The sequence below is a fragment of the Tardiphaga sp. GW822-FHT04G09 genome (assembly GCF_058800725.1).
Genome location: NZ_JBXAMO010000028.1, coordinates 1 through 55243, shown reverse-complemented (window position 1 = coordinate 55243; position 55243 = coordinate 1). Strand labels below are relative to the sequence as shown.

Annotated in this window: 55 protein-coding genes and 1 riboswitch (1 of these 56 cut by a window edge); of the genes, 34 read left to right on the top strand and 21 right to left on the bottom strand. The window is 63.1% G+C overall.

The window, feature by feature from the left end; all coding sequences use genetic code 11:
- The 3 genes from AC1RLZ_RS28780 to AC1RLZ_RS28770 all read left to right on the top strand — a co-directional run.
- A protein-coding gene (locus tag AC1RLZ_RS28780; RefSeq protein WP_315844028.1) for an LrgB family protein crosses the window boundary here: on the top strand, window positions 1–314 show its final stretch. 409 nt of this gene lie to the left of the window's left edge; the window shows 314 of its 723 coding nt (coding positions 410–723); its start codon lies beyond the left edge, outside the window; it ends in the stop codon at window positions 312–314.
- Window positions 315–422: 108 nt separating this feature from the next.
- Window positions 423–1202, top strand: a complete 780-nt coding sequence (locus AC1RLZ_RS28775) for a sulfite exporter TauE/SafE family protein (protein WP_371423802.1) — start codon at window positions 423–425, stop codon at window positions 1200–1202.
- A 34-nt stretch (window positions 1203–1236) separates the two neighbouring features.
- Window positions 1237–1917 carry a DsbA family protein gene (locus AC1RLZ_RS28770; RefSeq protein WP_493191434.1) on the top strand — a complete coding sequence of 227 codons (681 nt, stop codon included), beginning with the start codon at window positions 1237–1239 and terminating at the stop codon, window positions 1915–1917.
- A gap of 94 nt (window positions 1918–2011) precedes the next feature.
- On the opposite strand, the gene AC1RLZ_RS28765 is transcribed toward AC1RLZ_RS28770, so the two are convergent.
- On the bottom strand, window positions 2012–2227 hold the full coding sequence (locus AC1RLZ_RS28765) for a hypothetical protein (protein WP_439087470.1): 216 nt from the start codon (window positions 2225–2227) through the stop codon (window positions 2012–2014).
- 133 nt (window positions 2228–2360) lie between these two features.
- Here AC1RLZ_RS28765 and AC1RLZ_RS28760 point away from each other — a divergent pair, with 133 nt between their 5' ends.
- Window positions 2361–3017 carry a DNA-3-methyladenine glycosylase family protein gene (locus AC1RLZ_RS28760; protein WP_493191433.1) on the top strand — a complete coding sequence of 219 codons (657 nt, stop codon included), beginning with the start codon at window positions 2361–2363 and terminating at the stop codon, window positions 3015–3017.
- 148 nt (window positions 3018–3165) lie between these two features.
- Here the strand turns inward: AC1RLZ_RS28760 and AC1RLZ_RS28755 are convergent, their stop codons facing one another.
- A complete protein-coding gene (locus AC1RLZ_RS28755) occupies window positions 3166–4920 on the bottom strand; it encodes a chloride channel protein (RefSeq protein ID WP_493191432.1) in 1755 nt (584 codons plus the stop codon).
- A gap of 219 nt (window positions 4921–5139) precedes the next feature.
- On the opposite strand from AC1RLZ_RS28755, the gene AC1RLZ_RS28750 reads away from it, so the two are divergent.
- The 4 genes from AC1RLZ_RS28750 to AC1RLZ_RS28735 all read left to right on the top strand — a co-directional run bounded on the left by AC1RLZ_RS28750 (window position 5140) and on the right by AC1RLZ_RS28735 (window position 8372).
- Complete coding sequence (locus tag AC1RLZ_RS28750) at window positions 5140–5697, top strand: HNH endonuclease (protein ID WP_371423797.1); 558 nt, start codon at window positions 5140–5142, stop codon at window positions 5695–5697.
- A 78-nt stretch (window positions 5698–5775) separates the two neighbouring features.
- Window positions 5776–6852 carry a carboxylesterase family protein gene (locus tag AC1RLZ_RS28745; protein ID WP_493191431.1) on the top strand — a complete coding sequence of 359 codons (1077 nt, stop codon included), beginning with the start codon at window positions 5776–5778 and terminating at the stop codon, window positions 6850–6852.
- A gap of 101 nt (window positions 6853–6953) precedes the next feature.
- Window positions 6954–7925, top strand: a complete 972-nt coding sequence (locus tag AC1RLZ_RS28740; RefSeq protein ID WP_493191430.1) for a S1C family serine protease — start codon at window positions 6954–6956, stop codon at window positions 7923–7925.
- 246 nt (window positions 7926–8171) lie between these two features.
- Window positions 8172–8372 carry a hypothetical protein gene (locus AC1RLZ_RS28735; protein WP_493191429.1) on the top strand — a complete coding sequence of 67 codons (201 nt, stop codon included), beginning with the start codon at window positions 8172–8174 and terminating at the stop codon, window positions 8370–8372.
- Between the two features lie 47 nt (window positions 8373–8419).
- Here AC1RLZ_RS28735 and AC1RLZ_RS28730 read toward each other — a convergent pair whose 3' ends face one another.
- The 4 genes from AC1RLZ_RS28730 to AC1RLZ_RS28715 form a co-directional block, all read right to left on the bottom strand.
- The gene (locus tag AC1RLZ_RS28730) at window positions 8420–9382 is read right to left on the bottom strand and encodes a DUF1775 domain-containing protein (RefSeq protein ID WP_493191428.1); all 963 of its coding nucleotides are present in this window, start codon (window positions 9380–9382) and stop codon (window positions 8420–8422) included.
- A 41-nt stretch (window positions 9383–9423) separates the two neighbouring features.
- The gene (locus tag AC1RLZ_RS28725; RefSeq protein ID WP_493191427.1) at window positions 9424–11634 is read right to left on the bottom strand and encodes a TonB-dependent receptor family protein; all 2211 of its coding nucleotides are present in this window, start codon (window positions 11632–11634) and stop codon (window positions 9424–9426) included.
- A gap of 71 nt (window positions 11635–11705) precedes the next feature.
- Window positions 11706–12089, bottom strand: a complete 384-nt coding sequence (locus tag AC1RLZ_RS28720; protein WP_493191426.1) for a DUF2946 family protein — start codon at window positions 12087–12089, stop codon at window positions 11706–11708.
- A gap of 77 nt (window positions 12090–12166) precedes the next feature.
- Window positions 12167–13054 carry a cation diffusion facilitator family transporter gene (locus AC1RLZ_RS28715; RefSeq protein WP_493191425.1) on the bottom strand — a complete coding sequence of 296 codons (888 nt, stop codon included), beginning with the start codon at window positions 13052–13054 and terminating at the stop codon, window positions 12167–12169.
- Window positions 13055–13629: 575 nt separating this feature from the next.
- Here AC1RLZ_RS28715 and AC1RLZ_RS28710 point away from each other — a divergent pair.
- On the top strand, window positions 13630–14304 hold the full coding sequence (locus AC1RLZ_RS28710; protein WP_493191424.1) for a L,D-transpeptidase: 675 nt from the start codon (window positions 13630–13632) through the stop codon (window positions 14302–14304).
- A 65-nt stretch (window positions 14305–14369) separates the two neighbouring features.
- Here the strand turns inward: AC1RLZ_RS28710 and AC1RLZ_RS28705 are convergent, their stop codons facing one another.
- Complete coding sequence (locus AC1RLZ_RS28705) at window positions 14370–15110, bottom strand: SDR family oxidoreductase (RefSeq protein ID WP_493191423.1); 741 nt, start codon at window positions 15108–15110, stop codon at window positions 14370–14372.
- Between the two features lie 122 nt (window positions 15111–15232).
- Here AC1RLZ_RS28705 and AC1RLZ_RS28700 point away from each other — a divergent pair, with 122 nt between their 5' ends.
- From AC1RLZ_RS28700 to AC1RLZ_RS28690, 3 genes are all read left to right on the top strand, one after another.
- Window positions 15233–16126, top strand: a complete 894-nt coding sequence (locus AC1RLZ_RS28700; RefSeq protein WP_493191422.1) for a LysR family transcriptional regulator — start codon at window positions 15233–15235, stop codon at window positions 16124–16126.
- An 11-nt stretch (window positions 16127–16137) separates the two neighbouring features.
- Window positions 16138–17025 (top strand): tRNA glutamyl-Q(34) synthetase GluQRS, encoded by an 888-nt coding sequence (gluQRS, locus tag AC1RLZ_RS28695; RefSeq protein ID WP_493191421.1) that lies wholly within the window; start codon window positions 16138–16140, stop codon window positions 17023–17025.
- A 101-nt stretch (window positions 17026–17126) separates the two neighbouring features.
- The gene (locus AC1RLZ_RS28690) at window positions 17127–18386 is read left to right on the top strand and encodes an ATP-binding protein (protein WP_493191420.1); all 1260 of its coding nucleotides are present in this window, start codon (window positions 17127–17129) and stop codon (window positions 18384–18386) included.
- Here the strand turns inward: AC1RLZ_RS28690 and AC1RLZ_RS28685 are convergent.
- Window positions 18313–19173, bottom strand: coding sequence for a YihY/virulence factor BrkB family protein (locus tag AC1RLZ_RS28685; RefSeq protein ID WP_371423810.1), 861 nt, complete (start codon window positions 19171–19173; stop codon window positions 18313–18315). The two genes, AC1RLZ_RS28690 and AC1RLZ_RS28685, sit on opposite strands and share 74 nt — an antisense overlap.
- Window positions 19174–19372: 199 nt before the next feature.
- On the opposite strand from AC1RLZ_RS28685, the gene AC1RLZ_RS28680 reads away from it, so the two are divergent.
- From AC1RLZ_RS28680 to AC1RLZ_RS28660, 5 genes are all read left to right on the top strand, one after another.
- Complete coding sequence (locus AC1RLZ_RS28680; protein ID WP_371423785.1) at window positions 19373–19567, top strand: twin transmembrane helix small protein; 195 nt, start codon at window positions 19373–19375, stop codon at window positions 19565–19567.
- A gap of 32 nt (window positions 19568–19599) precedes the next feature.
- On the top strand, window positions 19600–20172 hold the full coding sequence (locus tag AC1RLZ_RS28675; RefSeq protein WP_493191419.1) for a cob(I)yrinic acid a,c-diamide adenosyltransferase: 573 nt from the start codon (window positions 19600–19602) through the stop codon (window positions 20170–20172).
- 138 nt (window positions 20173–20310) lie between these two features.
- Entirely contained in the window at window positions 20311–21060 is a 750-nt protein-coding gene (locus AC1RLZ_RS28670; RefSeq protein ID WP_093757405.1) for an electron transfer flavoprotein subunit beta/FixA family protein, read from the top strand.
- On the top strand, window positions 21060–21995 hold the full coding sequence (locus AC1RLZ_RS28665; protein ID WP_493191418.1) for an electron transfer flavoprotein subunit alpha/FixB family protein: 936 nt from the start codon (window positions 21060–21062) through the stop codon (window positions 21993–21995). The genes AC1RLZ_RS28670 and AC1RLZ_RS28665 overlap by 1 nt, the downstream gene beginning before the upstream one ends.
- Before the next feature lie 167 nt (window positions 21996–22162).
- Window positions 22163–23044, top strand: coding sequence for a 3-hydroxybutyryl-CoA dehydrogenase (locus tag AC1RLZ_RS28660; RefSeq protein WP_371423782.1), 882 nt, complete (start codon window positions 22163–22165; stop codon window positions 23042–23044).
- Window positions 23045–23326: 282 nt separating this feature from the next.
- Here the strand turns inward: AC1RLZ_RS28660 and AC1RLZ_RS28655 are convergent, their stop codons facing one another.
- Window positions 23327–23710, bottom strand: a complete 384-nt coding sequence (locus AC1RLZ_RS28655; RefSeq protein WP_493191417.1) for a tautomerase family protein — start codon at window positions 23708–23710, stop codon at window positions 23327–23329.
- A gap of 108 nt (window positions 23711–23818) precedes the next feature.
- On the opposite strand from AC1RLZ_RS28655, the gene AC1RLZ_RS28650 reads away from it, so the two are divergent.
- Together AC1RLZ_RS28650 and AC1RLZ_RS28645 are read left to right on the top strand one after the other, a co-directional pair.
- Entirely contained in the window at window positions 23819–24670 is an 852-nt protein-coding gene (locus AC1RLZ_RS28650; RefSeq protein ID WP_493191416.1) for a LysR family transcriptional regulator, read from the top strand.
- A gap of 71 nt (window positions 24671–24741) precedes the next feature.
- A complete protein-coding gene (locus AC1RLZ_RS28645; RefSeq protein WP_371423779.1) occupies window positions 24742–24936 on the top strand; it encodes a putative motility protein in 195 nt (64 codons plus the stop codon).
- A 4-nt stretch (window positions 24937–24940) separates the two neighbouring features.
- Here the strand turns inward: AC1RLZ_RS28645 and AC1RLZ_RS28640 are convergent, their stop codons facing one another.
- Window positions 24941–25912, bottom strand: a complete 972-nt coding sequence (locus AC1RLZ_RS28640) for an AraC family transcriptional regulator (protein WP_493191415.1) — start codon at window positions 25910–25912, stop codon at window positions 24941–24943.
- A gap of 68 nt (window positions 25913–25980) precedes the next feature.
- Between AC1RLZ_RS28640 and AC1RLZ_RS28635 the strand changes: the two genes are divergently transcribed.
- A complete protein-coding gene (locus AC1RLZ_RS28635; RefSeq protein WP_493191414.1) occupies window positions 25981–27192 on the top strand; it encodes an MFS transporter in 1212 nt (403 codons plus the stop codon).
- 39 nt (window positions 27193–27231) lie between these two features.
- Here AC1RLZ_RS28635 and AC1RLZ_RS28630 read toward each other — a convergent pair whose 3' ends face one another.
- The 3 genes from AC1RLZ_RS28630 to tlpA all read right to left on the bottom strand — a co-directional run bounded on the left by AC1RLZ_RS28630 (window position 27232) and on the right by tlpA (window position 28810).
- Window positions 27232–27609 carry a VOC family protein gene (locus AC1RLZ_RS28630; RefSeq protein WP_493191413.1) on the bottom strand — a complete coding sequence of 126 codons (378 nt, stop codon included), beginning with the start codon at window positions 27607–27609 and terminating at the stop codon, window positions 27232–27234.
- A gap of 20 nt (window positions 27610–27629) precedes the next feature.
- On the bottom strand, window positions 27630–27989 hold the full coding sequence (locus tag AC1RLZ_RS28625) for a DUF1428 domain-containing protein (RefSeq protein WP_493191412.1): 360 nt from the start codon (window positions 27987–27989) through the stop codon (window positions 27630–27632).
- Window positions 27990–28135: 146 nt separating this feature from the next.
- Window positions 28136–28810: a thiol:disulfide interchange protein TlpA gene (gene tlpA / locus AC1RLZ_RS28620; RefSeq protein WP_493191411.1), complete on the bottom strand. Its 675-nt coding sequence runs from the start codon at window positions 28808–28810 to the stop codon at window positions 28136–28138.
- A gap of 153 nt (window positions 28811–28963) precedes the next feature.
- Here tlpA and argH point away from each other — a divergent pair, with 153 nt between their 5' ends.
- The 4 genes from argH to AC1RLZ_RS28600 all read left to right on the top strand — a co-directional run bounded on the left by argH (window position 28964) and on the right by AC1RLZ_RS28600 (window position 34811).
- The gene (argH, locus tag AC1RLZ_RS28615; protein ID WP_493191442.1) at window positions 28964–30361 is read left to right on the top strand and encodes an argininosuccinate lyase; all 1398 of its coding nucleotides are present in this window, start codon (window positions 28964–28966) and stop codon (window positions 30359–30361) included.
- A 92-nt stretch (window positions 30362–30453) separates the two neighbouring features.
- The gene (gene lptM / locus AC1RLZ_RS28610; protein WP_371423773.1) at window positions 30454–30738 is read left to right on the top strand and encodes an LPS translocon maturation chaperone LptM; all 285 of its coding nucleotides are present in this window, start codon (window positions 30454–30456) and stop codon (window positions 30736–30738) included.
- A gap of 6 nt (window positions 30739–30744) precedes the next feature.
- Window positions 30745–32010, top strand: coding sequence for a diaminopimelate decarboxylase (lysA, locus tag AC1RLZ_RS28605; protein ID WP_493191410.1), 1266 nt, complete (start codon window positions 30745–30747; stop codon window positions 32008–32010).
- A gap of 197 nt (window positions 32011–32207) precedes the next feature.
- Window positions 32208–34811 carry a TIGR02302 family protein gene (locus tag AC1RLZ_RS28600; RefSeq protein ID WP_493191409.1) on the top strand — a complete coding sequence of 868 codons (2604 nt, stop codon included), beginning with the start codon at window positions 32208–32210 and terminating at the stop codon, window positions 34809–34811.
- A 122-nt stretch (window positions 34812–34933) separates the two neighbouring features.
- Here AC1RLZ_RS28600 and AC1RLZ_RS28595 read toward each other — a convergent pair whose 3' ends face one another.
- Together AC1RLZ_RS28595 and AC1RLZ_RS28590 are read right to left on the bottom strand one after the other, a co-directional pair.
- Complete coding sequence (locus tag AC1RLZ_RS28595) at window positions 34934–35311, bottom strand: response regulator (protein WP_493191408.1); 378 nt, start codon at window positions 35309–35311, stop codon at window positions 34934–34936.
- Window positions 35312–35393: 82 nt separating this feature from the next.
- Window positions 35394–36260 carry an MJ0042-type zinc finger domain-containing protein gene (locus AC1RLZ_RS28590; RefSeq protein ID WP_493191407.1) on the bottom strand — a complete coding sequence of 289 codons (867 nt, stop codon included), beginning with the start codon at window positions 36258–36260 and terminating at the stop codon, window positions 35394–35396.
- A 128-nt stretch (window positions 36261–36388) separates the two neighbouring features.
- Between AC1RLZ_RS28590 and ftsE the strand changes: the two genes are divergently transcribed.
- The 4 genes from ftsE (at window position 36389) to AC1RLZ_RS28570 (ending at window position 39635) form a co-directional block, all read left to right on the top strand.
- Window positions 36389–37048, top strand: a complete 660-nt coding sequence (gene ftsE, locus AC1RLZ_RS28585) for a cell division ATP-binding protein FtsE (RefSeq protein WP_493191406.1) — start codon at window positions 36389–36391, stop codon at window positions 37046–37048.
- Between the two features lie 8 nt (window positions 37049–37056).
- On the top strand, window positions 37057–38028 hold the full coding sequence (locus AC1RLZ_RS28580) for a cell division protein FtsX (RefSeq protein WP_371423767.1): 972 nt from the start codon (window positions 37057–37059) through the stop codon (window positions 38026–38028).
- An 81-nt stretch (window positions 38029–38109) separates the two neighbouring features.
- The gene (locus AC1RLZ_RS28575; RefSeq protein ID WP_493191405.1) at window positions 38110–38835 is read left to right on the top strand and encodes a YdcF family protein; all 726 of its coding nucleotides are present in this window, start codon (window positions 38110–38112) and stop codon (window positions 38833–38835) included.
- A gap of 26 nt (window positions 38836–38861) precedes the next feature.
- Complete coding sequence (locus tag AC1RLZ_RS28570) at window positions 38862–39635, top strand: lysophospholipid acyltransferase family protein (RefSeq protein WP_493191404.1); 774 nt, start codon at window positions 38862–38864, stop codon at window positions 39633–39635.
- A 58-nt stretch (window positions 39636–39693) separates the two neighbouring features.
- Here the strand turns inward: AC1RLZ_RS28570 and AC1RLZ_RS28565 are convergent, their stop codons facing one another.
- Window positions 39694–40251 carry a gamma-glutamylcyclotransferase gene (locus AC1RLZ_RS28565; RefSeq protein ID WP_493191403.1) on the bottom strand — a complete coding sequence of 186 codons (558 nt, stop codon included), beginning with the start codon at window positions 40249–40251 and terminating at the stop codon, window positions 39694–39696.
- Window positions 40252–40377: 126 nt separating this feature from the next.
- Here AC1RLZ_RS28565 and AC1RLZ_RS28560 point away from each other — a divergent pair, with 126 nt between their 5' ends.
- Window positions 40378–41568 (top strand): DUF2125 domain-containing protein, encoded by a 1191-nt coding sequence (locus tag AC1RLZ_RS28560; protein ID WP_493191402.1) that lies wholly within the window; start codon window positions 40378–40380, stop codon window positions 41566–41568.
- Window positions 41569–41637: 69 nt separating this feature from the next.
- On the opposite strand, the gene AC1RLZ_RS28555 is transcribed toward AC1RLZ_RS28560, so the two are convergent.
- Genes AC1RLZ_RS28555 through AC1RLZ_RS28545 form a run of 3 tightly spaced genes read right to left on the bottom strand, consistent with a single transcriptional unit; the run spans window position 41638 to window position 44554 of the window.
- Window positions 41638–42582 (bottom strand): prephenate/arogenate dehydrogenase family protein, encoded by a 945-nt coding sequence (locus AC1RLZ_RS28555; protein WP_493191401.1) that lies wholly within the window; start codon window positions 42580–42582, stop codon window positions 41638–41640.
- Window positions 42579–43676, bottom strand: coding sequence for a histidinol-phosphate transaminase (gene hisC, locus AC1RLZ_RS28550; protein WP_493191400.1), 1098 nt, complete (start codon window positions 43674–43676; stop codon window positions 42579–42581). Before hisC ends, AC1RLZ_RS28555 begins: the two co-directional genes overlap by 4 nt.
- A 26-nt stretch (window positions 43677–43702) precedes the next feature.
- Window positions 43703–44554: a chorismate mutase gene (locus tag AC1RLZ_RS28545; RefSeq protein WP_493191399.1), complete on the bottom strand. Its 852-nt coding sequence runs from the start codon at window positions 44552–44554 to the stop codon at window positions 43703–43705.
- A gap of 204 nt (window positions 44555–44758) precedes the next feature.
- Window positions 44759–44838, top strand: a riboswitch (SAM riboswitch).
- A gap of 88 nt (window positions 44839–44926) precedes the next feature.
- Between AC1RLZ_RS28545 and metX the strand changes: the two genes are divergently transcribed.
- From metX to AC1RLZ_RS28530, 3 genes are all read left to right on the top strand, one after another.
- Window positions 44927–46129 carry a homoserine O-acetyltransferase MetX gene (gene metX, locus AC1RLZ_RS28540; RefSeq protein WP_493191398.1) on the top strand — a complete coding sequence of 401 codons (1203 nt, stop codon included), beginning with the start codon at window positions 44927–44929 and terminating at the stop codon, window positions 46127–46129.
- A gap of 2 nt (window positions 46130–46131) precedes the next feature.
- Entirely contained in the window at window positions 46132–46818 is a 687-nt protein-coding gene (metW, locus tag AC1RLZ_RS28535; protein WP_493191397.1) for a methionine biosynthesis protein MetW, read from the top strand.
- Window positions 46819–47160: 342 nt separating this feature from the next.
- Entirely contained in the window at window positions 47161–47805 is a 645-nt protein-coding gene (locus AC1RLZ_RS28530) for a TIGR02594 family protein (RefSeq protein ID WP_493191396.1), read from the top strand.
- A 174-nt stretch (window positions 47806–47979) separates the two neighbouring features.
- Here AC1RLZ_RS28530 and AC1RLZ_RS28525 read toward each other — a convergent pair whose 3' ends face one another.
- Window positions 47980–48753 carry an MOSC domain-containing protein gene (locus AC1RLZ_RS28525; protein WP_493191395.1) on the bottom strand — a complete coding sequence of 258 codons (774 nt, stop codon included), beginning with the start codon at window positions 48751–48753 and terminating at the stop codon, window positions 47980–47982.
- A 231-nt stretch (window positions 48754–48984) separates the two neighbouring features.
- On the opposite strand from AC1RLZ_RS28525, the gene clpB reads away from it, so the two are divergent.
- Both clpB and AC1RLZ_RS28515 read left to right on the top strand, forming a co-directional pair.
- Window positions 48985–51624, top strand: coding sequence for an ATP-dependent chaperone ClpB (gene clpB, locus AC1RLZ_RS28520; protein ID WP_493191394.1), 2640 nt, complete (start codon window positions 48985–48987; stop codon window positions 51622–51624).
- Between the two features lie 74 nt (window positions 51625–51698).
- A complete protein-coding gene (locus tag AC1RLZ_RS28515; RefSeq protein WP_493191393.1) occupies window positions 51699–52337 on the top strand; it encodes an NAD(P)H-binding protein in 639 nt (212 codons plus the stop codon).
- Between the two features lie 98 nt (window positions 52338–52435).
- Here the strand turns inward: AC1RLZ_RS28515 and AC1RLZ_RS28510 are convergent, their stop codons facing one another.
- Window positions 52436–54499 carry a peptidoglycan DD-metalloendopeptidase family protein gene (locus AC1RLZ_RS28510; protein ID WP_493191392.1) on the bottom strand — a complete coding sequence of 688 codons (2064 nt, stop codon included), beginning with the start codon at window positions 54497–54499 and terminating at the stop codon, window positions 52436–52438.
- Window positions 54500–55243: the final 744 nt, after the last annotated feature.

Genomic DNA, 55243 nt, shown 5'->3' with positions numbered 1-55243 from the left:
CGAAATCGGTCACCGCAGGTGTCGCCATGGGTATCAGCGAGTCGCTTGGCGCCGATGCGTCGCTGACCGCCGTGGCCGTCGTGCTCACAGGCATCATGGGCGCGATCATCGTCACGCCGATGATGAATCGCATGGGCATCACTGATTATCGCGCCCGCGGCTTTGCCGTCGGCCTCGCCTCGCATGGCATCGGCACTGCACGGGCTTTTCAGGTCGATGCGGTGGCCGGCGTCTTTGCCGGCATCGCCATGAGCCTCAATGCGCTGGTGACCTCTCTGCTGGTGCCGCTCGCCGTCACCCTGCTGGTGCGCTGATGGTCACGACAGCGTTTTCCCAGACATCGGATTTGTGATGCTTGTTGCATGGAGCCGGGTCAAAAAGGCCATTAAGGTCGCGCCGTCGTCAACGAGAATCGGCCATTCATGATTACTGTAATGCAGGGCGCGCTCGGCCTGGCTTCGGGCGCACTGGTCGGCTTCTCGCTCGGCCTTGTTGGTGGTGGCGGCTCGATCCTCGCCGTACCGCTGATGGTCTATGTCGTCGGCGTGCCCGAGCCCCATGTCGCGATCGGCACCAGCGCCATTGCGGTCGCAGCCAATGCGGCGGTCAATCTCGGCAATCATGCGCGTGGCGGCAATGTGCACTGGTCCTGCGCGCTGGTATTTGCCGCCGCAGGAATCGCTGGTGCGCTCGGAGGTTCGATCCTCGGCAAGCGGGTGGACGGACAGAATCTGCTCGCGTTGTTCGCGGTCCTGATGCTGGTGATCGCCGTGCTGATGCTGAAGACGCGCGCCCAGGTCGGCGAGCACCGGGTTGAAATCAGCATGTCGAATACGCCTTCGCTGCTCGCGCTGGGTCTTGTCACGGGCGCGCTGTCCGGCTTCTTCGGGATTGGTGGCGGCTTTCTGATTGTGCCGGCGTTGATGGCGGCCACGGGCATGTCGATCATGAGTGCGATCTCGTCGTCGCTGGTGGCGGTCACCGCTTTCGGTCTCACTACGGCATCGAGCTATGCCTGGTCCGGACTGATCTCCTGGAAACTGGCGCTGGTGTTCATTCTGGGCGGTCTGCTCGGCGGATTGTTGGGAACCAGTCTGGCGCGACATCTGTCGCTGCGGCGCGGTGCGCTGAATACCGTTTTTGCGTCTATCATTATCATCGTGGCGCTTTATATGTTGGCCCGTAATATCTACGTGACGTGAGTACTGGCGCCTGATGCGTCTTTCGGAGAACATCATGACCGCCACAACCCGCCGTACCTCAAATGCCGCTACCACGCGTCGCGCTGCGCTCGGGCTTTTCGGCGGTGCTGTGCTGCTCGGTGCGTCGTCCGGCCGGGTGCTTGCGGCGGCCGGTGCCGCCAAGGACCAGGATATCCTCAACGAAGCCGCGGTCCTCCGCGATCCGGATATCCCGGCCGCCGGCAATCCGAAGGGCGACATCACCATTGTCGAATTTTTCGACTACCAGTGTCCCTATTGCCGCAAGATCGCGCCCGATCTTCGCGCCCTGGTAAAGGAAGATGGCAAGGTTCGACTGGTGTCGAAGGACTGGCCGATCCTCGGGCCGGTGTCGGTGTATGCGGCCCGTCTCGTGCTGGCGGCGAGATACCAGAACAAGTTCATCGAGGCGCAGGATGCCTTGATCAGCCTCGATACCAGACTCACCGAGGCTATTGCCCGTGACCGGCTCGCCAAGGCCGGCATCGATGTCGATCGCGCCGTCGCCGATCTGCAGAAAAATCAGGATGCGATCGTCGCGAAGCTGAAGCAGATCGATGAGCAGGCGACGGCTTTCGGCTTCAATGGCACACCGTCCTTCATCGTCGGCAAGTTCCGCATTCCCGGTCCGATCACCAAAGAACAGTTTGTGCTCGCCATTGCCGATGCACGCAAAGCTGCGGCTGCGAAGAAGTAAACTTCACCACGTTCAAACGGAAAACGCCCCCGCTTATCAGCGAAGGCGTCTTTGGCCGGTCTCTCCGCCAGTCTTTCGCTGGCGACGTGTCGCCTTACGACTTCACTTGCGAAGTCAGCTTGGCCCAATCCTGTTTGGTGCGCGTCTTCAGCGCTTCCCACTCATTGGCGGCGACGTCCCAATTGACGATCGTCCGGCGCTCCTGGGCCGTCTGGCCGTTCGCCACTGACGAGGTCGACATCGAATCGTAGATGTAAACGCCGACGCCCAGGATCAGCGCACCCAGGATCATTCCAAAAAACGTCCGCATGGCGGTAGCCTCCATTGAGCGTGAATAACGCGGCGTCCGGGACTTTGGTTCCCCGCCGACAGAGCCTCATTGCCGCAGCGCATTCATTCGCGGCATTGATCTTGCGGTCGCGGCGTGGTGATCCTTGGGGATCATGACTGTTCATCTCACCGACCAGACCGTGCTCGACGACGCCGTCATGGAGCTGGTGAAGCGCGACCCGCGCCTGCAGCCGATCCTGGCCATGGCCGGGATGCCCGCGCTGCGCCAACGCGCGCCGGGTTTCGAAGGGCTTGCGCAGATCGTCTGCGGGCAGCAGGTCTCGGTGGCATCGGCCTCGGCGATCTGGGCGCGCGTCTCCGGCGCCTTCTCGCCATTCGATCATCACGCTATCCGCAAGGCGCGCACCGATCGTCTCGGTCGGCTGGGCCTGTCAGCGGCAAAAATCAAGACGCTGAAGGCGCTGGCGCGCGAACTCGTCGAGGAGCGCTTGAACCTCGACGTGCTCGCCGAAGAAGACGCCGATGCAGCGCATAACACGCTGGTCGCATTGCACGGCATCGGCCCGTGGACGGCCGACGTCTATCTGCTGTTTTGTCTCGGCCATGGCGACGCATGGCCGGCGGGCGATGTTGCCATTCAGGAATCCATCAAGGTCGGGCTCGGTCTCAACGAACGCCCGACCGTGAAGCAGATGGCGCCGCTGGCAGAACCCTGGCGTCCGCTACGCGGCGCGGCAGCGCATTTGTGGTGGGCGTACTATCACGCCATCAAGAAGCGCGAAGGCGTGATCGGCAACGTCACAACTTAACAAGGGCGACGTAAGGCGGTTTGTCTTAAACGGCGCTTGAGCCGTGGACTGGTCGCTGTCGAGAACGTCTATCGCAATACGCTGGCCGGGCGAGTGCCGCCTGATCAAGGGCACATGCTGGCGCTTGCAGACGGCGAATAGCGAACCGCTACATCTCGCCGACCGCTTCGCGGCGGCGCTGTTCCGACTCTTCGGCGTAGCGTCGCGTTGCGTGAGCTTCCGAAAGCGTGCCGAGGACGCGGTGGCTTTCAGCTTCGACAACTGCCAGCGATTCCGCTTCGGCGCCCTCGAACACCACCATGGCGTCGCGGATGTTCATGTCGGGATGCAACACGACGTCGCGACAATGTAGCAGGCTGTCGAGCCGGAATGCTGCCACATCAGGCGAATGCGCTTCAGCGACGATGGCGAGGCCGACATAGCGGCCTTCGGGATCGACGGCGACGACCTGGGTCTTCGAGCCGAGCGGGAATTTCTCGCGGAATTCGTCGAGCGGCATGGTGGAGTCGACGGTCGGCACGTCCGGGCGGAGCAGGCGTTTGACGGTGAGGTCGCGGATCCAGCCGACGTCAGCAGCGCTGCGGATGGTCTCGCCGCGCAGATGCAGGCGCCATGTGGCGAAGGAGTAGCCGAACAGTTCGCGGGTCAGCTGGGTGGAGATGATGACCGCCACCAGCACCGCGGTGGTGAGCCAGAGATTGCCGGTGGATTCGAGTGCGATGAACGACATGGTGAGCGGGCCGCCGATCACCGAGGCCGACAGCGCGCTCATGCCGATGATGGTGTAGACGGCGGGATCGATGGTGAAGCCGATGCCGGTTGCATTGAAGCCGACCGCGAACAGATGGCCGCCGAGGGCGCCGAGAAACAGCGTGGCGAAGAAAAGACCGCCACGAAAGCCTGTCCCGAGCGAGATGATCGAGGCGAGCGTCTTCAGCGCCATCACAAAGGCCACCAATGCGACCGGATAGGCGGTCATGCCGCCGAAATGCAGCGCGCCGTGTCCGGATGCCATCACCTGCGGTGTCAGGAGGGCCATCAGGCCGACCAGCAGGCCCCCCAGCGCCGGGCGCATCGGCGGCCACAGCCTGATCTTGGCCAGCAGCGCTTCGGTCCAGGCCACAACGCGCATGATGCCGATACCGAACATTGCGGCGAAGACGCCAAGCAGGGCCGCCACCGCGAGATCACGGCCGAGCACGTCGCCGAAACGGCCGGCGACGACGCCGAGCGACAGCGGATCGAAGGCATGGGCAACGAAGTAGCCGGTCACCGCGGCAACGCCGACCGGCATCAGACTCGCCGATGTGTAGCCGCCGATTACCAGTTCGAAGGCATAGAACGCCCCGGCCAGCGGCGCGCCGAATGCGCCGGCGATCGCAGCCGCCGCACCGCAGCCGACCATCACGCGCTGGTCGCCGCGGCGCAGGTGGAAGGCGCGTCCGATGGAGGCGCCGAGCCCGCTGGCGAGCTGGGTATAGCCGGCCTCGAGACCCACGGAGGCCCCGACGCCGCTCGACCACACGGTCTGCAGCGCGACGATGATGCTGCCGCGGAACGACATCCGCCCGCCATAGAGCGCGTTGGCCTCGATGGGGTCGATCTCGCGGGCCGGTCGCCAGCGCAACAGAAGCAGGAAGGCGATACCGAGCAGCAGGCCGCCGAGGCTGGGAACCAGAATCGCGCGCACCGGATCGATCCAGAACTGGCTGGAGAGCCGCTGGCCCCATTCCAGATTGAACAATACCGCGTGAAGAACGCTGACGGCAGCGCCCATGCCGGCCACCACGAGACCCCCGATCACGCCGATCAGCGCCGCCAGAATCGCAAGGCTGGTCTCATGCGCCCGGACAAAGGCGCGCAGCCGTTGCGGGGCCTCGAGATAGCGGCTGGAAGGGACCATCGGGCAGCGTCCGGTATTTGCGGCCGCGAACCGGGCGCGCCACGGGGTTTAGCGGCAGGCGCTGCAACAGACCACCCGCAGTTCCCAGAAAAGCGACCCAACGCGGCGCTTTTGTGGGGGGATAAGGTCTGCTCTCTGCTCTTCACAACCCTGTCACGCTGCCTGTAGTATGTGGAGACAGGTTGCTTCGCAGCCATATGTGGGGGTCAGGAGCGTTACTTGAACGCACATGTCTCGCAAGGCGGTTGGCCGGTTCTGGTCCTCAATGCGGACTTCCGGCCGCTAAGTTACTACCCACTGTCTCTGTGGTCGTGGCAAGACGCGATCAAGGCAGTGTTCCTCGACCGTGTGAATATCGTAGAACTCTACGATCACGCGGTGCGGAGTCCTTCGTTCGAATTTCAGCTGCCCAGCGTGGTATCGCTGAAGTCGTTCGTGAAGCCGACGACGCATCCCGCCTTCACCCGGTTCAACGTCTTCCTGCGCGACCGCTTCTCCTGCCAGTATTGCGGTGCGCATGACGATCTGACCTTCGATCACATCATCCCGCGCTCCAAGGGCGGTCAGACCACCTGGGAAAACGTCGTCGCAGCCTGTTCACCCTGCAATCTGCGCAAGGGCAACATGACGACGCAGCAGGCGCGCATGTTCCCGCGGCAGACGGCCTTCGCGCCGACCGTGCATCAGCTGCATCGCAATGGCCGGCTGTTTCCGCCGAACTATCTGCATGGCAGCTGGCTGGACTATCTCTACTGGGACACGGAGCTGGATCCGTAGCATCCGGACGTCCGACTCATCATTGCGCATGGCGCCAAATGCTGTCTCTGTCATCCCCGGTCAGATCGGGAGATCACGATGAGCGAGACCGTCATCGACGATATCGTGGTGTTGCTGCCGCCTTTGCTACAATCGCTGGAAGCGCTGCAATTCGTTGCGCGCAATCTGCATCCGCCAGCATTCGACACAGTGATGGACGCCATCGGCGAACCCGATCAGGCGCTCAAGGCAGTGCGCGCCAATCTCAATACATGGCCGGACGATTTTGCGGATCTGCGTGCGCATCTCGATGCGGCGAGCGACGCGGCGCTGACAGCCTTTACCGGCCTGCGCGCCGCCCAGCAGCCCAACGGCGACCTGCCGATGGTGTTTCGTGCATTGCGCCACGCCACGCGTGCGCAGGAGGCGCTGTATGCGACGGTGGCGCGGCTGCCGCCCGTGAGTACATTCTTTCTTCCGCCTGACGAGCGCGAGAACGTGGCGCTGCTCGAACGACTGGCGTCACCCCCAGCAGATAACGCCGGCGTCATTCATGATGGCGAACCCGGACGTCGCGGCGGTTTCTCGATGTATGTGCCGGAAACCTACACGCCGGATCGGGCCTGGCCGCTGGTGATGGCACTGCATGGCGGCAGCGGCAACGGCCGCGCCTTTCTGTGGAGCTGGCTTGCGGATGCGCGCAGTTCCGGCGCGATCGTGATCGCGCCGACGGCGATCGGCAGCACCTGGGCGCTGATGGGCGACGATGCCGATACGCCGAACCTCAATCGCATTCTCGATCTCGTGCAATCACGCTGGCATATCGATCCCACGCAACTCCTGCTCACGGGTATGAGCGATGGCGGCACGTTCTGCTACGTCACAGGTCTGCGCGCCGAGTCGCCGTTCACCCATCTGGCGCCGGTGGCTTCGACCTTCCATCCGCTGATGGCGCAGTTTGCCGATGCAGATCGCCTGCGCGGTCTGCCGATCCATCTCGTGCATGGCCGCCTCGACTGGATGTTTCCGGTGCAGACCGCGCGGGAAGCGCAGCAGGCCCTGACGATCGCCGGCGCCGACGTCACCTATCGAGAGATCGATGACCTCAGTCACTGCTATCCGCGCGAGATCAACACGGTGCTGCTGGAGTGGCTCGCAAAACATAGGGGCGCGTAACGAAACGCCGCAGGGCCGGTAAGTTCACGGGCTGGACTTCCACGACCGCGATCGGTTCCTATATGGCGGGGACTGGCGATTCCGGACAAAGGAGATTTTGCATGCCTTCACTGACCGAATGGAAGGTGCCCCCAGGTGTGCAGCCGCGTGCTGAGGACTACGGCTTCGACCTCGAAAAGACGCTGGATGCGGTTGTCGGGCTGCATTGCATTATCCCGGACGATGCATTCACCTCGGAGACGCTGGGCACCGAGCGCGCCGGCAACGGCGTGCTGATCGGTGACGGCCTCATTCTCACCATCGGCTATCTCATCACCGAAGCCGAAACGATCTGGGTGCATCTCGGCGACGGTCGCGTGGTGCAGGGAACGGTGCTGGGCGTCGATCAGGAAAGCGGCTTCGGGCTGGTGCAGGCGCTCGGCGAGATCGATATCGCGCCGCTGCCGCTCGGCGAGTCGGCGACCGTGAAGATTGGCGATCGCGTGGTGATCGGCGGCGTCGGCGGACGCACGCGGTCTGTGGCCGGCAAGATTGCCGCGACGCAGGAATTCGCCGGCTATTGGGAATACCTGCTCGACGACGCGATCTTCACGCATCCGGCGCATCCGAACTGGGGCGGTGCCGCCCTGATCAACGCCAAGGGTGAGTTGATCGGCATCGGTTCGCTACAGATCGAGCGCGAGCATGGCGGCAAGAGCGAGCATCTCAACATGATCGTGCCGATCGATCTGCTGAAGCCGATTCTTGACGATCTCAGGACCTATGGTCGCGTCAACAAGCCGCCGCGGCCGTGGCTCGGGCTGTATGCCGCCGAGGTCGAGGACAAGGTCGTCGTGGTCGGGATCGCCAGGAAGGGGCCGGCGGCGCGGGCCGAGCTCAAGACCGGCGACGTGATTCTTGCCGTGAATGGCGAAGAAGTATCCGATTCCGCCGAATTCTATCGCGCACTCTGGGCGCTTGGCGCGGCCGGTGTCGATGTGCCGCTGACGCTTTATCGCGGTGGAGATACGTTCGATGTCGAATTGGTATCCACAGACCGTTCCAGGATGCTCAAGACCCCCCGGCTGCACTGAGGCGAGGTAGAATTGCGGTCTGCAACGACAGTCGGGATTGCATCTGTGGACAGGTGCGACAAAATGGCACCTACGCAAAATCGGGATAGCCTAGAATTGCAAGCTATCCGAGTTAGCTAAAGATTGTGACCCGAAGCGACTTCTGATTCGCACAACGCCTGATTCACAGCAATTACAGGTCAATCTCATTGTCACGCGCATCATTCGACAGCTCGCAGCGAGCTACTTGTCGTCGAGAATCCTGACATGTCGAACCGTGCGATGCCGTTCGGCAATGACAATATCCGTACCAGCCATTTGAAATGCGATCAGTGCAAGACGCGCACGTCGTTGCAAGGAATCGAGCGATCCCAGGGTTTCGAGACCAGGCTGTTCGGCTGCGTGCATTGCGGCGCGGTCAAAGCAATCCGGATCGATACACCCGATACAATCGCAGCCTGGTCGTAGGCATCATGCGCACCGCAACATGTGCGGTGCGCAGCGTCTCGACATGATCAGTGTGCATGTCCGCCGCCGGCCGGTGCCGAGGCACCAACGGCGTTGACGTCGAGTTCGATGTCCACCTTGCCGGCTTTTTCGAACTGCAACTGCGCCTTTACCTTGTCGCCTTTGGCGAGTGGCTTGGCGAGATCCAGCAGCATCAGGTGATAGCCGCCGGGCTCCAGCTTCACGGTCGCGCCGGGCTTGATTTCAAGCCCATCATTCAGCGGGCGCATCTTCATCACGCCATCGGTCACGCTCATCTCATGTACCTCGATGCGGCCACCGCCGGTGAAGGTGCCGCCGAGCAGCTTGTCGCTGGTCTTGCCGTTGTTGGTGATGGTGAGATAGCCGCCGGCCACCTTTGCTCCGGGCGGCGTCGCGCGCGTCCAGGGCGTCGAAATCATCAGGTCGCCTGCATGAACCATGCCGGCCATCTGCGCCATCGCATTATCAGGCGCTGCCGCCGCAAGGCGCACGATCGGCGCCGGTGATTTCAGGCTGTGCGGGTCTTGTCCCGCGGCCGGGATCTGCGCCCAGTCTTCCGAGCCCTGCTCGCAGGTCTGCAATGTCGGCAGATAGAGCGGCGCATCGGCTTTCAGTGCGGCAGGCACATAGGCCGAGAATACGAACTCGTCATAGAAGTCGCTGTCGAGCTTGCCGGTCCAGGTGATTTCCTTGACGCCCTCCGACGCCTTCATGCCATGCATGAAATCGTAGGACCGCGCATAGGCGCCTTTCTTCACGGCAATGGTCCAGCCGGGCTTCGGCATTGGCTTCACCGCGATCATGCCTTCCGGAATCTGCACGGTGATCTTCGTCGTCGGCGAGGCGCCGCAGCCATGCGGCACGGCGAGCACCGCGCGGTAGGAGCCGCCGACTGTGGCCGGTCCGCTCTGCACGAAGACATGGGCATAGGCAGGTGTGATCGCTGCGCCGAGCGCAGTGACAAGCAACAGCATGGAGCGATTGGTCATGGAATGTCCTTTCGTGAGAAGCATAGCGGAAATCGTCATGTTCACCACCTTGCCTTGACGCCGGCATAGATGGCGCGGCCGGTGCCGGGTTCGAACAGCGGCGATGTCGCTGTGGCCCTGTCGAGAATGCTGGCGGAGGCGATGTAGCGGGTATCGAGCACGTTGCGCGCCTCGATATAGCCGGAATATGTGCCGCCGTTGTCGACGCCGGCCTTCAGGCCGAGCAGCGCGTAGGGCTCCGTCTTCAGCGTATTGGCGCTGTCAACGTAATAGGATTCCGGCACCCATTCGACATTGGGGCCGACATAGAAGCCGTTGGCATGCTTGTAGAGCAATTCCGCGCGCAGATAGTGCCGCGGGGCGCCGGGCAGCAGGTTGTTGCCGAAAGTCGCGTCATTGTCGAAGCGGAAGTCGTTGAACGTATAGGCCATGTTGAGCCAGAGCTTGTCCGGCTGCGGACCGGCATCGAACATGCCCTTGAAGACAGCGACGCCGAGACCGGCCTCGATGCCCTGATGGATGGTGCGGTCGGCATTGGTGACATTGCAATTGCCGAACGCACTGTAGAGGCATTGCAATTCGTCGGTGATATTGGCGCGGTAACCGGTCAATTCCCAGGTCAGGTCGGGACGCCGTCCACGCGTGCCGATTTCATAGGTGGTCGCACGCTGTGGCCGGATGCTGGTGAAGGGAATCGTCGGGATGCCCGGGCCGTTGGAGCTCTCGCCGAAGCTCGGCACTTCGGCACTGCGCGAGACATTCGCGTAGGCCTGCCATGTCGGATCGATATTCCAGAGCACGCCACCCTTCGGACTCCACAGATTGAATTCCGTGGCGCCGGACTGGTCGCCATCGCTCAGGAAACGGTCCTGCCGGTTGCGCGTGGCGTAGAGAAACTGTGTGCCGCCAATCAATGCGACGGTGGGCAGCACATAGAGCGAGTTCTCGACATAGACCGAGGTATTCTTCGAGCGGTCGATCGATGACGACGCCAGCGCGCCCTTCTGGCCACCGACATTGACATACTGGTTGTTGTCGATCCGGCCGTTGATCACATTGACGCCGGCGACAAATACGTTGCGATAGCCGCCGATATTGCGGTCGTCGGTCACTTTCGCGAAGCCGCCATAATCCTGATAGCTGTAGTCCAGATACTGGAAGATCGGATGCATCAGGTGGCGGTCGACGCCAAAGACACCGAAATCGATCGTCGTGTTATCGAGCCGGATGGTGGTCTTGTTGGCGAGGCGTACCGTGTCGATGTTGCGCTGCTGATCGCCGGTGATATTGGCGGCGGCGGCCGTGGTCGGTGAATTCAACGCGCTGTCCTTGCTCACCGAGCCGGGAATGCGCTGCCGCACGCTGTTGGCGTTGAGATAGAAACGCGTCTCGAAATCCGGCGAGAACTGGTAACCGACATTGCCGCTGACGCGGGTCGACTCGCCATAGCTGTGATCGCGGAAGCCGTCCGCCGATTGCGTGGACGCAGTGATGAAGCCGTCCCAGGGGCCATTCACTCCGCCTGTGTTGGCTTGCAGGCGGCGGAAGCCGAAGGCGCCCATGTCGACCGAAGCGCCGTTCACGAATGGGTCGCGGCCGGTAGGCGTCACGAAATTGATCGCGCCGCCGAGCGAATTGGCGCCAAAGCGCAGTGCGTTGCCGCCCTTGAACACCTCGACATATTTATAGGCGGTCGGGTCGATCTCCTGGAAATCGCCATAGCCATCGGCGGTGTTGATCGGGATGCCGTCCATATAGAGCTGCACGCCGCGCAGATGGAAATTGCGCGACAGGCTCGATCCGCGGATCGACAGGCGGGTGTCGTCGCCCCATTTCGGCTGCGCGAACACGCCAGGCACATAATCGAGGATGTCCTTGATGGTGTTCGATGGCGTCGATGCGCGCCACGCATCTGCTGTCACCAGTGCCACGCCGCCGGGCGTCTGCTGGATCTCGCGGAGTGCCTGCTGGGCGGTGAGCACAGTGAGCGCGCCCGGGCCCGGGCCCGGGACGCCTGGCGCCTGGGCGTCGATGCGTGCGGGCGTTGCCGCAGGGGTGCGGCGGGCCGTGCGGGCGTTTGGCGCCGCGTTGCGTGGTTTGCGCGCCGCGGCGGCGCGCTGTTGCGCGGGTGCTTCGACGGTAACTGCCGGAAGCGATGTCGAGGAGGCCGATTGGGCCGACACCGCGCCTGGAACGAGTGCGGCCGCGGATGCGAGCAGGACGCTGCGCAGCCGCATGGAAACGGATAGCATGAGGTGAAACTCCACCGGGATTGAACTGAGCAACGCGCGCGCTGATGCGCGGCGTCTGACGGCGTGGAATGTCAGCTCAGGCGCGGCGGCGCGCGGGCGCGGTGGTCGGAGGTTGCGGCGGTCGCGACGATGCGATCGTCGGGGGCGGCAACGGCAGCGATCGCAATGGCGATGCGCGAGACGAGGAATGTTGCGGAGGCAGGCGGGGCGCCCGGCGCATGGGTACCGACGCAGACCGGGCAATGTACCGCAGGTGCGCCCGTCGTCTTGCCGGCGTCGTCCGGGGATGCGGCAAGGTCGGGATGGGTGAGGCAGAGCTCGAAGCCTGCAGCCTGCGCGGTCGGCGAGATCGCCGCCAGTAACAGGCTGGACAGCACGACATTGAGCACAAGCGCATAGGCAGCGGCCAAAGATGCCACGGCCCCAAACCAGCGTTTGCGCGAAACATGTGTCACGGGAACGATCCTCGCCTCCCGATTAACACGGGGACGGAACCTGTCAAAGTCGTTCGTGGAGCGAAGTTACCTGAAATCTAGAGAACCACGATGCCGGAATGCTTGGCCTTGTCATCGGGTTCGACATGGATGGTGATCAGCGCCTCGCCGACCTCTTGGCGGATCGCGGTCTCGAGCTTGTCGCAAATGTCGTGCGCGGCGCTCACGGTGGTCGATCCTGCCACCACCAGATGGAAATCGATAAAGGTCATGCTGCCGGCGCGGCGGGTGCGCAGGTCATGCGCCTCGATGGCACCGTGGGCATGGGCCGATATGGTCTGCTTGATACTCGCGAGCATGACTGGCGGGATCGCCTCGTCCATCAACCCGCTGAGCGACTCCTTCATCAGGCCCCAACCGGCCCACAGAATGTTGAGCGCGACGAGTGCCGCAAGGATTGGGTCGAGGATTGCCATGCCTGACAGTGCCGCCACTCCGACGCCGCCGAGAACGCCGATTGAAGAGTACACGTCGGACAGCAAATGACGGCCGTCTGCTGCGAGGGCAGGCGAGCGGTGGATGCGCCCCTGCCTGATCAGCACCCATGCCCAACCGGCATTGATGATACTCGCCGCCGCGTTGACGAGCAGGCCGACCCATGGGGCTTCGACGAGGCGCGGCATCAGATAGCTTTGATAGGCTTCACGCAGGATCAGCATCGCGGCGAGTACGATCAGCACGCCTTCGAGCACGGCCGAGAAATATTCAACCTTGTGATGCCCGTAGGGATGATCGTCGTCTGCCGGTTTCGCGCTCAGTGTGGTCGCAAGCAAAACGACGATTGCCGTCACGACATTGACGATGCTTTCAATCGCATCGGACAGCAGTGCGACGCTACCGGTCAGAAGATAGGCGGTGTATTTCATACCGAGGACCAGCAGGCCAACGGCAATGCTGCCTTGCGCAAGACTGCGAACGCTTGTCATCTGAAAATCTCGTTGGGGTAACGCGAAGTCTCACGCGGCTGTGTGCTCTAATATGCCGATCACAACGATGCAAGCCGTGAAATCCAGCTGCAAGTGCTTCGCATTATGATGCGCGTGTACTTCGTCGAGCACGTCGCCTGACCAACAGACATGATATCGATCTCGTCATGCGCGTGGGGCCGTGGCGGTGGTCTGCGCATTGATAGTTGCGGAAAGACATCGTGCTGAATCGTGCCGTCATGCGGCGGTCCTCAATGTCTCCGGTCTCAACGAACCCAGCGAGACGATGGTGGAGCGCGTTTCGGCACGCATCAGCGGGCATAGCTGCTGGGGTCCTTTTGCCTGGGCCCTTCGGTGGGAACGCGATGCCCGCCGGCCGACCCTCAGGGGGGAAACTCAACCTGAGGTTATCCGTAAGCCTGCGCGGCTGTGGCGCGATCACCACAGCGGCGCGCAAAGTGCAGCACAGGCCTGTTCCATGAGCCAAATGACATGCTGTTGAGCCTGATTTGATCGCTCAGCCCTGTATGAGATGCGGGTCGTCCGGGTGGGACGTGTTGCAGCAAGGGATGGGAATGACAGGTTTCGATGGATCACGCGGGCTGCGCCTTCTTGCGCTTCTGATGTTGCCCGCATTGCTGGCAGGATGTGTAAGTACCGGAGGGATGGTGTCGTCCGCCGGCTTTGGCGGTCCGTCCGCCAGCTATGCCGAGTTGAAGGATGGCGGGTACACGCTGCCGGCCGTTGATGTCTCCGGAATCGATCCGGCCATGCTGCGTCAGCGCGTCGCTTACCGCACCCGGGAACCCGTCGGCACCATCGTGGTCGATACGGCCGCGCGGCATCTCTATCTCGTCGAAGGCGACGGCAAGGCGATGCGCTACGGCATCGGCGTCGGCAAGGCCGGCCTCGCTTTCGCCGGCGCTGCGGTGATCAAGCGCAAGGCCGAGTGGCCGCACTGGACCCCGACCGAAAACATGATGAACCGCGAACCGGCGCGCTATCGCAAGATGGCGGGCGGCATGGAGGGCGGCCTCGACAATCCGCTCGGGCCGCGCGCGATGTATCTCTATCAGGGCGACCGCGACACCATGTTCCGCATCCACGGGACGACGGAGCCCGAGACCATCGGCCATGCCGTCTCCAGCGGCTGCATCCGGCTGATGAACCAGGACGTCGTCGATCTCTATAACCGCGTGAAGATCGGCAGCCGCGTGGTGGTGATCCAGAGCGGCCGCGCCGACTCCTGAGAACTATTGTCGTTCGGAATATGAAACGGCGGACATATCGATGTCCGCCGTTTTGCGTTGGCAGGCTAGACCAGCCCGCCATTGGCGCGCAGCACCTGGCCGTTGACCCAGCCGCCGTCGGGGCCGGCCAGGAAGGCGACGACACCGGCGATATCTTCAGGCGTTGCGAGGCGTTCGAGCGGCACCATCTTGGCAAAGCGTTCGACCAGTTCGGGCGACTTTCCGGTCATGAACAGGTCGGTCGCGGTCGGGCCGGGCGCCACTGCGTTGACGCTGATATTGCGGCCACGCAGTTCCTTGGCAAGGATCGGCGTCATCGCTTCCACGGCCGCCTTGGTTGCCGTGTAGATTCCGTAGGTCTCCAGCTTCGTACCGACCACGCTGGTCGAGAAATTCACGATCCGGCCGCCGTCGCGCAATCGCCTGGCGGCCTCGCGCATGGTGTTGAACGTGCCTTTGAGATTGACCGCGATCTGCTGATCGAATGCGGCATCGTCGGCATCGGCCAACCTGGCCAGTTTCATGATGCCGGCATTGTTGACGAGGACATCGACGCCGCCAAAGGCCGCCTCCGCCGCATCGAACATGCCCCGCACCGCGGCGGGATCGCTCACGTCCGCCTTGGCGGTGAGCGCACGGCCGCCTGCGGCTTCGATCTTTTGCGCGACGGCTTCGGCCAGCGCGGCATTGCCAGAATAATTGACGATGACCGTGAAGCCGTCGCGGCCCAGCCGCTCGGCGATGGCGGCGCCAATGCCGCGTGAGGCACCGGTGACGATGGCTATCTTGTTGGATTTATTTGTCATTTATCTTCTCCTTGGTCATGCGGGTGGCAACGCCGCTCTGATGGGAAGAAATCTAGACGATTTCATTTTCCGAATAATGGTGCATTATCTGGCATCACAATCCGGATTTATCGAACAAAGCGATGGATCGTTTCGAGACGATGCGGGTATTCACCCGGGTGGTGGAGCGGCGCAGCTTTACGGCGGCGGCAGCAGATCTCGGCCTGCCGCGGTCGACCGTGACCGATGCCGTCAAGCAGATCGAGGCGCGGCTCGGCGTGCGGCTGCTTGAGCGCACCACGCGGCTGGTGCGGCCGACGCTGGACGGCGAGGCCTATCACCAGCGCTGCCTGACGCTGATCGCCGATCTTGAAGACGCCGAAAGCGCGTTCTGCGGCGCCAAGCCCAAGGGACCGTTGCGAGTGGATATGAATGGCACGCTGGCGCGCAATTTCGTGCTGCCGCATCTGCCGGACTTTCTCGCCGAATATCCCGACATCCAGCTCTATCTCAGCGAGGGCGACCGGCTGGTCGACCTGATCCGCGAGGGCATCGACTGCGTGGTGCGTGTCGGCGAGCTCCGCGACAGCGATATGGTGGCGCGGCGGCTGACCATGATGGACGAAGTCACCTGCGTCGCACCGTCCTATCTCGCGCGCATGGGCATGCCTTCGTCCATTGATGCGCTCGAGAGCCATCGCATGGTCGGCTATCATTCTTCGGCGACAGGCGCGGTGCTGCCGCTCGAATTTCAGGACAACGGCACGTTGCGCCATGTCACCTTGCCGGCGGCGATCACGGTGAACAGCGCCGACAACTATGCGGCCATGGCGAAACTCGGCTTCGGTCTGGTGCAGGTGCCGCGCTATCGGATCAAGGGTGAACTCGCCGATGGCACGCTGGTCGAGGTGCTGCCGCAATATCCGCCGACACCGTCGCCAGTGTCATTGCTCTATCCGCGCAACCGCCAGCTCTCGCCGCGGGTGCGCGTGTTCATGGACTGGTTGACGCGTGCTTTCGCGCGCGACCTGATCTAGGGAAATCCGCGATGGTCCCTGTGTTTCGTTTCGCACCCAGCCCCAACGGTTATCTGCATCTCGGCCATGCCTATTCGGCGCTGCTGAATTTCGATCTGGCGCGCGAGGCGGGCGGACGATTGCTGCTGCGGATCGAGGATATCGACGCCACGCGGTGCCGCCCGGAATTCGAGGCGGCGATCTATGAGGACCTGGCCTGGCTCGGCATCGCCTGGGAGACGCCGGTGCGGCGACAGTCGCAGCATTTCGCCGACTACCGCGCCGCGACCGAGCGTCTTGCAGCCATGGAACTGCTCTATCCAAGCTTCGAGACCCGTGCCGAGATCGCACGGTTGATCGCGGCGGAGGAGGCGAAAGGTTGCTGGCCGCGCGATCCCGACGGTGCGCCTGTCTATCCCGGCATTGCCAGATCGCTGTCGCCACAGGCCGTCGCCGAACTCAAACAGGCGGATGCGCCCATGGCACTGCGGCTCGATATGGCCAAAGCCATTGCGGCCAGCGGTCCGCTCACATGGACAGAGCAGGGCGTGGGTCCGCGCGGCGAGACCGGCACCATTGCCGCGCAGCCGGAAGCCTGGGGTGACGTGATCCTGGCCCGCAAGGAAACGCCGACCAGCTATCATCTCTCGGTGGTCATCGACGATGCGCTGCAGGGCGTGACCCATGTGGTCCGTGGCCAGGATCTGTTCTGGTCCACCAGCGTGCACCGGCTGCTGCAGCAACTGCTCGACCTGCCGCAGCCGGTCTATCGACACCATCCGCTGGTGCTTGACGTGGCCGGCGCCAAACTGTCGAAGTCGACCGGCTCCACCAGCCTGCGTGAGTTGCGGGCCCAAGGTGCTACACCGGCGGATATCCGCCGCATGGTCGGGCTGCCTGCCCCGTCTGCTGCAAGTTAGCCGCAAGCGCGCCGCAAGAAATCCGCAAGCCTGATTGGGCCTGCTGCGTGACTCCGCGCGCCCCGCCGTGGCATGGTGCCGCCGGGACGGGTGGGCAACATATGGCGCTGACATCGCGCTCGCCGCGCAAGACGCGGACGCGCACCAAACAAACGCTGAAAAAACGCGTGGCCAAGAAGCGTGCAGTAAAGAAGCCCGCGCCGAAGCCGCGTGCCAGACGCAGCTCCGTGCGAGCCGATACGATGGTGGAAACGGCGCTGGCGGTGTTTGCCCATGAGGTGCGCACGCCGCTGACGGGCATTCTTGCGGTCAGCGATCTGCTGGCAACCTCCGATCTCGATGAACGCGAGCGACGCTGGGTCGAGACCATCAGGGCCGGCGCCGAACATCTGGCGCGTCTCGCGACGCTGTTCGTCGATGCCGCGCGCAGCACATCCAAATTCGAGGTAAGGCAGGATTTCTTCGACCTGCGTGCGCTTGCCCGTAACATCGGCGACTCGCTCGCGGGCCGCGCGGCTGCCAAGGGGCTGCTGTCGCGGGTCGCGATCTCCGACAGGCTGCCGGTGTTCGTGATCGGCGATCCCGTGCGGCTGCGCGCCGCGCTGGAAAACCTGATCGACAATGCGGTGAAATTTACCGAGCAGGGCAATGTGGCGCTGAAGATCTCGCCTGTGCGCATAGCGGGCAAAATTGGCGTAGCCTTCACCGTCTCCGATAGCGGCATCGGGCTCACGCTCGCCGAGATCAAGCGGCTGTTCAAACCGTTCTCCCAGGCCAATGTCTCCATTGCCTCGCGCTTCGGCGGTGCCGGCCTCGGCCTGTCGTCGGTCAAGCAACTCGCCCGCGCCATGGGGGGCGACATCACCGTGGCGCAGCGCCGCGGTGGTGGGACAGTGTTCACGCTGACGGTCGGCCTCGACAAGACGAGCGGTCCGATCGCCATCATGTCGAGCGCCGATGATGCTTCTTTTGCGCCGGGAGAAGCGCTGCGGGTGCTGAGCGTCGAGGATAATCCGTTCGGCCGTGTCGTACTCAATGCCATTCTCACCGAACTCGGCCATCAGGCCGAATTCGTCGGCCGCGGGGAGGCTGCGGCGGAGCGCGTCGCGCAGGGCACGTTCGATGCCGTGCTCATGGACATGGTGCTGCCGGGCATCGATGGCGTCGAGGCGATCCGGCAGATCCGTGCGCTGAAGGCGCCGCATGGCCGCGTTGCGATCATCGGCGTGTCCGGACGTGGCGAGGACGAAGCCGCCTCGCGTCAGGCGGGGGCCGACGCGTTCCTGATCAAACCGGTGTCTCCGCGGGCGCTAGCGACTGCGCTGCTTGAAGCGAGACGCCGCGGGGCAGCCGCGACTTGATGATGGCGGCATTGAGTTCGCCGCCAAACACGAAGATCGCGGCGATAAAATACAGAAACACCAGCGCGATGATCACCGAGGCCAGGCTGGCATACATCGTCACGTAATTGTTGGCGAAGCGTGCCAGATAAAGGCCGAAGCCGATACCCGACGCCAGCGACGCCAGCATCGTGAAGATGATTCCCGGCAGGATCTGGCCGAAGGTGCGCCGCCCTGCCGGCAGCCACGCATGCAGGATGAACAAGGCGATCACCATGGCGACGATGGTGATGCCGTAACGCGCCACCGTCAGCAGCCGCTCGTTGTTCTCCACCATCAGCGGGACATAGCGCCTGATGATTTCAAGCATCAGCGGGCCGAGCACGATCAGGAACGCCATGGCGAGCGCGGTGACGGCAGCGACCAGCGTGTAGCCGATCGACTCCAGCCGCAGCCAGTACCAGCGCCGCGGCTCGATCACCGAATAGGCGCGGTTCAGCGCCACACGAAGACTCTCGACGCCATTGGAGGCGAAATATACCGCGAGCACGAGGCCGATGGTCAGGGCATCGCCGCGGGTTGTGGTCAGCACGTCGTGGATCTGGCCGGACAGCGCACCCGCCACCTGATCGGGCCAGACTTCCAGCAGCAGGCCGACAGCCTGGTCGGCAAGATTCTTGGAACCGAAAAAGCCGGCCAGCGAGGCCAGCACGATGAGGAACGGAAACAAGGCCATCAAAGTGGAGAGGGCGATATGGCTTGCGATCGCCCAGCCGTCATCGGCAAGAAACGTATAGAAGGCGTCCATCACAACATCGTAGACGGTGCGTATCTGCCCCACGTGCCACCTGGTTCGGGATCGGCCCGGCAAATCACCGGCCCTCATGTTAGCTTCTGATATCTAACGCGAAAAAGCCAGATCGTTGCATTGCGGCGCGCGCGCGACCGCCGTGCCATTTTGACGACCGACGATAGCGCTGCCTGTGACGCAGTGTTATGTAGCCGGTATGACATCAACGCTCAGCAATATCATCCTCCCCATCGCGGTCGGCGCCGTTGCGCTGGTTCTGCTGCTTGGCCTGTTCAACATGATGCGCGGCGGCTCGCCTGATCGCTCGCAGAAGCTGATGCGATGGCGCGTGCTGCTGCAATTCGTTGCTATTATCATCACCATGGCGACCGTCTGGGCCATGGGCCGCTGACGCAAATTTCTCACTGACGCTGGATCAATCCGATGGTCGTTCTCAACCGCATCTATACCCGGACCGGCGATGACGGCACGACGGCGCTTGGCACCGGCGAGCGTCGGCCGAAATATGATCTCCGGGTCAGTGCCTATGGAACCGTTGATGAGACCAATGCCGCGATCGGCGTTGTCAGGCTGCATCTCGCCCATGCGCGGTCCCTGGATGCGATGCTCGGGCTGATCCAGAACGATCTGTTCGATCTCGGGGCCGATCTCGCGGTTCCGCAGCGCGAGGGCAAGGCCGAGCGGCTGCGCCTGCTGGCGAGTCAGGTCGAGCGGTTGGAGAACGATATTGACATGCTCAACGCGCCGCTGGCCGATCTGACGTCGTTTGTTTTGCCTGGCGGAACTCCAGCTGCCGCTTACCTTCATGTTGCCCGGACGATCTGCCGCCGTGCGGAACGGATCATGGTGGAACTCGCTGCCCAGCCCGATGAGCCGGTCTCGGATGCTGGCATCCAGTATATGAACCGGCTGTCGGACTTCCTGTTCGTCGCCAGCCGCTCGCAGAACGATAATGGCGCCGGCGACGTGCTCTGGGTGCCCGGCCAGAACCGGTAATTTCGGCTAAATTGGCGGACCTGGAGATACTCGATTTTCGGGTTTCGCGCGTTGACCCCGTGTGGCAGGGGCTTTAGGTTCCGCGCCCAAGCTTCCGAGCAAGTTCTGAAACAATAAAACTCACACGAAAGAGGATCGATGAAGGTTCTGGTCGCGGTCAAACGGGTGGTCGATTACAACGTCAAGGTTCGCGTCAAGAGCGACGGATCGGGCGTCGAACTGTCCAACGTCAAGATGTCGATGAATCCGTTCGACGAAATCGCTGTCGAGGAAGCCCTGCGCCTGAAAGAGGCCGGCAAGGCAACCGAAGTGGTGGTGGTGTCGATCGGTCCCGCACAGGCGTCCGAAACCCTCCGCACCGGCCTCGCGATGGGCGCCGATCGTGGCATCCTCGTTAAGGTTGACGGCACCGTCGAGCCGCTCGCCGTGGCGAAGATCCTCAAGGCTGTGGCCGATGAGGAAAAGCCGGGTCTCGTGATCCTCGGCAAGCAGGCGATCGACGACGACGCCAACCAGACCGGTCAGATGCTGGCTGCGCTGCTTGGCTGGCCGCAGGCGACCTTCGCCAACAAGCTCGTGATTGAGGGCGATGACGTCACCGTGACCCGTGAAGTCGACGGCGGTCTGCAGACCGTCAAGCTCAAGGGACCGGCAATTGTTACCACTGACCTTCGTCTGAACGAGCCGCGCTACGCGTCGCTGCCGAACATCATGAAGGCGAAGAAGAAGCCGATCGACGAGAAGACCGCCGATGGTTACGGCGTCGATATCTCTCCGCGTCTCGAGATCATCAAGACCAGCGAACCGGGCGGCCGCAAGGCAGGCGTCAAGGTCAAGGACGTCGCCGAACTGGTATCGAAACTCAAGACTGAAGCCGGGGTGCTCTAATGCCGACATTGCTGCTTGCCGATCACGACAACGCCACCCTGAAGGATTCCACCAACAAGGCGCTGACCGCCGCCACCCAGATCGGTGGCGAGGTGCACATCCTCGTTGCCGGCCAGAATGCGAAGCCGGCCGCGGAAGCTGCCGCCAGGCTGCAGGGCGTCACCAAGGTGCTGCTCGCCGACGACGCCTCCTATGCCCACGACCTCGCCGAGCCGCTGGCCGCGCTGATCGTGTCGCTGGCCCCCGCCTATGACGTGCTGATCGCCGCTGCGACCACGCGCTCGAAGAACGTGATGCCGCGCGTCGCCGCCCTGCTCGACGTGATGCAGGTGTCGGAAATCACCAAGGTGATTGCACCCGACACCTTTGAGCGTCCGATCTATGCCGGTAACGCCATCCAGACCGTGAAGTCCAAGGACGTCAAGAAGGTCATCACGGTGCGTACCTCGACCTTCGGCGCAGCCGGTGAAGGCGGCAGCGCGGCGGTGGAAGACGTCAAGACGGCCGAGAATCCCGGTTTGTCGACCTTTGTCGGCGAGGACATGGCCAAGAGCGATCGTCCGGAACTGACCTCGGCGAAGATCATCGTCTCCGGTGGCCGCGCCATGCAGAGCCGCGAGAACTTCACCAAATATATCGAGCCGCTCGCCGACAAGCTCGGTGCCGGCGTCGGCGCTTCGCGCGCCGCGGTGGATGCCGGCTATGCGCCGAACGACTGGCAGGTCGGCCAGACCGGCAAGGTCGTGGCTCCGGAACTGTATATCGCCATCGGCATTTCCGGCGCGATCCAGCATCTCGCCGGCATGAAGGACTCCAAGGTGATCGTCGCGATCAACAAGGACGAAGACGCGCCGATCTTCCAGGTCGCCGATTACGGCCTGGTCGCCGACCTCTACCAGGCCGTGCCGGAGCTGACCGAAGCACTCGGCAAGTAGAGGCCCGGCAGGCAAGGATTTTGGCAAATAAGGCGTTGCTGAAGAAGGCTTTGCGCCACAATTAACGACATCGGCCGGAGTGACTGACTCCGGCCGATATTTTATGTAAAGATAGCTTTCCGAACGCGGCATGCGCGGGCGGCGTGTTCCCAGAGATGACAGGCAAGATGGCGGTTATGATCAAGAAAGTCGGCGTGATCGGCTCGGGCCAGATGGGCAATGGCATTGCGCATGTGGCTGCATTGGGTGGCCTCGATGTTGTGCTGAACGATGTCTCTGCCGACCGCCTGAAGTCTGCCATGGCGACGATCAACGGCAACCTGTCGCGGCAGGTGTCGAAGAAGGTCATCACCGAGGATGCGCGCAAGCAGGCGCTGGATCGCATCACCTCGTCGGACTCGATGGATGGTCTCGCCGATTGCGATCTCGTGATCGAATCCGCCGTCGAGAAGGAAGAGATCAAGCGCAAGATTTTCCACGACCTCTGCGCCGTGCTGAAGCCGGAGGCGATCATCGCCTCCAACACATCGTCGATCTCGATCACGCGCCTCGCCGCCTCGACCGACCGTCCCGAGAAGTTCATCGGCATTCACTTCATGAATCCGGTGCCGTTGATGGAGCTGGTCGAGCTGATCCGCGGCATTGCCACCGACGATGCGACCTTCGACGCGTCCAAGGAGTTCGTCACCAAGCTCGGCAAGCAGATCGCCGTCTCGGAAGATTTCCCGGCCTTCATCGTCAATCGTATTCTTTTGCCGATGATCAACGAGGCGATCTACACGCTGTATGAAGGCGTTGGTAACGTCGAGGCCATCGACATGGCGATGAAGCTCGGTGCGCATCACCCGATGGGCCCGCTCGAACTCGCCGATTTCATCGGCCTCGATACGTGTCTGTCGATCATGCAGGTGCTGCATGAAGGCCTTGCCGACTCCAAGTATCGGCCGTGCCCGCTGCTGGTGAAATATGTCGAAGCCGGCTGGCTCGGTCGCAAGACCCAACGCGGTTTCTACGACTATCGCGGCGATAAGCCGGTGCCGACGCGCTAAGGCGAAGCGCTCGTCTTTTTAGATAGAACGCTGTCGTTGCCGGGCTTGACCCGGCAATCCACCTCTACGCATGCAAGGAAGAAGGATGGATCCGCGGGGCATCCCGCGAAGCTTGCTTCGCGCTGCCCGCGGATGACGGTGGTGTGTGTGGGTGGGTGGCCTCGCGGCTAGGTTAAATCAACATCTGCATCAGCTTCGTCACCGCCGGCACCATCCCGACGATCATCGCCATGCCCATCCCGACTCCGCACAGATGCGCCATCAATGTCTCGCGCTGCGTAATCATGTCACGTACTGCGCCACGCCGTTACCGAACGACCAGTTCTCGGGCAGCACCTCGACGAGATTGATGAAGACGTCTTCGGGCCGCAGGCCCGGTCTGTCAGTCAGCTTCTCGACGATCCGTTTGTAGAGCGCCTGCTTCTGCTCGCGCGGCCGGGTGTTGCTGACCGTCAACTGGATGATGACGAGGTCATCGGTCCGGCGAATGCCGAGGTAATTCGGATCGTAGATGAAATCGCCATCGCCGTGCTCGTGGATGGTGACGAAACGGTCGTTCTCGGGGACAGCGAAACTCTCCCGTAGCGCCTGGTAGACGCCTTCGGCGATCGCCTCCCGGTAGGCGGCGGGCTTGCCGTTCTTCAGTGAAATGCGAACCAGCGGCATTTTGGTCTCCTGTCGTTCAAATCCGATGCAGGAAATCTAGTCTCCGGTTGATCATTGGAAAATGGTATGAAATAATATTTCAATGATATCGAAATTAAATGGCTGGCGATGAAAACGCTCGACGTGGAAGCGGTGCAGGCCTTCGTGCTGGTGGCCGATCTGACCAGCTTCACCCGTGCCGCCGAGGCGATGGGCAGCACCCAATCGGCGATCAGCCTGAAGATCAAACGCCTGGAAAGTGGTCTCGGCAAGCGCCTCCTGGAGCGCACGCCGCGGCTGGTGCGGCTCTCCGCCGAAGGCGCCGCCTTCCTTGCGTCCGCCCGCACCCTCGTCGCCGCGCATCAGTCGGCCATCGGCTCTTTCGCTGTCGAGAAGCGCCGTCTCGTGGTCGGCATCAGCCATCACGTTGTCGGTGCCGATCTGGCGCATGTGCTGAAGCGCATGAACGCCACCGATCCGTCGCTAGTGGTCGAGCTGCGCATCGATACATCGCGTGCGATGCTGGAAGCCTATGACGGCGGCGCGCTGGATGCCGCCATCGTGCTGCGCCACGATTCCCGCCGCCGCGATGGTGAGCCGTTGCTGGAGGAAGATTTCGGCTGGATGGCGATGCCGGATTTCCATTACCAGCCCGGTGAGCCGCTCCGGCTGGCAACGCAGGCGGAGCCTTGCAGCGTGCGCGCGATGGCAGTGGGGGCGCTCGATGCGGCCGGCATTCCGTGGGAGGAGGTTTTCGTCGGCGGCGGCGTTGCGACGATCGGTGCCGCGATTTCTGCCGGCCTTGCCGCCGCGGCCCTGGTGCGGCGCGTCGCGCCGGCGGGCGCCATCGACATCGGCCCGAAACTCGGTCTGCCCAAGCTGCCGCGCGGCGAAGTGCTGCTTTACTCGAAGCTCACCGATGCACGTGCCCGCGGTGCATTGCGGACGCTGGGTGCGGCATTTCGAGCCAATGCAGGATGACCTCGCCAGTGATGCACTTTCATTAACCCCGCATCGCTAAACCATCCGCACGACGTCACGGAGTGTTTCTCATGGATATGGCTTTGGTTGCCAGCGCGCTTGCCATGAAGGCAGCGGGAACGCAGCAGCAGATTTCGACGTCACTTCTCAAGTCGAACGCCGACATGGAAAAGAACACTGTGCTCACGCTGCTCGGCGGCGCCCAGCAGGCGTCGCAGGCCAATCTCGGCGCGGGCGTCGGCGGCAACGTCGATATCGCCGCCTAGGGCGCTATCTTAGCGGCGTATTCGCAACGGTCACCGTTGCGCGAAAATGGCTTGGCGGCGCGCCGATGATGCGCTTGAAGGCGCGGCTGAACGCGGCTTCCGATTCATAACCAAGCCGGCGTGCGACGACCGCGATCTTCATGCGGTCGCGCGTGAGCCACTGCTTTGCTTCCTGCATCCGCAATTGCGCGACGTAACGGGCCGGTGTCTGGCCAACCACATTGGCGAAGCGCAACGCAAATGCCGAGCGTGACGCATGCATGACGTTCGCCAGCGCCTCGACGGTCCAGTCCCTGGTCGGATCGCGATGGATCGCGGCGAGAACCCGGCCGATACCGGGGTCGCGCGCTGCTGCGACCCAGCCGGCAGAGCCGCAACCCTTCTCCACCCAGTTGCGGATCAGTGCCGCGGCAACAACATCGGCCAGCCGCGTCAGCATTCCGCCGGCACCGACGCGATCCAGCGCCAGTTCTGATGTCATGGCCTCGAGCAAATGCGGGATGGCGGGCTCGTCGGTGGCAAGTTCGTGCATCTGCATCAGCTCAGGCATCATCAGCAGTAAAGGATGCTGGCTGTCGAGGTTGAAGGTCATGCCGGCACCGAACAGCACGGTTTCCTCGCCATTGCTGTTGCCGCCGCTGCAGGTATCGAGGATGCCGCAGCACACCGGCTCGAACTGGCAATTCTCGACCGGTGCGGGGAAGGCATCGGGTGAGCTCGCCAGCGCGTGTTCCGCGCCGCGCGGCAACAAGACCGCATCACCGGGTTCAAGGCGGATCCACTCGCGATCAAGCGTTCGCAGCCAGCAGCCGCGCTCGGCGACGAAGTGAAATTGCGCCTTTGGCCGTTCCGGGAATACCAGCCCCCAGGGCTCGGTCATGCGGCAGCGGACGTAATCGACGCCCTCAATCTTCAAGCCCCGGAGCATTTCGGTCAGAGGGTGAGTGGCGACAGGTATGGACGGATGATCAAGCATTGCGGGTTTTCTAGCATGGAAACTCCAGCGGGTCACCTCCATCTCCGGGGTCCCTTCTGGAGATTGCCATGACTGATTCCGCTACTGCCGCACTTGATGCCGATATTTCTCCAATAACCACTGAGCGGACGAAGGCGGCCTGGGCGGCTGTTGTCTCCTTGATGCTTGGCGCGTTCAGCCAGGTCACGGCTGAATTCCTGCCCGCCAGCCTGCTCACGCCGATCGCCACCGACCTCGGTGTCTCGGTTGGCGCTGCCGGGCAGGTGGTGACGGCGACCTCCCTTGTCGGGATCATCGCCGGGCTTGCGACGGCCATTGTGACGCGCGCGATGGATCGCCGTGTTGTCCTGTGGTCACTGACGGTGCTGCTGATCGTGTCCAATCTGCTGTCGGCGACGGCAAGCAACCTGACGATGCTGTTGTTTGCCCGCGTGCTGCTTGGCATCAGTCTCAGCGGTTTTTGGGCGATGGCGACCGCCACCGCGATGCGGCTCGTTCCGGCGGACGCGCTGCCGCGTGCGATCTCGCTGATTTTCAGCGGCGTTTCGATCGCCACCGTCAGCGCCGCGCCCATCGGTGCATATCTCGGCGATCTCTGGGGGTGGCGGAACGTGTTCTTGCTGGCCGCTATGGTCGGCGCCGTCGTGCTCGTCTTTCAGATGCTGACGCTGCCGCGCTTGCCGCCGCTCACATCGCCGGATGTGCGCACGCTGTTTGTGCTGATGCGTCGGCCCAGCGTCCGACTCGTGATGATCGCAATCGCCGTCAGCATCTCGGGCCATTTCGCCGGGTTCACTTATGTCCGCCATTTCCTCGAGCAGGTACCGCAGCTTCCGGTCACTGCGATTTCCCTCGTTCTGCTGGCTTATGGCGTTGGCGGCTTCTTCGGCAATTTCGCGGGTGGGGCGCTTGTTGCGCGTAGTGCGAAACTTGCGATCGTCACGGGATCTGCGGCCATCGCGGTGCTTGCGCTGGTGCTATTTGTCTTTGGCGCGTCGGGCCTTGTGGCGGGGATCGCGGTTGGGCTCTGGGGTTTTGCGTTCGGTGTGCTGCCGGTTGGCTTCCAGACATGGATGGTGCGGGTCGCGTCCGACGAAGCTGAGTCTGCGGGCGGCCTGCTCGTGTCGGCTTTCCAGGTCGCGATCACGGTCGGCGCCGTCGTCGGCGGCATTCTGGTCGATGGCTTCGGCCCGTTCGGTGCCGTCGGCTATCTCGCAGCGGCAACGCTGGCAGGCGCGTTGCTCGTATTGCTGTCGCGCGGCGGCGAGGTGCGGGCCTGAAACGCGAAGAGAGGCCGCAGCTTGCCCTGACGGCCTCTCTTACACAAACGGCGTGATCCAGCCGATCCCGGCGCCGCCGGGCTGCAGCAGGATCGCGAGCCGGCCGACATCGGGAATGTCGAATACCGGCCGCATCAGCGTTGCGCCTGCGGCGACGGCCTTCTTTACCCGCGCATCGACATCGTCGACTGCCAGATATGGCATCCAGCCGTCTGGCACGGTCTCGTAGCCCGGACCTTCCGCGTGGAAAATGCCGCCGACCGGCACATTGTCCATCATGGCGATCCAGTAGATGCCGCCGCCCGCCAGCGTCCTGGCCTGATAGGTCCAGCCAATGGTCTCCTGATAGAAGGTTTTCGCGCGCTCGGGATCGCGCGTCACGAATTCATTCCAGTTGAAATGGCCGTGCGGCGTCATGGCGTCCTCCCTTCGTTGCGTCAGACCGAAACCAGCGTCTTGAAGCCACCATAGATCATGCGCTTGGCATCGAACGGCATCGCCTTCGGATCCATCATCTTGGCGAGGCGCGGATCCTTCATGACCTTGGCATTGATGCGGTCGCGATCCTTGCGTGACTTGTAGATGATATAGGAAAACACGACCGTCTCGTCGGGTTTCAGTTTTACGCTGCGCGGAAACGACGTCCACTTGCCGACGCTGACGTCATCCGCAACATATTCATGATAGTCGAGCGCGCCGTGTTCGCGCCAGATCTTGCCGGCCTTGCGTGCCATGGCGGCATAGGCTTTCAGCTGCTTCTTCGGCACCGGAACAATGAATCCGTCAGTATAAGCCATTGGTTGTTTCTCCCTGCTGTCGCGCACAAATGCCGGGCGTGAAGCCCGGTTGTTTCAAGACGAACGCAAGTGCGTTCATCCGACAGGATGGCGGGGACTTTCGTGATTGGGGCAGGCGGCCGTATGTCGCACTCTGTGCGACTACCTCAGAAGCTAGCCGCGGCAGGCTTCACTGCAGCTTTCAGCAGCTTGACGGCATCTTCGCTGTCCCACTCGGCGGGGCCGGCGATCGTTGCGATCTCGCAGCCCTTGCCGTCGATCAGCACCGAGGTCGGCATGCCCAGCGCGCGGCCGATGCCCTTGAGGTCCTGAAATACCTTGGCCGACGTATCGGTGAAATAATCCAGCCGGTTGAGGCCGCCGTCTTTCAGGAAGGTCTTCGGTTTCTCGGCGTCGCGGGTGTCGATATTGATCGCCACCACCTGGAAATCCGGGCCGCCGAGCTTGGTCTCGAGGTTGTTCAGCGCCGGCATCTCCTTGCGGCAGGGCACGCACCAGGTGGCCCACAGGTTCACCAGAACCGTCCGGCCGCGCCAGTCGGACAGCTTTTTCTCCTGGCCGTCGGCATCCTTGAAGGTCAAATCGGGCAGCTTCAGCGGCGTCTTGGCCATGGTCAGGCCGGCGACTTCACCGCGCGCGAGCGGCTCGATCTTCTTCGACAGCGCCACGGCCGGCGCGCAGGTCGGGTCACCAGAGGCGGTTCGGGGCCATAGCCGATCCATGTTGGATACCGCGGCATATCCGGCCACGGCGCCCACGAGCACCGCGCCAAGCACGATCAGGCGGCGTTTGGCCGGACGGGGGGCGGGCTGGTCAGGCATAGGGTTTGTCATTCGGTCTCAGTTAGGGCTATGCAACGGAGTGCGACGGACGATCCGTCAGCTGCAGTTAAAGATGAGTGATAATTCATGGCTTCGCGCAAGGGCAACGGCAAGTCCAGCACCGACAAGTCCAACACCGGCAAGGGCTCCAAGCTGAGCAACAAGATGTGGGGCGGGCTGTTCGACGAAAGCCCCGACGCCATCATGGAGGAAATCAATGTCTCCATCGACGTCGATCGCCACCTCTATGCCCAGGACATTGCCGCGTCCAAGGCCCATGCCGCGATGCTGGCCAAGCAGGGGATCATCACGGCCAAGGATGCGAAAAATATCGCAGCCGGTCTAGACACGATCCTGTCAGAGATCACCAAGGGGTCGTTCACATTCAAGCGTGCGCTCGAAGACATTCACATGAATGTGGAGAGCCGGCTCGGCGAGCTGATTGGGCCGGCCTCCGGCCGTCTGCACACCGCGCGTTCGCGCAACGATCAGGTGGCGACCGATTTCCGCCTGTTTGTGCGCGATACAATCGACGAGATCGACGCGGCTTTTGCCTCGCTGCAGCGGGCGCTGGTTGATCGCGCGCTGGAACATGCCGGTACGGTCATGCCCGGCTTTACCCATCTGCAGACCGCGCAGCCTGTGACCTTTGGTCACCATCTGCTGGCCTATGTGGAAATGGTGGCGCGTGATCGTGGCCGCTTTGCCGATGCGCGCAAGCGCCTCAATGAAAGCCCGCTCGGCGCGGCCGCGCTGGCCGGCACATCGTTCCCGATCGATCGCCACGCGACGGCGAAGGCGTTGGGTTTCGACCGCCCGATGGCCAATTCGCTCGATGCGGTGTCGGATCGCGATTTCGTGCTGGAGACACTGTCGGCGGCCTCCATCGCTGCCGTGCATCTGTCGCGCTTCGCCGAGGAGATCGTGATCTGGACCTCGCCGCTGGTTGGCCTCGTCAGGCTCTCCGACAAGTTCACCACCGGCTCCTCGATCATGCCGCAGAAGCGCAATCCGGACGCCGCCGAACTGGTCCGCGCCAAGACCGGCCGCGTCATCGGCTCGCTCAACGGGTTGTTGATTGTCATGAAGGGCCTGCCGCTGGCCTATCAGAAGGACATGCAGGAAGACAAAGCCGGTGCGATGGAGGCCTATTCGGCGCTGTCGCTGGCGATCCGCGCGATTGCCGGCATGGTCCGCGATCTGGTGCCCAATGAAGAGCGCATGAAGCTTGCTGCCGGCGAGGGCTATGCGACCGCCACCGATCTGGCGGACTGGCTGGTGCGGACCCTGAAAATGCCGTTCCGCGAGGCGCATCACGTCACCGGCCGCATCGTCGGCATCGCGACCAAGAAGGGTGTCGCGCTGCACGAGCTCGACCTGACAGATATGCAGGCGGTGGAACCGAAGATCACCGCAGAGGTGATGAAGGTCCTGTCGGTGGAATCGTCGGTGAAGAGCCGGGTCAGCTATGGCGGCACCGCGCCTAAAAACGTTACCGCGCAGGCCAAGAGCTGGCTCAAGCGACTGGAAAAAGAGCGGAAATTGGGCTGAGCGGGCGTGGCGTGGGAAAATTCAATGGGCTGCGGGGTCTCGCCAGAGCGCGGCAATCTTTGTATGGTGCGCCCGCATTTGGGGATTTTGCTGTGACTCGTCCGACCCGCCCTGCGTCCGCGCGATGGGCCATTCTCGTTTTGACCGTTTCTGCTTTGGCGCTGGCCGGCTGCGGCCGTAAAGGCGGCCTCGATCTGCCGCCACAGGCTGCCGCGCAGCCGATGGGCACTGCAGCCCCGGCGGCGGATCCCGATGCACAGTCGGCTGCCAGCAAGGGCAGGGACGTGTTCGCTCCCTCCAACGGCGTCGACGAGGGCGCACCGGCGGCGACCCGTGGCCGCAAGAAGCCGTTCCTGCTCGATCCGATCCTGGACTAACTCGCCATGCGCCATTTCGACTATCGCAACGGCGTGCTGCACGCCGAAGGCGTTGACATTGCCGAGATGGCCGGTGCCGTCGGCACGCCGTTCTATTGCTATTCGACCGCGACGCTGGAACGGCATTATCGCGTCTTCACCGAAGCCTTCGCCGACACCAAGGCACTGGTCTGCTACGCCATGAAGGCGAATTCCAACCAGTCGGTGCTGCGCACGCTGGCGAAGCTCGGTGCCGGCGCCGACGTTGTCTCCGGCGGCGAATTGAAGCGCGCGCTCGCCGCCGGCATTCCGCCGAAGAAGATCGTGTTTTCCGGTGTCGGCAAGACCGCGGATGAACTGCGGCTGGCGCTCGACGAGGACATTCTCTGCCTCAATATCGAGTCGGAGCCTGAACTCGAATTGCTGTCGGCTATCGCCGGCGAGACCGGCCGTACGGCGCGGATCTCGATCCGCGTGAATCCCGATGTGGATTCCGGCACTCATGCCAAGATCTCCACCGGAAAGTCCGAGAACAAGTTCGGCATCCCGATCAGTCGTGCGCGCGAGGTCTATGCCCGCGCCGCGAAACTGCCGGGTATCGAGGTCACCGGCGTCGATATGCATATCGGCAGCCAGATCACCGATCTCGGCCCGATGGAGCAGGCGTTTCGTATTCTGGCCGATTTCGTCACCGTGCTGCGCAATGATGGCCACACGATTTCACATGTCGATTTCGGTGGCGGCCTCGGTATTCCCTATTACGAGGACCGGGCCGCGCCGCCGGAGCCGATGGCCTACGCGGCCATGGTCAAGCGCGTCACGCACAATCTCGGCTGCACGCTGATGTTCGAGCCCGGCCGCATGATTGTCGGCAATGCCGGCATTCTCGTCGCGCGCGTGATCCATGTGAAGCATGGCGACGGCAAGACCTTCGTGATCATCGACGCGGCCATGAACGATCTGATCCGGCCGACTTTGTACGAGGCCTATCACGAGATCCTGCCGGTCGCGGCGCCCGCACCCGGCGCGAAGCTCGCGGCGGTCGATGTGGTCGGCCCTGTCTGTGAAACCGGCGATTACCTCGCCCTCGACCGCAAGCTGCCGGAACTGAAGTCCGGCGATCTGCTCGCGATCATGACCGCCGGCGCCTATGGCGCCGTGCAGGCGGGGACCTACAACACCCGCGCGCTGGTCCCGGAAGTGCTGGTGAAAGACGACCAGTATGCGGTGGTCCGCCCGCGCATCGAGGTCGAGCAGTTGATCGCCATGGACAAGGCCGCGCCCTGGCTGTGACTCTTGTCCCTCCCCACTGCGCTTCGCTTGGGGGAGGGATGCCGCTACCATCGGCGCGCTCCTTCCTCACGGCTTCGTGACCCCACGCACTCCGAATCGACTTAGGCTCAGGCTTTGCATGTGAATGGATGGCCACGTGCCATGCCTCATTGCCGCCGCCGTGCTAGTGTGTCGTGCTGTAACATCGGAGATCGTCGTTGAGCGCTGCGCCCCCCGACCGACCAGACCCCCAACGCGACGTACATGCCGATCGTCAGGCGGCGGCACAGCTTCAGCTCGCGCAGGCACTGCAGCGCGCCCGACTGGCGATTGCCTGGGAGCGGGGGTGGCCGCATCTGGCTCGACTGCTCAGCGTCGTCGGCCTGTTTCTGGTGGCCTCCTGGGCCGGTCTGTGGCTGACGCTTCCCTTCACTGCGCGCGCCGCCGGTCTTGTGTTATTCGTCATCGCTGCGCTGGCGACGCTCGTTCCTCTCCTGAAGTTTCGCTGGCCGTCGCGTGAAGACGGGTTATCGCGCCTTGATCGCGGCACCGGGATTGCGCATCGTCCCGCAACGGCGCTGACCGATACGCTGTCGTCGCAGGACCCGCTGGCCCGGGCCCTATGGCTCGTGCAGCGCGAACGTACGCTGGCGTCGCTCAAGAAAATCCGCGCCGGTCTGCCGTCGCCGCGTCTGGCGATCCATGATCCCTGGGCCCTGCGCGCCATCGTCGTCGTGCTGCTGTTCGCCACCTGGTTTGCCGCCAGCGGTGAGCGCGGCGCGCGGATCATGGCGGCATTCGACTGGAACGGCGTGCTGGCGCCGGCGAATGTGCGCGTCGATGCCTGGATCACGCCGCCGGCTTACACCGGCAAGCCGCCAATCATTCTCTCCGCCGCCAACAAGGACGCGTCCACCGCCGGCGCTGCTGCGTTGCCGGTGCCATCGGGCTCGACGCTGATCGTGCGCTCCAGCGGCGGCGCGCTTGATGTCATTCTCACCGGTGGCGTTGCCGAAGTGGCGCCGACGGCGGAAGCCCCGAAGGGCACCAACGAGAAGCACTTCACCATCACGTCTGACGGGACCGCACATGTGCGTGCGCCATCCGGCCAGCCGCAGTGGAAGTTCACGGCAACCGGCGATCGTCCGCCGACCATTGCGCTCGCCAAGGACCCCGAGCGCCAGGCGCGCGGTTCGCTGCAGATGTCCTACAAGCTTGAGGACGACTACGGCGTCACCGAAGCTCATGCGCTATTCGCAGCGCGCCCTGCCGAGACCAAGGATGGCATCAAGGAAGCTGCCAGGCCGCGGCCACTGTTCGATGCGCCGTCATTTGCGCTGGTTCTGCCAAATGCGCGCACGCGCAACGGTGTCGGCCAGACCGTCAAGGATCTCAGCGAGGATCCCTATGCGGGCGCCGATGTCACGCTGACGCTGACCGCCAAGGATGAAGCCGGCAACGAGGGAAAGAGCGAGCCGTTCAGCATGCGGCTGCCGGAGCGGCTGTTCACCAAGCCGCTGCCGCGGGCGCTGATCGAGCAGCGTCGTATCCTGGCGCTCGACGCCAATCAGCGCGGCATGGTCTCCTACGCGCTGCAGGCCCTGATGATCGCTCCGGAGGCTTTCACGCCGGAAGCCGGCCAGTATCTCGGGCTGCGCAGCGTTGCCACCCAGATCGAACGGGCCCGCACCGATGCTGCCTTGAAGGAGGTCGTTGCCAGCCTGTGGGCGCTCGCCGTCACCATCGAGGACGGCGATATTACCGATGTCGACAAGGCGCTGCGTGCGGCGCAGGACGCGTTGAAGCAGGCGCTGGAGCGCGGCGCCAGCGACGAGGAAATCAAGAAGCTCACCGAGAACCTGCGTGCGGCGCTGGACAATTTCCTGAAGCAGCTTGCCGAGCAGATGAAGCAGAATCCGCAGCAGCTGGCACGTCCGCTCGACAAGAACACCAGGGTCATGCGGCAGCAGGACCTCAACAACATGATCGAGCGGATGGAGCGGCTGTCGCGCTCCGGCGACAAGGATGCCGCCAGGCAGCTGCTCGAACAGATGCAGCAGATGCTGGAAAACCTGCAGATGGCGCAGCCCGGTCAGTCCGGCGACGGCGATATGGATCAGGCGATGGACGAGCTTGGGGATATGATCCGCAAGCAGCAGCAGCTTCGCGACAAGACCTTCAAGCAGGGCCAGGAGCAGCGCAACGAGCGCCGCCGCGGCAAGCAGGGCGAGCAGGGCATGGGCGATCTGCAGCAGGATCAGCAGAACCTGCGCGACCGCCTCAAGCAGCTACAGGATCAGCTCGCCAAGCAGGGCATGGGCCAGGGACAGAAGGGCCAAAAAGGACAGCAAGGGCAAAAGGGTCAGCAGGGCCAGCAAGGGCAGGGCGGCGACGATCAGGCGGACGCTGATGGTGACGGCGACGGCGATAGTCTCGGCGATGCCGACAACGCGATGGGCGATGCCGGCGGCCAGCTCGGCGACGGCAATGCCGATGGTGCGGTCGGTTCGCAGGGCAAGGCGCTCGATGCGCTCCGCAAGGGTGCCCAGCAGCTCGCGCAGGCCATGCAGCAGGGTGAAGGTCAGGGCGATGGCCCGGGCAACAATCCCGGACGCCAGCAGAGTGGTGGCCGGCAGAGCGATCCGCTCGGGCGGCCGCTGCGTGGCCGCGAACTCGGAGACGACCTCACGGTGAAAATTCCCGGCGAGATCGACGTGCAGCGCGTGCGGCGTATTCTGGAGGAGCTGCGCCGTCGCCTTGGCGACACCACGCGGCCGCAGCTTGAACTGGATTATATCGAGCGGCTGCTGAAGGATTATTGAGAGGCTGCGCGCGGTTGCAGGGTGGGTAGAGCGCAGGCGCGTAGCGCCGAAGCGAAACCCATCGCTCTCGGCGAAAGTGGATGACGGGTTTCGCTACGCCCTACCCATCCTGCGATTTCCCGCTATCCCTTGTTCTTCGCCGCCAGCGCGTCGGCCACCGCCGTGCGGATATCCGCCACCGAAAACGGCTTCGTCACCACGTCGTGCACGATTGCATTCAGCCCGGTCGCGCGCTCACGCTGGTCGGCATAGCCGGTCATCAGCAGGATGGTGAGGTCGGGGAAATCGCGCGCCGTGGCCAATGCCAGTGCGATGCCGTCCATGATGGGCATCTTGATATCGGTGAGGAGCAGATCGAATGCTCCGTTCTGTTCAGTGAGGATCTCCAGCGCCTCGGCGCCGTCTTCGGCCGTGACGATCTCGTGGCCATCCATGGCGATGGCGCGGCCGACCAGCAGCCGCATCGATTCTTCGTCATCTGCAATCAGGATACGCGCCACAACAACTCCTCAGACCAAGATTCTATCGTTTGTTAGACGCGTTTTCTTCACGCGAACCGGAAGCCACTTCGCTTGAAAACGCTTAAGCGCCGGCAACGTCGCGCTTGTTGAAGAAGCGCACATCGATACTGCGGCCCTCGGCCGGCGGCGAGGCCAGCCGCGATCGAAACCATGTCTTGTCGCCGGGATTGAGGCCGGGCTGCTCGAGCACGGCGTTCCAGCCATAAATTTCAGTGCCCTTCTCGTCGCGTACCACGAAACGCAGGCGCGGCAAGGCGGTGGGCGTGCGGGTCTCGGACACGATCAGGCCCTCGATGAGCAGCACCGATTTGCCATCGACGGTTTCGGAGGAGACCTTCACGTCCTTGAAGGCGAGGCCCCGTACATTTACGTCGAGACCGACTGCCTGATAGAAAATCGCGGTCTGCGGCATCAGTCTGACCATGTCGACGCGCCAGATCACCAGAGCCAGCAACAGCGCCGCCATGGCAGCGGTGGCGATGGGGAGGCCGTGGCGCGGCACGACGAACAGGCGCGGCAGCGACGGCACAAAACGACCCAGTGCGGCAAAGCGCGACGGCGCGGTGGCTCGCATTGCGGCCAGCGTATCGTGCTGCGCCATCGTGGCCCAGTCCGCGTTTCCGGTGCGGTCATTGGCATCGGCCGGCCAGTCGGCTGAAATCGACGGACTTTCGACCACCGGAACGTTCGGTGCCAAGGCGTCGTCGTCCTCGGTCACGCCCCAGGCGCTCATATCCTCGTTCGGATCTGGCTCGCTGGCGGCTTTGGCCGTCATGGCGGGAACCGGGGTCTCGGCGCGGGACAGGAGCTCGGGCCGGGCCAGCCAGACTTCCTTGCAGCGGGCACAGCGAACCGTCCGTCCGGCATCGCCGAACGTGGCCGGATTCACGGCGTAGGATGTCGTGCAATTGGGGCAAACGATATGCATGGAGCTGATAGCCGATGACATGGCCGGCAGGCTACAAGACGACCGTTAACGAATCGGAAACCATAACGGCCGCACAAGCATTTGACCGTCTTTTTGAGGCTTTTTGAACCCATCGAACGGAGCTGAATGTGGTCCGGTTCGAAAATGTTGGTTTGCGCTACGGGCTTGGCCCGGAGATTCTGCGCGACCTCAGTTTCCAGATCCCTGCGCATTCGTTCCAGTTCCTGACCGGCCCGTCGGGTGCCGGCAAGACGTCGCTGCTGCGCCTGCTGTTCCTGTCGCTGCGGCCGACCCGCGGTCTGGTCAATCTGTTCGGCCAGGACATCTCGCTGCTCGGCAAGGACGAGATCGCCGACTTGCGCAAGCGCATCGGCATCGTGTTGCAGGATTTCCGTCTGCTCGACCATATGACGACCTATGAGAATGTCGCGCTGCCGTTCCGGGTGATGGGCCGCGAGGAATCGAGCTATCGGCGCGAGGTCATCGATCTCCTGAAATGGGTGGGTCTGGGTGACCGCATGGATGCGCTGCCGCCGATCCTGTCGGGCGGCGAGAAGCAGCGCGCTGCGATTGCGCGCGCGGTGATCGCACGTCCCATGCTGCTGCTGGCGGACGAGCCGACGGGTAACGTCGATCCGACGCTGGGCCGGCGTCTGCTGCGGCTGTTCATCGAACTCAACAAGTCGGGAACCGCGGTGATCATCGCGACTCATGACATTACGTTGATGGACCAATATGACGCGCGGCGCATGGTGCTGCATCAAGGCCGGCTGCATATCTATGAGTAGGCAAACCTATGAGTAGAATCGGCGAAGAACACGGCCCGCTGATGGACCTCGGCACCGATCGCCCGCAGGTCCCGGCGAAGGCGCGCAATGCATCCCCGATCGTGCCGCGCGGTTCGATCGCCGGCCGCGCGCTGGTTGCTGTCGTCGCCATCATGACGTTCCTCGCCTCCATCACCACGGGCGCGGTATTGCTGATCAGCGCGTCGGCGTCGGAATGGCAATCGGAAGTCGCCAGCGAAATCACTATCCAGGTGAAGCCGCAGGGTGGCCGCGATCTCGACCGCGATACGCAGGCGGTGACCGACGCCATTCGCGGCCAGCCGGGGATTGTCGAGGTGCAGCCCTATAGCAGGGAGCAATCGGCGCAGCTGCTGGAGCCGTGGCTCGGCACGGGATTGTCGCTGGATGATCTGCCTGTGCCACGCGTCATCATTGCGCGCGTCGCGCCGGGGACGGCGCTGGACATCATCGGCCTGCGCAAGCGGGTGACGCAGGCCGTGCCCTCGGCCAGTGTTGACGATCACCGCGCCTGGGTCGAGCGGATGCGCTCGATGACATCGGCAACGGTGCTGGCCGGGCTCGGCATCCTTGCACTCGTCATTATCGCGACCATTATCTCCGTGTCCTTTGCGACGCGCGGCGCGATGGCGGCGAACCGGCCGATTGTCGAGGTGCTGCATTTCGTCGGCGCCGGGGATCGCTATATTGCCAACCGCTTCTTCCGCCACTTTCTGCGGCTTGGGCTGCAGGGCGGTATCATTGGCGGTGGAGCCGCGATGCTGATGTTCGGGTTTTCCGAGTCGATCGCGAGCTGGTTTTCCGGCACGCCGGTGGGCGACCAGTTCGCCGCGTTGCTGGGGACGTTCTCGCTGCGGTCATCGGGATATCTCGCAGTGGCGGGGCAGGCGCTCCTGATTGCGGGAATCACCGCATGGGCATCGCGTCGCACATTGTTCTCGACGCTGAACGATATTGAGTAATGCGCCGTACGGCGGGCCCCGGCATCGCCAAACCGTCGGAAAATACCTAAGATTGTCGTCAAAGGACTGAACGCGACATCAATGACCTTGCTCGACGACCAGGACACCACGGAGATGCCCGTTGCCGCGCCACCGCGGCGGCGCGTGATCCGTGCGGCGATCGTGGTCACCTTCGCGCTCTCCTTCATGGTCGGCGCCATCGGCTTTGTCGCGTTTCTCGCGCAACTCCGCAGCGGCGAGTTGAAGCCGTCGGCCAATGCCGATGGCATCGTGGTCTTGACCGGCGGGTCGTCGCGGGTCGCGGATGCGCTGGAATTGCTTGCCAGTGGTTTCGGCAAGCGGCTGTTGATCTCAGGCGTGCATCCGACCAATGGCGCCGCCAATATCTCGCGCACGCTGCCGGACAGCCAGCGGCTGCTGGATTGCTGCGTCGATCTCGATCGGTCCGCCGTCAACACCCGCAGCAACGCGGTGGAGACCAAACGTTGGGCTCGTGAGCGCGGCTTCAGGTCGCTGATCGTTGTGACCTCGAATTATCACATGCCGCGCGCCATCGTCGAAATGTCGCACGAGATGCCGGATATCGAGCTGATCCCGTTCTCGGTCATCGGCGAGAAATGGCGCGACGAACCGTGGTGGACCAGTGGCCCGACGCTGCGGTTGCTGCTATCGGAATATGTCAAATATCTCGCGGCCGAAGTGCGGGTGCGGCTGGCGAATATCGGGATCGACCTGATGCCGGATTCGGCTGGCGACCAGCAGGGCGATGCGCCGCCGCGCAAGCCGGCGACGGCTTCGGCGAATTGAGCTGCAACTGACCTGATCGGATCACCATGACTTCGATATTCGTGCGTTCGTTGATCTACAACGTGCTGTTCTATGTGCTGCTGGTGTTCTGGATCTTGGTGGCGATCCCGACCTTCGTGATGCCGCCGCGCGCCTTCATGGCGATCGCGAAAGCGTGGGCGACCAGCAGCATCTGGCTGATGCGCGTCGTCTGCAACACGAAGGTTGATTATCGTGGTCTCGAGAAAATCCCGGCAGGGCCGCTGGTGGTCGCCTCGAAACATCAATCGATGTGGGAAACCTTCGCGCTGATGCCGTTCTTCGACCGGCCGCTGTTCATCTACAAGCGCGAGCTCGGGCAGATTCCGTTCTTTGGCTGGTATCTGAAGAAGTCGAAGATGATCGGCGTCGATCGCGATGGCGGTGCGCGTTCGCTCATCGATATGGCCAAGCGCGCCACCGAAGAAATCCAGCGCGGCCGTCAGCTCATTATCTTTCCCGAGGGCACGCGTCGGCCTGTCGAGGCACCCCCGGATTACAAACCCGGTGTCGCGCAGATCTACGCCAAATCCGGCGCGCCGTGTCTGCCGGTGGCGCTGAATTCCGGCCTGTTCTGGCCGCGCCGCACATTCCTGCGTTATCCCGGCACGCTGGTGGTGGAATTTCTCGATCCTCTGCCGCCCGGCATGCCACGCAAGGAATTCATCGCGGCGATCAGCACGTCGATCGAGGCTGCCACAGATCGGATCGTTGCTGAAGCGCGTGCTGAGCAGGCGACGATCTTCGGACGCGTGCCGAATGTGGCGGTGAAGGAAAGCTGAGCCTGCTTCCTTCCCTTCTCCCGCAAGGGGAGAAGGGGGAGAACGCGCCAGTGGTCAACTACTCATGCAGCATCGCCGCGAGTTGATGCAGCTGGGCATCGCGAAAACCTTCGGCCTCGATGGCTTTCACGGTCGAGAGCACGTAATCGCGGTTCAATCCGGAGCGGCCGTGGCCCTGCCGCACGAAGTGCAATTGCTCGCTGAGGCTCAGACGCCCCGCATACTGCACATGGCCGCGATCCACCACATAGGCCAGCGCGCTGACGCGGGTCCGCGCCGTGTCGTCGAGCCAGACCGAGCGCATCACCTCGCGATAGACGTGGGTGGTCTGCTCGCGCTCCCGCAGATAGGCGATCGTGTCATGGCGCAGCTTGGCGGCCACGCGGAAGGCGATGCCACGGCAGGCGCCGCCGCGGTCCAGGCCAAGCACCAGGCCGGGCTTTTCCGGCGTGCCACGGTGGTCGAAGGAATAGACGCAGAGCGCCCGATGTTCGCCGATCAGCCGGGCCGGGACCTGTTCGATGAACTCGAAGCCCGGCCGCCACATCAGCGAGCCATAGCCGAACACCCAGAGATCGCTGTCGGAATCGGGTTCGGCGGTGATTTTCGCGGTCATGGTGCCGACCTAGCAGAAACCTTGGGCCCGGGCGATCCGGATTTCCTGCAACGTGGCCCTGCGACAGCGGATAACCTCATGAAAGGGATCGCCGATTTGACAAAATCATGCGATCTACGTCCGGCCATGTCCGAATATGCACAGCCCACCCAGCGCCGTCTCTGGCCGATTTTCATCCTGCCCGTCATCATCGTCGTCCTCGCGGCGGCGTGGAGCGGCTTCTGGTTCTATGCCGCGTCCAAGGTCGACGAAAGCGTCGACATCTGGCGTGCCCGCGAGGCTGCCGCTGGCCGCGTCTATGACTGTGCCAACCGCTCGGTCTCCGGCTTCCCGTTCCGGCTGGAAGTCCGCTGCAGTGGTGTCAGCGTGTCACTGACGTCGCAGACCGCCACCCAGAATGCGACGCAGATTCCGATTACCGCGAAGCTCGGCGAAATCCTGGTGGTCGCGCAGATCTATACGCCGCGGCTCCTGATCGCTGAATTCACCGCGCCCGCCGTCCTGTCCGACCGCGGCCAGCCGGCGATGGTGATGAACTGGGGCTCTGCGCGCAGCAGCATCACCGGCCTGCCCGGAACGCCTGACAGCGCCGATATCGTGTTCGACGATGTGTCGCTCGATCGCTTCGCGGGCTCGGTGCAGGCGCCGACCGCGCGTGCCAAACATGTCGAATTGCACGGCCGCACGGCGGCGAGTTCGACGCCGGACAAGCCGGTGATCGAGACGGCATTGCAGATCAGAAGCGGCAGTATTGCCGATGTTCATCCGATCCTTGCCGCCCCGTTCGATGCCGATATCCGCGCATTGCTCAGCGGCCTCAAGGATATTTCGTCCAAGCCCTGGCCGGTGCGGTTCCGCGAGCTTCAGGCTGCAGGTGGACGTGTCGAGATCGTCCAGTCGCGCGTCCAGCAGGGCGAGATCATCTCACTGGCAACAGGCTCATTGGGGCTGACCGCTGCAGGCAATCTTGACGGCGAATTGCAGATGACCGTGGCCGGCCTCGACAAGGCCGTTGCGGCCCTTGGCATCGACAAGCTGCTGGAAGTTGGCGTACCGCAGGAGACGCTCGATCGACTGGCGCCGGGCGTGAAGTCGCAGGACGTCAATAATATCCTGGGCGCGCTGGACCGTGCGATTCCCGGCCTTGGCAATTTCGCGCGCAAGAATGCCGGTGCAGGCCTCACCGCCGGAGTCAATTCGATCGGTTCACCGGCGACGCTCGAAGGCAAGCCGGCGCGGTCGTTCCCGCTGAAGTTTGTCGATGGTGCTGTGTTCTTCGGCCCGCTGCGCGTGGCGCAGATTCCGCCGCTGTTTTAGAGGCGGGCCCAAGAGATCATAGGATGGGTCGAGCGTCTTCGCGAAACCCATCCTGCGACCATGAGGGCTTTAGCTCTCGCTCTTCTTCGTCAGCGCCTGATGCTTGCGCCCGAAGTCCGGCGCCGCTTCATCCTGACCAATACTGACGATGCCGCGGCGGATCGCACGCGTCCGGGTGAAATGTTCGAACAGCGCATCGCCGTCATCGCGGCGGATCGCGCGCGTCAGCTTCGACAGGTCTTCCTGGAAGGTGCCGAGCATTTCCAGCACCGCGTCCTTGTTGGCGAGAAACACGTCGCGCCACATGGTCGGGTCTGATGCTGCGATACGGGTGAAATCGCGGAAACCGCCCGCGGAGAACTTCAGCACTTCCGAACGAGTCACGTCTTCGAGCTCGTCGGCCGTGCCTACGATTGTATAAGCGATCAGATGCGGCAGATGGCTGGTGACTGCGAGCACCAGATCGTGATGCGCGGCCTGCATGATCTCGACATTGGCGCCCAATGCAGCCCAGAAACCGGTGAGCTTCTCGACCGCCGCGGAGTCCGCGCCGTCGGGCGGCGTCAGAATGCACCAGCGATTGATGAACAGTTCCGCGAAGCCGGAATCCGGCCCGGAATTTTCGGTACCGGCGACAGGATGCGCGGGAATGAAGTGCACGTTGTCCGGCAGATACTCCGCCATGGCATGCAGCACGGAAGCTTTCACCGAACCCACGTCGGAGACGATCGCACCGGGCGCAAGATGCGCCGCGATGCTCTTGGCGACGTCACCTGCCACACCGACAGGAACGCAGGCGATGACCAGATCGGCATCCTTCACCGCGCTTGCATTGTCGTCGGCGATGCGGTCGGCGAGCTTGATCTCGGCAGCGCGCAGGCGCACGGCCGCTGAATTGTCGGTGGCGACCAGTTCTCCGGCAAGGCCGAGCTGCTGGATGCCGCGCGCCAGCGACGAGCCGATCAGGCCGAGCCCGATCAGCGCGATGCGTTTGAACGGCGGCGTCGTGGTCATTTCGCCGCCATGAATTCGCGCAGGTTCTCGATCACGAGGTTGTTGGCTTCCTCGGTGCCGATGGTCATGCGCAGGGAGTTGGGCAGGCCGTAATTGACGACAGCCCGCAGCACCAGGCCACGCTTGGTCAGGAACGCATCGGCATCGGCCGCGGTCTTGCCCGGCGTGGTCGGGAAATGCATCAGGACGAAGTTCGCCACGCTCGGAGTTACCTTGATGCCGAGTTTGCCGATCTCTTCCGTCAGCGTGTCGCGCCACTTCGCGGTGAAGGCGCGCGACATTTCGACATGTGCGGTGTCCTCGATCGCCGCGACGGCGGCGAGCATCGCCGGTGCCGAGACGTTGAAGGGACCGCGCACGCGGTTCATCGCGTCCACAATGTGCGCCGGGCCGAACATCCAGCCGATCCGCAATGCGGCGAGGCCGTGCACCTTGGAGAAGGTGAAACACACCACGGTATTCTCGGTGGTCTTCGCCAGTTCAAGGCCGCTGTCGTAGTCATCCTTGGTGACGTAATCCGAATAGGCGGCGTCGAGCACCAGCAGCACGTTTTCCGGCAGGCCGGCGCGCAGGCGCTTGATCTCCGACGACGGCAGATAGGTGCCGGTCGGGTTATTCGGGTTGGCCAGCCACACCAGCTTGGTGCGCGGCGTCACGCATTTCAGGATCGCATCGACATTGCAGGTGAAATCGGTTTCCGGCGCGACCACATTGGTTGCGCCGTTGCCCATCGTGGCGATCGGATAGACCAGAAAGCCGTGGGTCGTCGAAATCGCCTCGTCGCCGGGACCGAGATAGACGTGGGCGATCAGATTGAGAATTTCATCGGAGCCGGCGCCGCAGATGATGCAGGCCGGATCAAGGCCGAAGCGGCGGCCGATGGCCTCGCGCAGCACCTTCGATGTGCCTTCCGGATAGTCCTCGAGATGCGTCGCAACACTCGCGAAAGCTTCCCTGGCGCGCGCCGACGGACCGAACGGGGTCTCGTTGGCAGACAGCTTGAACACCTTGCGGCCGGGCTCGGCCACCGGGCTCTTGCCAGGGGTGTAGGGGGCGATTTCGAGAATGCCGGGCTTCGGCACGGGACGGGACATCTTCAACTCCGGAACGTCAGATTGGCTTACGAGCGCGGTGCGCCGCTGGCGGGCACGGTATAGCGGGTTGCGTGGCTGCCGACGAGCGCCGTGGAGCGCACCGAGGCTCCGGCCTCGATCAGCGCCGACTTGATCTTGTCGAGGCTCGAGGCCGAGGTGATCGAGATCAGCAGCGCTGCACCGTCAAAGGCAGTATCCGGCACGGCGACGATTTCCGCCAGCGGCGACAGCGCGCGCGCAGTCTCGGCATTCCAGCCGGACACCCGTACGCTCCACATCTCGACCTCTGTCACCATGGCGCTGTCAGCGACGCGCGACACCACAAACACGGGCAGCGCCGCCGGATGGTCGGCGCGTTCGATGAAGGGCAGGCGCGCGATGATCTTCGGCGCGCCCTGGGCTTCCAGCGGGATCCACCACGGCGTGCGGCTGGACGTCGCCGAGACCAGCGCGAGATCGCCCTTGGACTTTGCGACCGCCTCGACCGCTGCCGCTGCGCTGAAATGCGCAACGTAAGGCACGGTGAAGCCGAAGTGAAAGCGCGCGGAGTCCCGCATCGCGCTCTCGCCGAGCGACAGATCCGCATGCACCGAGAACGGCGCCTGGACATAAGTAAAAGTCGAGATGATCACCCGCCAGATGCTCTCGACGGTGTCGATCGGCAGGATGCCGCGATGGCGCTGGACCAGACGGCGCATCATGTCGGCCTCACGTGCCGGGCGGAAGGCGGAGCCGACTTCCTGGGTCTGCTTCACCGAGATCAGCCGGTCGATGATGTCGCCGCGCTGCATCAACAGGGCGTGAACCTGCGCGTCGATGCTGTCGATCTCTTTGCGCAGTTCGTCCAGCGAGGGCGGAGCGGGTGGTAATTTCGACATGTTCAAAACCTTCGGGACGGGAGGCGTGATAGGTCCCGTCAAGCTTGCCTGGCCGGCTCCCGGGGAGCCGGCGGGCACGGCCATTGATTAGGTAAGACGGTGCCGGAAAGCAAAGAAAACATGGAAGATTTGGCCGCAGGGCAGTTGGGCAATTTGACCGGGGTATGCCCATATTGACGGCAGGCGGGTGTGGGACTAGTTTCTGGGCTCTTCCGTGGTCATTTGAGCCGGCCGGCTTGCAGCCACGTTAAACAACTCGCTAAACAGGCCGGGGACAGTTTGATCCCGGCCGAGCTATTTGTTCAGGCCGGGTTTTTTTATGGCCTGATTCCGGTTTTGGTTTGAGAACCTCCTGAGGAGGCCGGTATCAAGATGGTAAATGTCGAACTGGTGAAGAGTCCGGTTGTCCGCCCCGATGAGCGTGGACATGAAGCAGATCATCCGACCTCCCTGGTCGCGGGTTTTGGTATGGATCAGCCGCTGCGGCTCGATTGCGGCATCGACCTCGCCCCGTTCCAGATTGCCTATCAGACCTACGGCACCCTCAATGCCGACAAATCCAATGCCATCCTGGTCTGCCACGCTTTGACCGGCGATCAGCATGTTGCCAATCCGCACCCGGTCACCGGCAAGCCGGGCTGGTGGCAGACACTGGTTGGTCCCGGCAAGGCGCTGGATACCGAGCGCTACTTCATCATCTGCTCGAATGTACTCGGCGGCTGCATGGGCTCGACCGGCCCGGCCTCGACCAATCCCGCGACTGGAAAGATTTGGGGGCTGGATTTCCCGGTCATCACCATACCCGACATGGTCCGCGCCCAGGCGATGCTGATCGACCGTCTCGGGATCGAGCAATTGTTCTGCGTCGTCGGCGGCTCCATGGGCGGCATGCAGACGCTGCAATGGACCGCGGCCTATCCGGAGCGCGTGTTCTCGGCGCTGGCCGTTGCCTGCAGCACGCGGCATTCGGCGCAAAATATCGCGTTCCATGAATTGGGTCGTCAGGCCGTGATGGCCGATCCCGACTGGCGCGGCGGGCGCTATTTCGAGGAAGGCACGCATCCGCATCGAGGCCTTGGCGTCGCGCGCATGGCTGCGCATATCACTTATCTGTCGGATGCCGCCTTGCACCGCAAGTTCGGTCGGCGCATGCAGGACAGGGAATTGCCGACATTCTCCTTCGACGCTGATTTTCAGGTTGAAAGCTATCTGCGCTATCAAGGCTCGTCCTTTGTCGAGCGCTTCGACGCGAACTCCTATCTCTATCTGACGCGTGCGATGGACTATTTCGATATCGCGGCTGACCACAACGGCAAGCTTTCGGAGGCGTTTCGCGATACGCAGACGCGCTTCTGCCTGATGTCGTTCACATCAGACTGGCTGTTTCCCACTGCGGAATCGCGCGACGTCGTGCATGCGCTGAATGCCGGTGGCGTGCGCGTTTCCTTTGCGGAGATCGAGACCGACAAGGGCCACGATGCCTTCCTGCTCGACGTGCCGGAATTTCTCGATATCGCCGATGCATTCCTGAATTCCGCGGCCTCCGTGCGCGGCCTGCCTGTTACGGGGGCATAGAGATGGCGTTTCCACAACAGACCTTGCCGCTGAACTCTGCGGTGGCGACGCCGGCGCCGCGCGGTACGCAGGATTATCGCGGCGATCACCTCCTGGTCGCGGAGATGATCAAGCCGGGCTCGAAGGTGCTGGACGTCGGCTGCGGCGACGGCGATCTGCTGCAGCTGCTGGAGAGCCGCGGTATCGACGGCCGCGGCATCGAATTGTCGCGCGAGGGCGTCAACCGCTGTGTCGGCAAAGGCCTCGCAGTCGTGCAAGGCGACGCCGATACGGACTTGATCAACTATCCCGACGATGCATTCGACTACGTGATCCTGTCGCAGACGCTGCAGGCGACGCGGCAGCCGCGCGTCGTGCTGGAAAATCTGCTGCGTATCGGCCGCAGCGCCATCGTGTCGTTTCCGAATTTCGGCTTCTGGAAGATGCGCGTGCAGCTGCTTGTCGGCGGTCGCATGCCACGTACGGAGAATCTGCCGGCGACGTGGTACGACACGCCGAACATTCACTTCTGTACCATCAAGGATTTCGTTGTGTTGTGCGACGAGATCAATGTGAAGATGGAGCGCGCGGTCGCGCTCGATCTCTACGGCCGGCCGTTACGTCTCAATGCGCCGTGGTGGTTCTGGAACATGTTCGGGGAGCAGGGCGTTTTCCTGCTGAGCCGCGCAGGTAAATCCGCTCAGTCGTGATCGCGTGTGGATTTCTGCAGGATGGAAGCAGAAATACCGCGTTCTGCGCGATGTTTTCGCCGTGTATCGCAAGGCGATGCACGCTGGGGGTGCGCATAAAAAGCTAATTTAAATAGGTAATAGGGGCGTGCCTTGCGCGGAGCGGGCGGCTGCCATGTCTATACGTATTGCAACCGTTGAAGTTGAGGCGATTCACTCTGTTGTCGCCGTTAAAAAAAACGTCATCTGCACCGTTAGAGGTCTTGTTATCGCCATACCAACTTCGTTACCACGCCCGTCCCGATTGTTGGCCCGCGTATTTGGGCCGATGGGGTTCGGGGGTGTTAAGAGGAAAAATTTGGTATGGTTCAGTTCTTTGCGTATCGCCGTGCACTTCGCATCTCGGCTCTTGCGGTGTGTTCGGCGGCAGTTCTCGCGTCAGTCTCTCCTGCGTCTGCACGACCCCAGCACGGCGCCTCGCGTCACTCGCATCACGTCGGCAAATACACACACAGTGCTCGTCATCACGTCCGGCATCGCGCGCGTTATGCGCGGCACAGGGCCGAATCCACGCAGCAGGCGCCTTCGTTCGGCGATTCCGCGAATTTCAATAACGCCAATGCAAGCATGAACCAGCCATCCGGCGGCTTCGGCGGTTCGGGTATCGTTGACGCTGCGCGCAGCTTCATCGGTCGCGGCAATCCGACGGCGCGCGGTCGCTTGTGGTGCGCAGCGTTCATGAATCTCGTCTTGAAGCGCACCGGCCATCAGGGCACCGGTTCGGATATGGCGCGCTCGTTCTCGAGCTACGGCCAGCGTGTCTCCGGTCCGCAGGTCGGCGCCATCGCGGTGATGTCGCGCGGTCGTCGCGGCGGTCATGTCGGCGTCGTCTCGGGCGTCGATGCCAAGGGCAACCCGATCATCGTCTCCGGCAATCATGGCAACCGCGTTGCGGAGTCGGTCTATTCGAAGGGCCGCATCTACGCTTACGTGATGCCGACGAGCTGATCTCTGCATCGCCCCCTCTCCCCTTGTGGGAGAGGGTGGATCGAGCCGCGAAGCGGTTCGATCCGGGTACCACAGGCCCCGCGCCCAGCATGACCCCTCATCCGGCACGACCTCCGGCCGCGCCGCCTTCTCCCGCAAGGGGAGACGGAAAAAAGATGAGCGTGCTTTTGGCCTCTACTCTTCCGCTACAATCTCATCACCTGCGGCGATCGTGCCGCCGGTGATGACCTCGGCGTAAATTCCGCAATCGGCATGACCGTAGGTCTGCAGCAGCGTTTTCGGAATCGTCAGATCCCGCGCGGCCGTGTCCGGATCGACATTGGTCGCGGCGCATCTCACGATCCGCTTCACGACCTTGAGCCGGGTGCCGCCGATAGCCAGCGTCCGGTCGATCAGTTCGAATTCGTGCCAGGCCGGCCAACCCGTCACATGCAGGTTGCCGCGAAAGCGCAGCGGATGCACCGGCTGCCCGACGGTCTTTTCGAGATCGGCCACGCTGGCGAGGTTGATGATCGAGACGACCTTGCGCGGCACGTCCGAAAAGCTGTGCCCGTCCGCGAACAGCACCTTGGGCGGCCCGCGTAACTCACCAGCAAAGTTTCCCGCAAAAAACGCTTCGATCTCTGCGCGTCCCTCGGCCGTCCGCAGGTCGGCTCGTACGGCCTCGCTATTGTCCTGCCGGATCGTCAGCGTATGGCTGGCGTCGTCGTAATGGCTGCGCAGCGCCGCGAGGCGCTCGTTGCGCATCAGCATCAGAAACTGGGTCTTCGGAAAATATTGCGGTGCCGCCGGGTCAAATCCGATCGGGCCGTTCTCGATGGCATAGCGCCGATCGGCCGGGAGGGTCTGGCCGGGCGTCAGTGCCACCTCCGTCAATGGTTCGGGCGTCAGGCCCTTCACGGGATAGCGGTAGATGCTGGCAACGCTGGCGCAAGGCTGTTCGGGCATGGTTCCGGTCTTAAGAGATTTTGGCCCGTGGCGCCATTGCCTGGCCGATTGGAATTTTATGCGGACCCCTTCCGTTTTGGGAACCCACTGCCCACATTTCCATCAAGCTGGTTTTGACGCCAACGACGACTGCGGCCGATTGACGACAATCAATGCGGCCCGTGGAAACCCAATGAAGATGCCCCATCTGTGCTTTCGAGGCGGACAGGGCAGGCCGAGGGACAACATACAATGAATATTGAGAAATACACCGAACGGGTGCGCGGCTTTATCCAGTCGGCGCAATCATTGGCCGTGCGCGAGGGCCATCAGCAATTCTCGCCGCTGCATATCCTGAAAGTACTGCTGGACGACAGCGGGGGTCTGGCCGGCGGCCTGATCGACCGCGCCGGCGGCAACTCCCGCGCCATCCTGAAGGCGACGGAAACCGAGCTGGGCAAGATACCCAAGGTCTCGGGCGCAGGGGCCGGTCAGGTCTATCTGGCGCCGGCGACCGCCCGCGCGTTCGACGCAGCCGAACAGGCGGCCGACAAGGCCGGCGACAGTTTCGTCACCGTGGAGCGTCTGCTGCTCGCGCTTTCGCTCGACAAGGATTCGGAGGCCGGCAGTCTGCTCAGCAAGGGCGGAGTCACCCCGCAAAATCTCAATGCCGCGATCAATGCGCTGCGCAAGGGCCGCACGGCGGATTCCGCCACGGCCGAAAACGCTTATGACGCACTGAAGAAATATGCCCGCGACCTGACCCAGGCCGCGCGGGACGGCAAGCTCGACCCGGTGATCGGCCGCGACGAGGAAATCCGCCGCACGATTCAGGTATTGTCGCGGCGAACCAAGAACAATCCCGTGCTGATCGGCGAACCCGGCGTTGGCAAAACCGCCATCGTCGAGGGCCTCGCGCTGCGCATCCTCAATGGCGACGTGCCGGAGAGCCTGAAGGACAAGAGCCTTCTCTCGCTGGATCTCGGCGCTCTGATCGCCGGCGCGAAATATCGCGGCGAGTTCGAGGAGCGGCTGAAGGCCGTGCTGGGCGAGGTGACCTCGGCCGAGGGCGGCATCATCCTGTTCATCGACGAAATGCATCAGCTGATCGGCGCCGGCAAGGGCGACGGCGCCATGGACGCGTCGAATCTCCTGAAGCCTGCGTTGGCGCGCGGCGAGCTGCATTGCATCGGCGCCACCACGCTCGACGAATATCGCAAGCATGTGGAGAAGGACGCGGCGCTGGCCCGGCGTTTCCAGCCGATCTTCGTGGCTGAGCCCACGGTGGAAGACACTGTGTCGATCCTGCGCGGCTTGAAGGACAAATACGAACAGCATCACGGCGTCCGCATCACGGACTCCGCGCTTGTGGCTGCCGTGACGCTGTCGAACCGCTACATCACAGACCGCTTCCTGCCGGACAAGGCCATCGACCTGATGGACGAGGCTTCGGCGCGCCTGAAGATGCAGGTCGATTCCAAGCCCGAAGAACTTGACTCGATGGACCGCGAGATCGTCCGGCTCAAGATCGAGCAGGAGGCGCTTGGCAAGGAAACCGATGCCGGCTCGAAGAGCAGGCTCGAAACGCTTAAGAAGGAACTCGCCGAGCTCGAGGAGAAATCGGCGGCGCTGACCCAGCGCTGGTCGGCCGAGAAGAACAAGCTGTCGAATGCGCAGAAGCTCAAGAGCGAGCTCGATGGCTTGCGCCTTGAACTCGCCGATGCACAGCGCCGCGGCGAATATCAACGCGCCGGCGAACTGGCCTATGGCCGGATTCCGGAGCTTGAAAAGCGGCTGGCCGATATCGAAGCCAACGAGAATGCCGGCGAGATGATGGAAGAGGCGGTCACCGCCAACCACATCGCGCAGGTGGTCTCGCGCTGGACCGGCGTTCCCGTCGACAAGATGCTGGAAGGCGAGAAGGACAAGTTGCTGCGGATGGAGCTGAGCCTCGGCGAACGCGTCGTCGGCCAGGCCGAAGCGGTGCGTGCGGTAGCAACGGCCGTGCGTCGTTCACGCGCGGGCTTGCAGGATCCGAACCGGCCGATGGGTTCGTTCATGTTCCTCGGCCCCACCGGTGTCGGCAAGACCGAGCTGACCAAGGCGCTGGCCTCGTATCTGTTCGACGATGACACCGCGATGGTTCGCCTCGACATGTCGGAATATATGGAGAAGCACTCGGTCTCCCGTCTGATCGGCGCGCCTCCGGGCTATGTCGGCTATGACGAGGGCGGTGCGCTGACCGAAGCTGTCAGGCGTCGGCCCTACCAGGTCGTGCTGTTCGACGAGATCGAGAAGGCGCATCCGGACGTGTTCAACGTGCTGCTGCAGGTGCTCGACGATGGCCGCCTGACCGATGGTCAGGGCCGCACTGTCGATTTCCGCAACACGCTGATCATCATGACGTCGAATCTCGGCTCGGAATTCCTGGTCAACCAGCCCGAGGGCGAGGATACGTCTGCAGTTCGCGATCTGGTGATGGGCAATGTCCGCGCGCATTTCCGGCCGGAATTCCTGAATCGCGTCGATGAGATCATCCTGTTCCACCGCTTGCAGAAGAGCGAGATGGGTCGGATCGTCCAGATCCAGTTCGCGCGGCTCGCCAAGCTGCTGGAAGATCGCAAGATCACGCTGGTGCTGGAGGACGAGGCCCGCGACTGGCTCGCCGACAAGGGATGGGATCCCGCCTATGGCGCCCGTCCCCTTAAGCGGGTGATCCAGCGCAACGTCCAGGATCCGCTGGCCGAGATGATCCTCGCCGGCGACGTCAAGGACGGCGACCATGTCGACATAAGCGCCGCCGGCAACGTCCTGACCTTCAACGGCAAGGCGGCGCGGACCGCGGAGATCGCCGAATTCGAGGCGCCGGTGTCGAAGCGGCATCTGAACTGAGCGGTTTGACGTAACCTGAATGAGCGGCCTGAATCTTTCGGTTCAGGCCGCTTTTATATTCTCGGGAGCCATTTATGACCCGCATTCTCGTCGCCGGTGCCACTGGTCTCGTCGGCCGGCATGTCATCATCAAGGCGCTTGCCGACAGTCGGATCACGCGCGTCGTTGCGCCGACGCGTCGGCCGCTCGAGGCGCATGCGAAGCTCGACAACCCACTGGTCGATTTCGACCGGTTACCAGCCGAGGCCGACTGGTGGGACGTCGATGGTGTCATCTGTGCGCTCGGCACGACGCGTGCCAAGGCCGGCTCGGATCAGGCGTTTCGCGTCGTGGATTATGATTACCCGCTCGAAATCGCCCGGCTGGCGCACGAGCACGGCGCTGGCCGTTTCGCACTGAACTCCTCACTCGGCGCAGATGCACGCTCAAAGCTGCTTTATCCGCGTACCAAAGGCGAAGTGGAGGAAGCGCTGAAGGCGACGGGCTTTCCGTCTTTGACGATTGTGCGGCCGGGCCTGATCGGCGGTGACCGCGATGAATTCCGGCTGGGCGAACGCATCGCGGCAGCGGTGCTCGGTATCTTCGGTCCGGTCCTGCCGCGCAGCTATCGGATCAGCCCCGCCGACAAGATTGCCGATGCACTGATTGAGGCCGCCGTGACAGGCGCGCCCGGCGTTCACCTGATCGGGTCTGCAGAGCTCGCCGCGGATTGATCGCCAGACCTCAGCGTCCCTGCTGCCGGCCTCGGCCGGCGTCAGGCATGCCCGCGCGGCATCGGTCTGATGCGCAGAACCAGGCGAAAGGTACGGATTTAGCGGCTGGTTATGGGCCGTGCTGGTGGTACCGCGCCGGTCACGCCGGCATCTGACACGCGGGCACCCGGGCCACGCATGGTCATCTGACCGTCGATCCGGTCACGTTCCTTCTCGAAGCCGGCCATCATCGGACCTTCGAGCGAGCGGCCGCGCGGCAGCTTCACGCGCATCGGATCGACGAAGCGGCCGTTGACCAGGATTTCGTAGTGAACGTGAGCGCCGGTGGACATGCCGGTCGAACCGACGAAGCCGATGACCTGGCCCTGCCGCACGCGCTTGCCGGGCTCCATGCCCTTGGCGAAGGCCGACATATGACCGTAGGCGGTTTCGTAGCCGTTGTTGTGCTTGATGCGGATATATTTGCCGTAGCCGCCTTCCCAGGCGGCCTTTTCGATCACGCCGTTGCCGGATGCGAAAATCGGGGTGCCGTAGGGCGTCGACCAGTCCACGCCGGTGTGCATCTTGGTGTAGCCGAGGATCGGGTGGCGGCGTCCGCCGAAGCCCGAACGCATGATGGCGTTATTGACGGGTTTGCGGACCAGGAACTTCTTCGCGCTCTTGCCGGTCTCGTCGTAGTAGTCGACGACCGAGTCGTCCGCGGTCTGGAAGCGATAATATTTCTTGGTTTCGCCGCCCACCGTGAGCGAAGCGAACAACACTTCGGTCTTTTCGGTGATGACGGCGCCTTCGTCTTCGCCGGCAAAGAACACATCGAACGAGTCGCCGGGCTGTACTTTGCGCTGGAAATCCACGTCGTAGGAGTAGATCCGGATCATGTCCTCGATGACCGTAGTCGGGACCTTGTTGCGCAGCGCCGTCTCGTAAATGCTCTGATAGAGCCGCACGCCGGTGCCGTCATCCTCCTCGTCGTCCTCCGACGCGCTTGGCGCTTCGGCGACGGTGTTCATGCTGGAGACATCGACAGCGACGTATTTGCCGAGATCCGAGAGGGCGGCGACCGCCTCGATGGTGGAATCGTTGGCGACGATCACGCGGTAGGGCTGCAAACGCTGGCCGGGTCCGGCCGGCGACATCAGAATTCGAACTTTCTGGCCTTCCTTCAGTCCGCCGTCGCGGCCGCGGGCGCCCAGCGTCGTGGCGATGGCCTTGGCTTCCTCGGGCATCGCGCCCTGGTCGCGCAGGATCGTCAGGATGGTGTCGCCCTTCTTGACGATATGGATACGCTCGCCATTCGGGTTGCCACCGGTCGCCTGATCCTTGGTCTTGGCCAGCAGGGTGACGTTTTCCGGTACGATACGGGTTTCGAAGCCGGCATAGGGATCGGCCGTGGTGCCTTCGGCGGCATAGGCCATCTTCATGTCGGGCTGTCCGCCGAGATCGCCGCTAGCGCTGGCGACTGTCGTGTACCGAACGCCGGTATTGCCGCGCCAGTGGGAGGCGTCGCGCACGCGCATCAACACTTCATCGATGGCAACGCTGGCGCCGATCTTGGCTTTAGGCAGCACCTGACCGAGATCGCGGGTGACGAAGGAGACTTCGGCATCGGGCTCTACGGCATTCGGATTGACCGCGGCGTCGTCGCTGTTCGGAGTGGGGCTGCCGACATCGGTCAGCAGGCGCTGTGCATTGAAGGGCGGGATCTTGGCGCTGAGATCGCTGGTCGCCATCACCAGATTGCCGGAGATGCGGATGAAGGGCCGCACGCGCATCACGTCGCGATTGCCGACGCGGGTCACGGTAGAGACTTTGAGCACCTGACGCGCGGCGGAAGCTTCGCTCGGCGGCGGCAGACGGTCGGCCTTATGCAGGCTGGCTTGTTTGTCGGTGGCACTAAAGGCGCCGCGCAGCGCGCCTTCGACACGTTCGGGTACTTTGGCAAAGGTCATCTCGCCGTCGAGCGAAGCAAAAACGGCGCCGCCGATCAGGGCCGCGCCGCAGAGACCTGTGAGGATAGTACCGCTGAACCATTGTACCGAGACGCGACGGCGATCGATCACCGCAGCTTCGGAGCCGTCAACGGATAGCGGCGGCTCGTGGCCGAGATCGATCATCCCGGTCTCACGATTATAGGCGCCGCCGCGTGACAGTCCGTGATTCAAGCCGACATCCCCCGAATTCCCAGCATCATGCGAAGAGTCTTCCCCAGGCACATCGCATCGACGGTCGAACAGTGCGCGCCAAAATGCTGGCCGAATGGACGAACGTCAATGCCGCAAACTCTTTCGCTCTCTTCTCGGCCCGGAAGCGCGGTGCGATGACGCAGCTCATCCCTCCGGGGAGGCCAGCGAGCCCAGATCCCGTCCGACCGACCCCAAAAAGTTTCAGGGGCGACGCAGAATCTTTGCTCAAGGCATGCTCAGAACGTCGGAGGAATGTGGCTCTTGTACGGCGTCACCCCTGAAAAACCTACGCTTTTTGCCCCGCAGCGCCTCTTCCACAGCACGTGACGATTTTCTGACGAAGGGCGTTGACAGTTTCGGGTGAGGGGGCCTATAACCCGGCCACTGAGCGCGGCGGCGCCGGGGCCCACCGGCCCGGGCGGTTGTCTGTGTCTCGGAAGCTCATCACCGCGAAGAGTGCTTCAGTAGCCGATAGGTGTCGGCTGCTGGTCTGTTGTCGGGTGATTGTGCGACAAGAATTTCTCCCTTGGTGGAGAGTGACGTTTCGGCGTCGGGCTGTTTGACAAGTTAAATTGAAGAAAGAGAAACGTGGACGGCGGAGTCCTTGCGGGTCTTGTTTGACGGAGCTTCGGCTTTGTCGGCGAGGCCGGACGAAAGACTTCGGCGGTACACGTTTTGAACAAAGGTTAACACCATCGTTGCCAGCGCTGTGAAGCGCAGGCA

Bases quoted from the DNA above. Each gene is read 5' to 3' on its own strand.
- AC1RLZ_RS28710 (WP_493191424.1), top strand. From the start codon at position 13,630: ATGACAGGTTTCGATGGATCACGCGGGCTGCGCCTTCTTGCGCTTCTG.
- AC1RLZ_RS28635 (WP_493191414.1), top strand. From the start codon at position 25,981: ATGACTGATTCCGCTACTGCCGCACTTGATGCCGATATTTCTCCAATA.
- AC1RLZ_RS28685 (WP_371423810.1), bottom strand. From the start codon at position 19,173: ATGGACGCCTTCTATACGTTTCTTGCCGATGACGGCTGGGCGATCGCA.
- lysA (WP_493191410.1), top strand. From the start codon at position 30,745: ATGCGCCATTTCGACTATCGCAACGGCGTGCTGCACGCCGAAGGCGTT.
- AC1RLZ_RS28590 (WP_493191407.1), bottom strand. From the start codon at position 36,260: ATGCATATCGTTTGCCCCAATTGCACGACATCCTACGCCGTGAATCCG.
- AC1RLZ_RS28565 (WP_493191403.1), bottom strand. From the start codon at position 40,251: ATGACCGCGAAAATCACCGCCGAACCCGATTCCGACAGCGATCTCTGG.
- AC1RLZ_RS28630 (WP_493191413.1), bottom strand. From the start codon at position 27,609: ATGACGCCGCACGGCCATTTCAACTGGAATGAATTCGTGACGCGCGAT.
- AC1RLZ_RS28580 (WP_371423767.1), top strand. From the start codon at position 37,057: ATGAGTAGAATCGGCGAAGAACACGGCCCGCTGATGGACCTCGGCACC.
- AC1RLZ_RS28530 (WP_493191396.1), top strand. From the start codon at position 47,161: ATGGTTCAGTTCTTTGCGTATCGCCGTGCACTTCGCATCTCGGCTCTT.
- AC1RLZ_RS28735 (WP_493191429.1), top strand. From the start codon at position 8,172: ATGTCGAACCGTGCGATGCCGTTCGGCAATGACAATATCCGTACCAGC.
- hisC (WP_493191400.1), bottom strand. From the start codon at position 43,676: ATGTCCCGTCCCGTGCCGAAGCCCGGCATTCTCGAAATCGCCCCCTAC.
- gluQRS (WP_493191421.1), top strand. From the start codon at position 16,138: ATGGTCCCTGTGTTTCGTTTCGCACCCAGCCCCAACGGTTATCTGCAT.
- AC1RLZ_RS28725 (WP_493191427.1), bottom strand. From the start codon at position 11,634: ATGCTATCCGTTTCCATGCGGCTGCGCAGCGTCCTGCTCGCATCCGCG.
- tlpA (WP_493191411.1), bottom strand. From the start codon at position 28,810: ATGCCTGACCAGCCCGCCCCCCGTCCGGCCAAACGCCGCCTGATCGTG.
- AC1RLZ_RS28745 (WP_493191431.1), top strand. From the start codon at position 5,776: ATGAGCGAGACCGTCATCGACGATATCGTGGTGTTGCTGCCGCCTTTG.
- AC1RLZ_RS28515 (WP_493191393.1), top strand. From the start codon at position 51,699: ATGACCCGCATTCTCGTCGCCGGTGCCACTGGTCTCGTCGGCCGGCAT.
- AC1RLZ_RS28645 (WP_371423779.1), top strand. From the start codon at position 24,742: ATGGATATGGCTTTGGTTGCCAGCGCGCTTGCCATGAAGGCAGCGGGA.
- AC1RLZ_RS28770 (WP_493191434.1), top strand. From the start codon at position 1,237: ATGACCGCCACAACCCGCCGTACCTCAAATGCCGCTACCACGCGTCGC.
- AC1RLZ_RS28690 (WP_493191420.1), top strand. From the start codon at position 17,127: ATGGCGCTGACATCGCGCTCGCCGCGCAAGACGCGGACGCGCACCAAA.
- AC1RLZ_RS28765 (WP_439087470.1), bottom strand. From the start codon at position 2,227: ATGCGGACGTTTTTTGGAATGATCCTGGGTGCGCTGATCCTGGGCGTC.
- AC1RLZ_RS28760 (WP_493191433.1), top strand. From the start codon at position 2,361: ATGACTGTTCATCTCACCGACCAGACCGTGCTCGACGACGCCGTCATG.
- AC1RLZ_RS28715 (WP_493191425.1), bottom strand. From the start codon at position 13,054: ATGACAAGCGTTCGCAGTCTTGCGCAAGGCAGCATTGCCGTTGGCCTG.
- AC1RLZ_RS28625 (WP_493191412.1), bottom strand. From the start codon at position 27,989: ATGGCTTATACTGACGGATTCATTGTTCCGGTGCCGAAGAAGCAGCTG.
- AC1RLZ_RS28570 (WP_493191404.1), top strand. From the start codon at position 38,862: ATGACTTCGATATTCGTGCGTTCGTTGATCTACAACGTGCTGTTCTAT.
- AC1RLZ_RS28665 (WP_493191418.1), top strand. From the start codon at position 21,060: ATGCCGACATTGCTGCTTGCCGATCACGACAACGCCACCCTGAAGGAT.
- AC1RLZ_RS28730 (WP_493191428.1), bottom strand. From the start codon at position 9,382: ATGACCAATCGCTCCATGCTGTTGCTTGTCACTGCGCTCGGCGCAGCG.
- metX (WP_493191398.1), top strand. From the start codon at position 44,927: ATGGTAAATGTCGAACTGGTGAAGAGTCCGGTTGTCCGCCCCGATGAG.
- AC1RLZ_RS28680 (WP_371423785.1), top strand. From the start codon at position 19,373: ATGACATCAACGCTCAGCAATATCATCCTCCCCATCGCGGTCGGCGCC.
- AC1RLZ_RS28525 (WP_493191395.1), bottom strand. From the start codon at position 48,753: ATGCCCGAACAGCCTTGCGCCAGCGTTGCCAGCATCTACCGCTATCCC.
- clpB (WP_493191394.1), top strand. From the start codon at position 48,985: ATGAATATTGAGAAATACACCGAACGGGTGCGCGGCTTTATCCAGTCG.
- AC1RLZ_RS28700 (WP_493191422.1), top strand. From the start codon at position 15,233: ATGGATCGTTTCGAGACGATGCGGGTATTCACCCGGGTGGTGGAGCGG.
- AC1RLZ_RS28650 (WP_493191416.1), top strand. From the start codon at position 23,819: ATGAAAACGCTCGACGTGGAAGCGGTGCAGGCCTTCGTGCTGGTGGCC.
- AC1RLZ_RS28640 (WP_493191415.1), bottom strand. From the start codon at position 25,912: ATGCTTGATCATCCGTCCATACCTGTCGCCACTCACCCTCTGACCGAA.
- AC1RLZ_RS28775 (WP_371423802.1), top strand. From the start codon at position 423: ATGATTACTGTAATGCAGGGCGCGCTCGGCCTGGCTTCGGGCGCACTG.
- AC1RLZ_RS28560 (WP_493191402.1), top strand. From the start codon at position 40,378: ATGTCCGAATATGCACAGCCCACCCAGCGCCGTCTCTGGCCGATTTTC.
- AC1RLZ_RS28555 (WP_493191401.1), bottom strand. From the start codon at position 42,582: ATGACCACGACGCCGCCGTTCAAACGCATCGCGCTGATCGGGCTCGGC.
- AC1RLZ_RS28705 (WP_493191423.1), bottom strand. From the start codon at position 15,110: ATGACAAATAAATCCAACAAGATAGCCATCGTCACCGGTGCCTCACGC.
- AC1RLZ_RS28655 (WP_493191417.1), bottom strand. From the start codon at position 23,710: ATGCCGCTGGTTCGCATTTCACTGAAGAACGGCAAGCCCGCCGCCTAC.
- AC1RLZ_RS28545 (WP_493191399.1), bottom strand. From the start codon at position 44,554: ATGTCGAAATTACCACCCGCTCCGCCCTCGCTGGACGAACTGCGCAAA.
- AC1RLZ_RS28740 (WP_493191430.1), top strand. From the start codon at position 6,954: ATGCCTTCACTGACCGAATGGAAGGTGCCCCCAGGTGTGCAGCCGCGT.
- AC1RLZ_RS28575 (WP_493191405.1), top strand. From the start codon at position 38,110: ATGACCTTGCTCGACGACCAGGACACCACGGAGATGCCCGTTGCCGCG.
- AC1RLZ_RS28675 (WP_493191419.1), top strand. From the start codon at position 19,600: ATGGTCGTTCTCAACCGCATCTATACCCGGACCGGCGATGACGGCACG.
- metW (WP_493191397.1), top strand. From the start codon at position 46,132: ATGGCGTTTCCACAACAGACCTTGCCGCTGAACTCTGCGGTGGCGACG.
- AC1RLZ_RS28670 (WP_093757405.1), top strand. From the start codon at position 20,311: ATGAAGGTTCTGGTCGCGGTCAAACGGGTGGTCGATTACAACGTCAAG.
- AC1RLZ_RS28755 (WP_493191432.1), bottom strand. From the start codon at position 4,920: ATGGTCCCTTCCAGCCGCTATCTCGAGGCCCCGCAACGGCTGCGCGCC.
- AC1RLZ_RS28660 (WP_371423782.1), top strand. From the start codon at position 22,163: ATGGCGGTTATGATCAAGAAAGTCGGCGTGATCGGCTCGGGCCAGATG.